Source organism: Aggregatibacter sp. oral taxon 458 str. W10330 (genome assembly GCF_000466335.1).
In the GTDB taxonomy this organism is placed as follows: domain Bacteria; phylum Pseudomonadota; class Gammaproteobacteria; order Enterobacterales; family Pasteurellaceae; genus Aggregatibacter.
Genome location: NZ_KE952604.1, coordinates 125713 through 183383, shown reverse-complemented (window position 1 = coordinate 183383; position 57671 = coordinate 125713). Strand labels below are relative to the sequence as shown.

Annotated in this window: 53 protein-coding genes and 1 tRNA gene (1 of these 54 running past the window's edge); 22 read left to right on the top strand and 32 right to left on the bottom strand. The window is 43.4% G+C overall.

The genetic code is table 11. The annotated features are described in order from the left end of the window. The 4 genes in view from ispG to HMPREF9065_RS05295 are tightly spaced (at most 50 nt apart) and all read left to right on the top strand, a layout consistent with a single transcriptional unit that may run on beyond the window. Positions 1-1000: the 3' portion of a flavodoxin-dependent (E)-4-hydroxy-3-methylbut-2-enyl-diphosphate synthase gene (gene ispG, locus HMPREF9065_RS05280; protein ID WP_021615982.1), read on the top strand. The gene continues 104 nt to the left of window position 1, outside the view; 1000 of the gene's 1104 nt are visible here — the last part of the coding sequence; its start codon lies beyond the left edge, outside the window; it ends in the stop codon at positions 998-1000. Positions 1001-1025: 25 nt separating this feature from the next. Further along, a complete protein-coding gene (hisS, locus tag HMPREF9065_RS05285; RefSeq protein WP_021615981.1) occupies positions 1026-2303 on the top strand; it encodes a histidine--tRNA ligase in 1278 nt (425 codons plus the stop codon). A 9-nt stretch (positions 2304-2312) separates the two neighbouring features. After that, positions 2313-2927, top strand: coding sequence for a YfgM family protein (locus tag HMPREF9065_RS05290; RefSeq protein ID WP_021615980.1), 615 nt, complete (start codon positions 2313-2315; stop codon positions 2925-2927). 50 nt (positions 2928-2977) lie between these two features. Beyond that, positions 2978-3430, top strand: a complete 453-nt coding sequence (locus HMPREF9065_RS05295) for a methyltransferase family protein (RefSeq protein ID WP_033002500.1) — start codon at positions 2978-2980, stop codon at positions 3428-3430. A 9-nt stretch (positions 3431-3439) separates the two neighbouring features. Here HMPREF9065_RS05295 and hda read toward each other — a convergent pair whose 3' ends face one another. The 4 genes from hda to ppiD all read right to left on the bottom strand — a co-directional run bounded on the left by hda (position 3440) and on the right by ppiD (position 8225). Then, positions 3440-4144: a DnaA inactivator Hda gene (hda, locus tag HMPREF9065_RS05300; RefSeq protein ID WP_021615978.1), complete on the bottom strand. Its 705-nt coding sequence runs from the start codon at positions 4142-4144 to the stop codon at positions 3440-3442. A gap of 114 nt (positions 4145-4258) precedes the next feature. Further along, positions 4259-5503, bottom strand: a complete 1245-nt coding sequence (locus tag HMPREF9065_RS05305) for a nucleobase:cation symporter-2 family protein (RefSeq protein WP_021615977.1) — start codon at positions 5501-5503, stop codon at positions 4259-4261. 131 nt (positions 5504-5634) lie between these two features. After that, a complete protein-coding gene (gene upp / locus HMPREF9065_RS05310) occupies positions 5635-6261 on the bottom strand; it encodes a uracil phosphoribosyltransferase (protein WP_006719274.1) in 627 nt (208 codons plus the stop codon). 116 nt (positions 6262-6377) lie between these two features. Next, complete coding sequence (ppiD, locus tag HMPREF9065_RS05315; RefSeq protein ID WP_021615976.1) at positions 6378-8225, bottom strand: peptidylprolyl isomerase; 1848 nt, start codon at positions 8223-8225, stop codon at positions 6378-6380. Positions 8226-8370: 145 nt separating this feature from the next. Between ppiD and HMPREF9065_RS10090 the strand changes: the two genes are divergently transcribed. Beyond that, a tRNA-Sec gene (locus HMPREF9065_RS10090) sits at positions 8371-8465 on the top strand. A gap of 45 nt (positions 8466-8510) precedes the next feature. Here the strand turns inward: HMPREF9065_RS10090 and HMPREF9065_RS05320 are convergent. The 7 genes from HMPREF9065_RS05320 to HMPREF9065_RS05350 all read right to left on the bottom strand — a co-directional run bounded on the left by HMPREF9065_RS05320 (position 8511) and on the right by HMPREF9065_RS05350 (position 15492). Next, the gene (locus HMPREF9065_RS05320; RefSeq protein WP_021615975.1) at positions 8511-9266 is read right to left on the bottom strand and encodes a Nif3-like dinuclear metal center hexameric protein; all 756 of its coding nucleotides are present in this window, start codon (positions 9264-9266) and stop codon (positions 8511-8513) included. Positions 9267-9470: 204 nt separating this feature from the next. After that, positions 9471-11444 carry a 2',3'-cyclic-nucleotide 2'-phosphodiesterase gene (gene cpdB, locus HMPREF9065_RS05325; protein WP_021615973.1) on the bottom strand — a complete coding sequence of 658 codons (1974 nt, stop codon included), beginning with the start codon at positions 11442-11444 and terminating at the stop codon, positions 9471-9473. Between the two features lie 366 nt (positions 11445-11810). After that, positions 11811-12665: a cysteine ABC transporter substrate-binding protein gene (locus tag HMPREF9065_RS05330; RefSeq protein ID WP_021615971.1), complete on the bottom strand. Its 855-nt coding sequence runs from the start codon at positions 12663-12665 to the stop codon at positions 11811-11813. Beyond that, complete coding sequence (locus HMPREF9065_RS05335) at positions 12649-13413, bottom strand: amino acid ABC transporter ATP-binding protein (RefSeq protein ID WP_021615970.1); 765 nt, start codon at positions 13411-13413, stop codon at positions 12649-12651. Before HMPREF9065_RS05335 ends, HMPREF9065_RS05330 begins: the two co-directional genes overlap by 17 nt. 9 nt (positions 13414-13422) lie before the next feature. Continuing rightward, complete coding sequence (locus tag HMPREF9065_RS05340; RefSeq protein ID WP_021615969.1) at positions 13423-14091, bottom strand: amino acid ABC transporter permease; 669 nt, start codon at positions 14089-14091, stop codon at positions 13423-13425. After that, positions 14081-14740 carry an amino acid ABC transporter permease gene (locus tag HMPREF9065_RS05345; protein WP_021615968.1) on the bottom strand — a complete coding sequence of 220 codons (660 nt, stop codon included), beginning with the start codon at positions 14738-14740 and terminating at the stop codon, positions 14081-14083. The genes HMPREF9065_RS05340 and HMPREF9065_RS05345 overlap by 11 nt, the downstream gene beginning before the upstream one ends. A gap of 170 nt (positions 14741-14910) precedes the next feature. Then, positions 14911-15492 carry a TetR/AcrR family transcriptional regulator gene (locus HMPREF9065_RS05350; RefSeq protein WP_033002499.1) on the bottom strand — a complete coding sequence of 194 codons (582 nt, stop codon included), beginning with the start codon at positions 15490-15492 and terminating at the stop codon, positions 14911-14913. Between the two features lie 170 nt (positions 15493-15662). Between HMPREF9065_RS05350 and HMPREF9065_RS05355 the strand changes: the two genes are divergently transcribed. Genes HMPREF9065_RS05355 through HMPREF9065_RS05370 form a run of 4 tightly spaced genes read left to right on the top strand, consistent with a single transcriptional unit; the run spans position 15663 to position 22424 of the window. Next, positions 15663-17726 (top strand): TonB-dependent receptor, encoded by a 2064-nt coding sequence (locus HMPREF9065_RS05355; protein ID WP_033002498.1) that lies wholly within the window; start codon positions 15663-15665, stop codon positions 17724-17726. Between the two features lie 3 nt (positions 17727-17729). After that, entirely contained in the window at positions 17730-19454 is a 1725-nt protein-coding gene (locus HMPREF9065_RS05360) for an ABC transporter ATP-binding protein (protein WP_021615965.1), read from the top strand. Continuing rightward, positions 19439-21235, top strand: coding sequence for an ABC transporter ATP-binding protein (locus HMPREF9065_RS05365; RefSeq protein WP_232209096.1), 1797 nt, complete (start codon positions 19439-19441; stop codon positions 21233-21235). Before HMPREF9065_RS05360 ends, HMPREF9065_RS05365 begins: the two co-directional genes overlap by 16 nt. Continuing rightward, the gene (locus HMPREF9065_RS05370) at positions 21192-22424 is read left to right on the top strand and encodes an MFS transporter (protein ID WP_021615963.1); all 1233 of its coding nucleotides are present in this window, start codon (positions 21192-21194) and stop codon (positions 22422-22424) included. Before HMPREF9065_RS05365 ends, HMPREF9065_RS05370 begins: the two co-directional genes overlap by 44 nt. A 132-nt stretch (positions 22425-22556) precedes the next feature. Here the strand turns inward: HMPREF9065_RS05370 and gnd are convergent, their stop codons facing one another. The 13 genes from gnd to HMPREF9065_RS05435 all read right to left on the bottom strand — a co-directional run bounded on the left by gnd (position 22557) and on the right by HMPREF9065_RS05435 (position 34265). Continuing rightward, entirely contained in the window at positions 22557-24011 is a 1455-nt protein-coding gene (gene gnd, locus HMPREF9065_RS05375) for a decarboxylating NADP(+)-dependent phosphogluconate dehydrogenase (protein ID WP_021615962.1), read from the bottom strand. A gap of 93 nt (positions 24012-24104) precedes the next feature. Further along, positions 24105-24572 (bottom strand): GIY-YIG nuclease family protein, encoded by a 468-nt coding sequence (locus tag HMPREF9065_RS05380; protein WP_021615961.1) that lies wholly within the window; start codon positions 24570-24572, stop codon positions 24105-24107. A 142-nt stretch (positions 24573-24714) separates the two neighbouring features. Beyond that, positions 24715-25503, bottom strand: a complete 789-nt coding sequence (locus HMPREF9065_RS05385) for a hypothetical protein (RefSeq protein ID WP_033002497.1) — start codon at positions 25501-25503, stop codon at positions 24715-24717. A 99-nt stretch (positions 25504-25602) separates the two neighbouring features. Continuing rightward, positions 25603-26022, bottom strand: coding sequence for a hypothetical protein (locus HMPREF9065_RS05390; protein WP_021615959.1), 420 nt, complete (start codon positions 26020-26022; stop codon positions 25603-25605). Positions 26023-26158: 136 nt separating this feature from the next. Beyond that, entirely contained in the window at positions 26159-26860 is a 702-nt protein-coding gene (locus HMPREF9065_RS05395; protein ID WP_021615958.1) for an aspartate/glutamate racemase family protein, read from the bottom strand. 468 nt (positions 26861-27328) lie between these two features. Beyond that, positions 27329-27661: a hypothetical protein gene (locus HMPREF9065_RS05400; protein WP_005695120.1), complete on the bottom strand. Its 333-nt coding sequence runs from the start codon at positions 27659-27661 to the stop codon at positions 27329-27331. A 32-nt stretch (positions 27662-27693) separates the two neighbouring features. Beyond that, positions 27694-28110, bottom strand: coding sequence for a hypothetical protein (locus tag HMPREF9065_RS05405; protein WP_033002496.1), 417 nt, complete (start codon positions 28108-28110; stop codon positions 27694-27696). Between the two features lie 26 nt (positions 28111-28136). After that, entirely contained in the window at positions 28137-28529 is a 393-nt protein-coding gene (locus tag HMPREF9065_RS05410; protein ID WP_021615955.1) for a GNAT family N-acetyltransferase, read from the bottom strand. 34 nt (positions 28530-28563) lie between these two features. Further along, positions 28564-29262, bottom strand: a complete 699-nt coding sequence (gene pgl, locus HMPREF9065_RS05415) for a 6-phosphogluconolactonase (protein ID WP_021615954.1) — start codon at positions 29260-29262, stop codon at positions 28564-28566. 94 nt (positions 29263-29356) lie between these two features. Continuing rightward, positions 29357-30841, bottom strand: coding sequence for a glucose-6-phosphate dehydrogenase (zwf, locus tag HMPREF9065_RS05420; protein WP_021615953.1), 1485 nt, complete (start codon positions 30839-30841; stop codon positions 29357-29359). Between the two features lie 70 nt (positions 30842-30911). Further along, positions 30912-31730 carry a 3'(2'),5'-bisphosphate nucleotidase CysQ gene (gene cysQ, locus HMPREF9065_RS05425; protein WP_021615952.1) on the bottom strand — a complete coding sequence of 273 codons (819 nt, stop codon included), beginning with the start codon at positions 31728-31730 and terminating at the stop codon, positions 30912-30914. A gap of 36 nt (positions 31731-31766) precedes the next feature. Further along, the gene (locus HMPREF9065_RS05430; RefSeq protein WP_021615951.1) at positions 31767-32195 is read right to left on the bottom strand and encodes a hypothetical protein; all 429 of its coding nucleotides are present in this window, start codon (positions 32193-32195) and stop codon (positions 31767-31769) included. Between the two features lie 63 nt (positions 32196-32258). Then, a complete protein-coding gene (locus tag HMPREF9065_RS05435; RefSeq protein ID WP_033002514.1) occupies positions 32259-34265 on the bottom strand; it encodes an OPT family oligopeptide transporter in 2007 nt (668 codons plus the stop codon). Between the two features lie 347 nt (positions 34266-34612). Here HMPREF9065_RS05435 and HMPREF9065_RS05440 point away from each other — a divergent pair, with 347 nt between their 5' ends. Continuing rightward, positions 34613-35239, top strand: coding sequence for a YkgB family protein (locus tag HMPREF9065_RS05440; RefSeq protein ID WP_005715604.1), 627 nt, complete (start codon positions 34613-34615; stop codon positions 35237-35239). 72 nt (positions 35240-35311) lie between these two features. Beyond that, positions 35312-36187, top strand: coding sequence for a cupin domain-containing protein (locus tag HMPREF9065_RS05445; protein ID WP_021615949.1), 876 nt, complete (start codon positions 35312-35314; stop codon positions 36185-36187). An 8-nt stretch (positions 36188-36195) separates the two neighbouring features. Here HMPREF9065_RS05445 and nudE read toward each other — a convergent pair whose 3' ends face one another. Then, positions 36196-36801: an ADP compounds hydrolase NudE gene (gene nudE, locus HMPREF9065_RS05450; protein ID WP_021615948.1), complete on the bottom strand. Its 606-nt coding sequence runs from the start codon at positions 36799-36801 to the stop codon at positions 36196-36198. A 39-nt stretch (positions 36802-36840) separates the two neighbouring features. Here nudE and yrfG point away from each other — a divergent pair, with 39 nt between their 5' ends. The 3 genes from yrfG to hslO all read left to right on the top strand — a co-directional run bounded on the left by yrfG (position 36841) and on the right by hslO (position 38868). Continuing rightward, positions 36841-37500 (top strand): GMP/IMP nucleotidase, encoded by a 660-nt coding sequence (gene yrfG / locus HMPREF9065_RS05455; RefSeq protein WP_021615947.1) that lies wholly within the window; start codon positions 36841-36843, stop codon positions 37498-37500. Between the two features lie 12 nt (positions 37501-37512). Beyond that, entirely contained in the window at positions 37513-37929 is a 417-nt protein-coding gene (gene hslR / locus HMPREF9065_RS05460) for a ribosome-associated heat shock protein Hsp15 (RefSeq protein ID WP_021615946.1), read from the top strand. Between the two features lie 66 nt (positions 37930-37995). Beyond that, positions 37996-38868, top strand: a complete 873-nt coding sequence (gene hslO / locus HMPREF9065_RS05465) for an Hsp33 family molecular chaperone HslO (RefSeq protein WP_021615945.1) — start codon at positions 37996-37998, stop codon at positions 38866-38868. A 51-nt stretch (positions 38869-38919) separates the two neighbouring features. On the opposite strand, the gene lysA is transcribed toward hslO, so the two are convergent. Continuing rightward, a complete protein-coding gene (lysA, locus tag HMPREF9065_RS05470) occupies positions 38920-40170 on the bottom strand; it encodes a diaminopimelate decarboxylase (protein WP_021615944.1) in 1251 nt (416 codons plus the stop codon). A gap of 18 nt (positions 40171-40188) precedes the next feature. Next, on the bottom strand, positions 40189-40308 hold the full coding sequence (locus tag HMPREF9065_RS10345) for an LPS translocon maturation chaperone LptM (protein WP_021615943.1): 120 nt from the start codon (positions 40306-40308) through the stop codon (positions 40189-40191). Positions 40309-40429: 121 nt separating this feature from the next. Here HMPREF9065_RS10345 and cyaY point away from each other — a divergent pair, with 121 nt between their 5' ends. The 3 genes from cyaY to gyrB all read left to right on the top strand — a co-directional run bounded on the left by cyaY (position 40430) and on the right by gyrB (position 45174). Then, positions 40430-40738, top strand: a complete 309-nt coding sequence (gene cyaY / locus HMPREF9065_RS05475; RefSeq protein WP_021615942.1) for an iron donor protein CyaY — start codon at positions 40430-40432, stop codon at positions 40736-40738. Continuing rightward, a complete protein-coding gene (gene recQ / locus HMPREF9065_RS05480) occupies positions 40738-42630 on the top strand; it encodes a DNA helicase RecQ (RefSeq protein WP_021615941.1) in 1893 nt (630 codons plus the stop codon). The genes cyaY and recQ overlap by 1 nt, the downstream gene beginning before the upstream one ends. Positions 42631-42753: 123 nt before the next feature. After that, on the top strand, positions 42754-45174 hold the full coding sequence (gene gyrB, locus HMPREF9065_RS05485) for a DNA topoisomerase (ATP-hydrolyzing) subunit B (RefSeq protein ID WP_021615940.1): 2421 nt from the start codon (positions 42754-42756) through the stop codon (positions 45172-45174). An 82-nt stretch (positions 45175-45256) separates the two neighbouring features. Here gyrB and ilvC read toward each other — a convergent pair whose 3' ends face one another. After that, positions 45257-46735: a ketol-acid reductoisomerase gene (gene ilvC, locus HMPREF9065_RS05490; RefSeq protein ID WP_033002494.1), complete on the bottom strand. Its 1479-nt coding sequence runs from the start codon at positions 46733-46735 to the stop codon at positions 45257-45259. A 676-nt stretch (positions 46736-47411) separates the two neighbouring features. Here ilvC and ilvY point away from each other — a divergent pair. After that, positions 47412-48290, top strand: a complete 879-nt coding sequence (gene ilvY, locus HMPREF9065_RS05495; RefSeq protein ID WP_021615937.1) for an HTH-type transcriptional activator IlvY — start codon at positions 47412-47414, stop codon at positions 48288-48290. 27 nt (positions 48291-48317) lie between these two features. Then, a complete protein-coding gene (rarD, locus tag HMPREF9065_RS05500; protein WP_021615936.1) occupies positions 48318-49190 on the top strand; it encodes an EamA family transporter RarD in 873 nt (290 codons plus the stop codon). Between the two features lie 2 nt (positions 49191-49192). On the opposite strand, the gene aroE is transcribed toward rarD, so the two are convergent. The 3 genes from aroE to HMPREF9065_RS05515 are packed head-to-tail and all read right to left on the bottom strand — an operon-like array spanning position 49193 to position 51101. Then, on the bottom strand, positions 49193-49993 hold the full coding sequence (aroE, locus tag HMPREF9065_RS05505) for a shikimate dehydrogenase (RefSeq protein ID WP_021615935.1): 801 nt from the start codon (positions 49991-49993) through the stop codon (positions 49193-49195). 3 nt (positions 49994-49996) lie between these two features. After that, a complete protein-coding gene (locus HMPREF9065_RS05510) occupies positions 49997-50548 on the bottom strand; it encodes a Sua5/YciO/YrdC/YwlC family protein (protein ID WP_021615934.1) in 552 nt (183 codons plus the stop codon). A 4-nt stretch (positions 50549-50552) separates the two neighbouring features. Next, complete coding sequence (locus tag HMPREF9065_RS05515; protein ID WP_021615933.1) at positions 50553-51101, bottom strand: DNA topoisomerase family protein; 549 nt, start codon at positions 51099-51101, stop codon at positions 50553-50555. A gap of 165 nt (positions 51102-51266) precedes the next feature. Here HMPREF9065_RS05515 and rmuC point away from each other — a divergent pair, with 165 nt between their 5' ends. Next, on the top strand, positions 51267-52907 hold the full coding sequence (rmuC, locus tag HMPREF9065_RS05520; RefSeq protein WP_021615932.1) for a DNA recombination protein RmuC: 1641 nt from the start codon (positions 51267-51269) through the stop codon (positions 52905-52907). 631 nt (positions 52908-53538) lie between these two features. Here rmuC and lon read toward each other — a convergent pair. After that, entirely contained in the window at positions 53539-55953 is a 2415-nt protein-coding gene (gene lon / locus HMPREF9065_RS05525; protein WP_021615931.1) for an endopeptidase La, read from the bottom strand. A 237-nt stretch (positions 55954-56190) separates the two neighbouring features. On the opposite strand from lon, the gene HMPREF9065_RS05530 reads away from it, so the two are divergent. Together HMPREF9065_RS05530 and HMPREF9065_RS05535 are read left to right on the top strand one after the other, a co-directional pair. Next, entirely contained in the window at positions 56191-56763 is a 573-nt protein-coding gene (locus HMPREF9065_RS05530; RefSeq protein ID WP_021615930.1) for an opacity family porin, read from the top strand. Positions 56764-56902: 139 nt separating this feature from the next. Continuing rightward, on the top strand, positions 56903-57671 hold a 769-nt coding region (locus HMPREF9065_RS05535), incomplete at its 3' end, for an enoyl-ACP reductase FabI (RefSeq protein WP_033002493.1).

Here is a 57671-nt window from a genome sequence, read left to right as displayed (position 1 = left end):
CACAAGAACGACCGATGTTGAAGCCACGGTCGCGCAAATCAAATCGTTAGAGCGCGTGGGTGCCGATATTGTGCGTGTGTCTGTGCCGACCATGGAAGCGGCGGAAGCTTTTAAATTAATTAAACAGCAAGTGAGCGTGCCATTAGTCGCCGATATTCATTTCGATTATCGCATTGCGTTGAAAGTTGCCGAATATGGTGTGGACTGCTTGCGTATCAATCCGGGCAATATCGGACGTGAAGATCGTATTCGCGCCGTAGTAGATTGCGCGAAAGATAAAAATATCCCCATTCGTATTGGGGTGAATGCCGGCTCACTGGAAAAAGATATTCAGGAAAAATACGGTGAACCGACGCCACAAGCATTGTTGGAATCAGCATTGCGCCATGTTGAAATTTTAGATCGTTTGAACTTCGATCAATTTAAAGTGAGCGTTAAAGCCTCCGATGTGTATTTGGCGGTGGAATCCTATCGTTTACTGGCGAAAGCCATTAAACAGCCCTTGCATTTAGGCATTACTGAAGCCGGTGGTGCGCGTGCCGGTGCAGTGAAATCTGCCATCGGATTAGGGATGTTGTTGGCTGAAGGGATCGGTGACACGCTACGAGTGTCTTTAGCTGCCGATCCGGTAGAAGAAATCAAAGTGGGCTTTGATATTTTAAAATCACTGCGTATTCGTTCTCGTGGCATTAACTTTATTGCTTGCCCAACCTGTTCCCGTCAAGAATTTGATGTAATTGGCACAGTGAATGCACTCGAACAACGTTTAGAAGATATTATTACGCCAATGGATGTGTCAATTATCGGCTGTGTTGTCAACGGCCCGGGAGAAGCGTTGGTGTCTGATTTAGGTGTCACCGGCGGTAATAAGAAAAGCGGCTATTATCTTGACGGTGAGCGTCAGAAAGAACGTTTTGATAACGACGATTTAATTAATCAATTAGAAGCGAAGATCCGTGCCCGTGTTGCGCAGCAAGATCCTAAAAATCGTATTCTTTAATTTTTAATAAACACAGGAAGTTATTGTGGCAAAAACTATTCAGGCAATTCGTGGAATGAACGATTGCTTACCAACAGAAACCCCGCTATGGCAATGGGTTGAGAATAAAGTGCGGTCGGTTTTAAGTGCGTATGGTTACGCGGAAATCCGTATGCCAATTGTGGAAAGCACACCGTTATTCGCTCGCGCTATTGGTGAAGTTACCGATGTGGTGGAAAAAGAAATGTTTACGTTTGATGACCGTGATGAAGAAAGTTTGACTTTGCGTCCGGAAGGCACGGCAGGTTGTGTTCGCGCCGGTATTGAACATGGTTTGTTGTACAACCAAGAACAACGCTTATGGTATATGGGGCCGATGTTCCGTTATGAGCGTCCGCAAAAAGGCCGTTACCGTCAGTTCCATCAGGTCGGCGTGGAGATTTTTGGTATTCCTAATCCGGAAATTGATGCGGAACTTATCGCCTTAACCGCCCGTTTATGGAAGGATTTAGGCATTTTTGACCATGTCACGCTTCAACTAAACTCCATTGGTTCATTAGAGGCGCGCAAAAATTATCGTCAAGCCTTGGTCGATTTTTTACAAAATCACATCGATATTTTAGATGAAGACAGCAAGCGTCGTTTAACCACCAATCCGTTACGCATTTTGGACAGTAAAGATCAACGTGTTCAAGAAGTGCTAAATGATGCACCGAAATTACACGATTATCTTGATGACGATTCCCGCGAACATTTTGCGCAATTATGCGCCTTGCTTGATAATTTAGGCATTCAGTACGAAATCAATCAAAAATTGGTGCGCGGCTTAGATTATTACAACAAAACCGTATTTGAATGGGTGACTTCTGCTTTAGGCGCACAAGGTACCGTCTGTGGTGGCGGTCGTTACGATGGGTTGGTTGAACAGCTAGGCGGTCATGCCACAAGTGGTGTTGGCTTTGCTATGGGCTTGGAGCGTTTGGTCCTGTTGGTACAGGAAGTGAATACACAGATTACCTTGCCAAGTGCGGTGGATATTTACATCGTTTATCAAGGTGAAGGCACTACCGTAGCAGCCTTTAATTTGGCGGAAAAACTTCGTTCAGAATTACCGTACTTACGTACGCTTTTACACTGCAGTGGCGGGAATTTCAAAAAACAATTTAAACGAGCCGATAAAAGTGGAGCGAAGTTAGCCTTGGTCATCGGCGAGGATGAAGTGAAAAATCAACAAGTGGTGGTAAAAGACTTGTTGCAACATAGCGAACAAGTGGTTGTGGCATTAAGCGACATCATCAATCACATTCAAAACACATTCAAATAAGGAAAAAACATGGCATATACCATTGAAGAAGAACAAGAACTCAGTGCGATTAAGGCGTGGTGGCAAGAAAACTATAAGTTTATTATTGCTTGTTTTGTGATTGCCTGTGTTGGCGTATTCGGCTGGAACTATTGGCAATCTTATCAGCTACAAAAAATCCACAATGTTTCTGCCGAGTATGAGCAGGTGTTGTTTAACTATAAAAAAGATCCACAAGCACAAGAAGCGCAATTTGCTCAATTCATTAAAAATAATGAGAAAACTGCCTACGCGGTGTTAGCCTTGTTAGATAAAGCAAAAATTGCTGTTGAAAAACAAGATTTTACGCAAGCTGAAGAAGCGTTAAAACAAGCGGTGGCACAATCAACAGATGACATTTTATCTTCTGTAACGGCGTTGCGTTTGGCGGCGGTACAATTCCAGCTTGGACAATTTGATCCGGCGTTAGACAGTTTGAAATTAGTGAAAGATGAGGCTTGGAATGGGGCTAAAAATATCTTAGTTGGCGATATTCAGTTGGCGAAAGGAGATAAGGAGGCTGCGAAAAGCGCTTATCAACAAGCCCAGCAAAATGCCACTCCGTTAGAGCAACAACTCATTCAAGTGCGGTTAAATAATTTATAGTTTTTAAGGCTTGGGAAAACCAAGCCTTTCTTTTAACAATGAGGAATATCATGGCGAATAATCAACGCAAAATCCCTATTCCACCCCCATTAATTTTTGTCTTCTGTGCTTTGCTAATGAAAATGCTCCCACCTGTTTGGCAATTTCCATCTCCATTGTGGTTGGTGATTGTACTTGGCGGAATAGGTTGCGTGATCGGCATGGCGAGCGTCTTACAATTTTTATTCGCTAAAACCACGATTGATCCACTAAAAATCGAAAAAGCCTCACAATTAGTGACGAATGGAATTTATCAATATAGCCGTAATCCAATGTATTTAGGCTTAGCCTTTGTTTTATTGGCGTGGAATGCTTACCTTGGCTCGTTGTCAGCCATATTAGGTGTGATGCTATTTGTGTGGTATATCACCGAATTTCAAATTAAGCGGGAAGAGGAAAATTTACGAAATATTTTTGGTGATGCATTTACGGCGTACTGCCAACGCACCCGCAGATGGTTGTAACATTCGCTACTATAACGCCAAAATTTCTTTAACGAAGGGAATCGTTAGTTTACGTTGCGCCTGCAATGAAGCTTGATCGAGTTTTTCTAACGCATTAAACAAGGTTTTCATATCCCGTTCTAAGCGTTTGAAAAGAAAATTAGCCGTTTCGTCAGGCAATTCAATGCCGCGTTGGTGTGCCGCCAGTTGTAAGACTGTAATTTTTTGTTGATCATTTAACGGCATTAATTGATAGACCTCGCCCCATGTTAGACGAGACGCCAAATCCGGTAAATGGGCCGATAAATTGGTCGGAGATTGATCTGCGCTGATCACTAAAAGCGTTTTTCCGGTTTCTCGGATTCGATTGATTAAATCAAAAATAGCCACTTCCCAATCCGGATTTCCTATCACTTCTTGTAAATCATCCAAACACACTAATTCTTGTTGCTCTAAATTTTCCAGTACTGCTGGAGAGAAATATTGTGCTTTATTCAAAGGCACGTATAAGGCAGGGCGCTGATGCGTTAAGTAATGATGACAAATGGCTTTTAATAGATGGCTTTTCCCGCAACCACGCTGCCCCCAAAGATAGAAAAAAGGTTGGCTAAGATGAGAAAAGTTTTTTTGTAGCGAGCTGAGCAGAAGCTGATTGTTTTCCGCGTAGAAATTTTCCAGCGTGTCATTATCAAATTGATGAATGGGGAGAGGAAGTTGGAAATATGGCTCGCTCAAATCAAATACCGAAAATGCTGAAATAAAGTGCGGTAAGAATAAACGAAATTTTTAAAATTAGAAAGTCATTAGCGGATATTTTTCCTTCCCGCTAATGACTGTTACATATGCATTTTATGCGGCTTCGTTTTTCGCTTTAGGTAATACCAAGTTCAAAATGATGGCAACTACCGCGCAAAGGCTGATTCCTTTTAAAGACACGCCGCCGACATCAACAAACATATTACCGATACCAAATGTCATGACCACAGCAATGATGCAAAGGTTACGTGCCTCGGTGACATCGACTTTGGCGCGAATCAAGGTGCTCATGCCGACAACGGCAATGGAACCGAATACCAACATCATGATACCGCCCATTACGATAGTTGGGATGGTAGATAAAAAGGCACCGACTTTTCCACAGAAGGAAATCGCAATTGCCCAGACGGCCGCCCAAGTCATGATATTGGGATTGAAATTACGGGTGAGCATGACTGCACCGGTCACTTCTGCATAGGTTGTATTTGGCGGACCACCTAATAAGGAAGCGGCACTGGTTGCAATACCATCACCTAACAAAGTGCGGTGTAACCCCGGTTTTTTGATGAAGTCTTTGCCGGTCACGGAACTAATCGCCATAATGCCACCAACATGCTCCACAGCGGGCGCAATGGCAATTGGCAGTAAATATAAAATGGCTTCTAATTTAAATTCCGGTGTGGTGATGTTTGGCAAACTAAACCAAGGCGCATCTAAAACCGGTTGAAAATTAATGAGTCCCATGAAAAGACATAGGATATAGCCCACCGCAATACCGAACATAATCGGGATAAGTTTCATTAACCCTTTGGAAAAAACAGCCACACACAAGGTAGTGATGAGGGTTACCATAGAGACTAAAACAGCATCATTGTATTGGTAAGCGCTATTTTTACCGAGTGCCATATCGACGGCGACCGGCGCTAAGCCCATACCGATAATAATAATCACGGGACCGACGACCACCGGAGGAAAAATGCGTTCCAATGCCGCGGCACCACGTAATTTAACTAAAGCGCTCAGTGCCAAATAAACCAAGCCGGCACAGGCTAAGCCGCCCATGGTGATAGGAATCCCCCAAGTGGCGACGCCGTATTGGATCGGCGCAATAAAGGCAAAAGAAGATGCCAAGAAAATCGGCACTTGTTTGCCGGTGCAAAGTTGGAATAATAAAGTACCGATACCAGCGGTAAGCAAGGCAGTATTGGCATCTAATCCGGTAATTAACGGCACTAAAACCAATGCACCAAAGGCGACGAATAGCATTTGTAAACCCACAAATGCTTGTTTAACGGAACTCTGTTGCTCCGTGATGGGAGCTTGTGTTGTATTTGTCATATAAGTTTCAACTCGCTGTCTGAATTAACTTAAAAAGTTCGGTCATTTTTCGAAATGTTTTTGTTTCTTTTTGCCGCAAAAAGACGGATAAAAATCCGCCTAACGTGTTAATAAAATTTCCGGTTTCAGGATTATTTCGTACCGAAAATTTTATCTCCTGCATCACCTAAACCCGGAATGATATAACCGTTTTCGTTTAAGTGATCATCAATTGCCGCGGTGTATAATTCAATGTCCGGATGCGCTTTTTCTAATGCAGCAAGACCTTCCGGTGCGGCAACTAATACTAAGACTTTAATGTGTTTACACCCTTTTTGTTTGAGCAAATCGATGGTTGCAATCATAGAACCACCGGTTGCTAGCATCGGGTCAACGACGATAGCTAAACGTTCATCTAAATCGCTGGCTAATTTTTGGAAATAAGGTACCGGCTCAAGGGTTTCTTCATTACGGTACATTCCGACAACGCTGATACGCGCACTTGGAACATGCTCTAACACACCGTCCATCATGCCAAGGCCTGCACGCAAAATCGGTACGACAGTGACTTTTTTACCTTTGATTTGGTCAATCTCAACCGGACCGCACCAACCGTCAATAATCACTTTTTCTGTTTCTAAATCGGATGTGGCTTCATAAGTTAATAGGCTTCCGACTTCGGTGGCTAATTCACGGAATTTTTTCGTGTTAATTTCTGCAGCACGCATTAAACCCAATTTGTGTTTCACCAATGGATGTTTGACTTCGACTAATTTCATTTTTTATCTCCTTCATGTTAAACGGCTCACCGCGAAAAGAATCGAGATGAATACATTAAAGCATACGAAATTTAGCTCAAAAATAATGCCTATGACATCATAGGCATTACGCTTGATTATTGCTCTTGGTTAATAAATGTGTCGTTTATCTCAATTTTCGCTTTGGCACGTAGTGCATTTAATAAGCTATTTTGCAAACTGATGCGGTCGGTTTGTTCTATTTGTGCTGCAAATTGTTTTTTCTCTGAGGCAGTTAACTTACCGTCCTCGACACTATCCAACGCCACAATCACTACGCCACCTTCTGCGTTTTTAGCGGCATTATAAGTCACGCTGCCATCAGCCGGTTTTTTCATTGAGAAAATAACGTCTCCAAGGACAGGATCTTTCGTTTCGGCAAAAACCCATGTTTGTGCTTCACCAAAATTTAATCCATCTACGATTTTCCCAGCCGTCAAATCTTGTACAAACTTATCCGCCTGTGCTAACACAATGGCTTCAGCTTTTTGGTGTTTTAATGTTGCTGCGATTTCGCCCTTCATATCCTCGAAGGATCGGGTGGACTGAGGTTTATGATCAAGCACACGTACCACTAAAGAATGTTGCTCGCCTACACTCATCGGCTCAGAATTGCTACCGCCTTGAGAAAGATCAGAATCAAAAATTGCCGACGTGACATTCGGATAATTTAATTCTGACGGCACATCCTTACGAGAGAAATAGCCGGTTTCCTGAACTTTTACGCCAGCCTCATCTGCTGCAGCTTTTAATGAAGACGCGTCTTCAAAAGCTTTATCTGCTACGCGTTTTTCAATAGAAAAGAATTGGTTACCCATTAAATTTTGACGAATTTGTGCCGCGATTTCGGCTTTCACCTCGTCTAAAGGTAACACTTTCGCAGGTTTGCGTTCTTTCACTAAAATAATATGGTAATTGCCATCCACTTTTATCGGTTGGCTATATTTTCCAACCTCTAACGCATTTGCCGCCTCTTCAAAAACGGCTGGAAATTCACCCGCACTTACCCAACTTAAATCACCGCCCTTTTCTGAACTGGTTGGATCGATAGAGTGATTTTTCGCTAACGCCTCAAAGACAGCCCCTTGTTGTAATTGATGATATAAATCCTGCGCTTGTTGCTCAGTTTTTACTTGAATATGGGCTAAATGTTGCTGACCTTGTGTCGTAAATTGCGCTTTATTATCTTGATAATACTGCGCAATTTCTACATCAGTCACATTCATATTTTTTTCCATGTTCGCACCGGATAAGTCAAGATATTGCACTTTAACCTGTTCCGGAAAGGTAAATTCCGCTTTATGTGCCTCATAGTAAGCTTGAATTTCCTCATCGGTTACGCTTTGTTTCTCAATTTCATCCAAAAGCGATAACTTCGCAAAACGCACTTGACGACGTTGGAAAAATAATTTTTCCAATGCTTCCTGTTGCACTGGAACGCTAAACATTGTGGCTGCCAACGCATTTTGAAGCTGTTCTAAACGCAATGCTTCTCGTACATAGCCGGCATAGGTTTCAGCGGAAATGCCATTACTTTGTAGCATTTGCTGGTAAAGGGTATTGTCAAATTTTCCGTTATTTTGGAAAGACGGTGTCGTCACGATCTCTTGTTTAACACGGTCGTCACTGACACCTAGTTTAAGATCATTCGCATATTGGCGTAATAATTCTTGGTTAATTAAAGACGCTAAAATTTGTGTTTTGAGCTGAGTGATTTGCGCCGGCGAATCGGCATCTTGCGGGCTTAAATTACGGGAGGCAGCATTATATTGATTTTGAAACGTGTGCTGTGAAATCTCTTCTCCATTGACTTTTGCCGCAGAATTATCAACGCGGGTATAAAGATAGCCTGCCATCGAACTGATAACAAATGTGACAGTAATAAAACCAAAAAGAAACTTAGAAGCCCAGCTGGTTGAAGCTCCGTGTAGTTTTTCCATTACCATGAAATGTATCCTATAAAAATAAAGCAAAAAATCCTTGCGATTATAATCTAAAGCACTATTTCCCGCACTAACAAAAGTAAATTTTTTACCATTTCTCTTGAAACACCTCGGCTTTTACGCTAAAGTTCGCACGATTTTTTTAAAGGGAAGATCGTCGTTTCCGGTGAAGCGGCAGGACTTCAAATCCTGTTGAGGCTGCCAGCAGTCTCGGGTAGGTTCAACTCCTACGATCTTCCGCCAATGCCTCTTACCTTTATCCTGCCTTCTTATTAAAAGCGCCGCATTTTACGCTGGATTATCTATATCCTTAAATTCAACATCCAATCCGTATTCTTTCGCTAACCATTCTCCCAAGGCTTTGACCCCATACCTCTCGGTCGCATGATGACCAGCCGCAAAAAAATGGATGCCCTGTTCTCTTGCACTATGGATGGTTTGTTCAGACACTTCACCGGCAATAAAAGCATCACAGCCTTGTTGTGCGGCAAGATCGATATAACCTTGTCCGCCACCGGTACAAAGCCCAATTTTATGAATAAAGTGCGGTCCGTTTTCGATACAAATTAACGGCTGACGATGTAATACTTGTGCAATCCGCTCAGCAAATTGTTCGCCTGTTAAAGGATGTTTTAAATTTCCCCATATAGGAATACTGGTTGCCCCTTGTTCTAACGGTTGCAAATTTTCAATGCCTAATAATGCCGCAAGTTGTGCGTTGTTACCTAATTCAGGATGAACATCCAAAGGCAAGTGGTATGCATATAAATTGATTCCATGGGTTAACAGCTTACGAATCCGATTGCCTTTCATACCCCGAATACAAGGATCTTCGTTTTTCCAAAAATAGCCGTGATGCACCAGCAAGGCATCGGCGTTTTGTGCTACCGCATAGTCAATCAGCGCTTGGCTGGCGGTTACTCCTGTGATGATTTTCCGGATTTCCGATTTGCCTTCAACTTGAAGTCCATTGGGGCAATAGTCGGCAATCAATCGGCTATTTAATTTTTGATTCAGTTGTTTTTCGAGCGCAAGGTTATGCATACATGTATCTCTAAAAGAAAGAAAGCCTTAATAGTAAAGCTTTTGAGGGGGAATAAGAAGAAAAAAATGGCTAGTACAAATATCTTTCAAAAGACGTGGGGGAGTTTTTGTACTAGCCCTGTGTTTAAGTATGACGACAATCTTAACATTAAACAAACGAGCTCATTATATATTTAAATATATAATGATCAAGTTTAATTTCGCTTATTTCGTCAAATCAATTTGATATACCGCAAATCCCACTTCATCAGTACCCATCTGTTTCATTGGGTATTGAGCATTTTCTTTAATAAATTGTGCCGCCTGTTCACTTGGTGACGTTTCAAAGCGCACATCTAATTTATCATTGCCTTTAATCGGCATGAAGCGCCAGTTTTTATCAGCGCTTGGGTTCACTGCGCCGTCTTTTTCACTGGTGGCTTTGATGTAATCCGCCAACACTTGACGGTTTTCATCCGGTGACGCGTAAACAATGTGCTTGTCGCCTGTGCCCGGGAATTTATTACCGTAAGCACGGTAGTTATTGGTCGCGATTAAGAATTCCGCTTTCGGATCCACCGGTTTGCCTTGGTAAGTCAGATTCACTACACGGTGTGCATCCGGATTGATTAACTTGCACTCGCCGTCATAACGTGGCGGTTGGGTTAAATCGTATTCATAATTGACACCGTCGATCACATCGAAGTTATAGGTGCGGAAGCCATCCCAATCCAATAAAGATTGTGGTTTATCACTCGCCGGATCGATTTGCTTAAACATCCCCGCGCTGCATTCCAACCATTCTTTCAATTGCTCGCCACTGACTTTCACAACCACCAAGGTATTTGGATACAAATACAAATCTGCCGCATTGCGGAACGTTAACTCGCCTTTGTTCACTTCGGTGTAGCCTGTTGGATCGTTTTTACGACCGCCCGCTTTAAACGGTGCGCCTGCACTTAAAATCGGCAAGCCCGCCATCGCCGGTACGCTTGGGGCAACGTTTTCCACATAGGCTTTTTGCGCTTGGTTAACAATTTGAATGGTTGGGTCATCTTGCACCAGTGCCAAATAGCTATACATATTGTCGGTGGCTTTACCAATCGGCTGTGATACGAATTTGCGGGTTGCTTCATGAGTTTCTTTTAAAAGTGCGGTCATTTCCGGGTCATTTTCTGCCAACGCCTTTTTGTTTTCCGCATCATAAATCGGACGCAATACCGCTTTGCCGTCAGTGACAATCCATTTGCCGTTATGCTCGCTCAACACTAAATCTACGACACTGATATTGTTCGCCCAATAGCCCGCCATACTTTCCGGCACGCCTTTTACGGTACCTTTGGCAATATCTGCGTTCGGTGATTTGGCAAATTCTTTATTCGGGAACAAGCGGTGGGAGTGACCGAAAATCACCGCGTCAATATGCGGCACATCGGCAAGATAGAACGCTGAGTTTTCTGCACCTTCATGATACGGCTCGTCGGATGGGCCAGTATGTGCCAACGCCACGATAATATCCGCGCCTTTTTTCTTCATTTCCGGCACATATTTTTGCGCACTTTTTACGATGTCGCGGGTTTCCACTTTGCCCGTTAAATTGGCTTTATCCCACACCATAATTTGCGGCGGCACAAAACCGATATAACCGATTTTTAGCTTATGTGACTTGCCTTTATTGTCCTCCACCGTTTTTTCCTGAATCACGTAAGGTGTGTAATACGGCTCCTCAGTTCCCACTTTCACCACGTTAGCGTTCACAATCGGGAAATTTGCCTGTTTGATGGCATCAGCCAAATAATCCAAACCGTAGTTAAACTCGTGGTTACCCAATGTTCCCACTTCATAATGCATCGCATTTAAGCAATCCACCGCCGGATTTGGTTTGCCTTCTTTATAGCCCACTGCCGCTTGATAGTCGGCAATCGGGTTACCTTGAATCAAATCACCGTTATCCACCAACACACTGTTTTTCACTTCCGCACGAGCTTGGCGAATCAAACTTGCCGCACGGGTAAACCCGAATTTCTCTGTCGGTGCGTCTTTGTAATAGTCAAAATCCGTCAAAAAACTATGAATATCGGTAGTACCGATAATGCGTAAATCGACTTGATTATCGCTTTTCGCGAACGCCATGCGATTACAACTGAGCGCCAGCACACTGCTCGCGCCGATTTGAATAAAACGTCTTCTGTTCATCATAATAAATGCCTTCTGTTAGGTAATTAGCGGGGTTATTGTAAAAGAAATTAAGCGCGGGGTAAAAGGCAAGCGATATATCAATCTCACTCACCTGGTTGTGGTATGAAGATCACCGCTCACCAAGTACAACCGCAAAAAACACCTAACACCGTAAATACTGTTGTAGCTGCGCGACTGAAGTGCGGTCAGTGTTGGATGAATTTTGGGATGAATTGGCAGAAGGAAAAATAAACGTAAAAGGGCATTCAGAATAAAAAACGACCGTAATTAAATCGCCAAAATTTGGATACCCAAAAGGTTGTTACACTTAAACAAACAACAACGCCCTGTTTTCACATAACAGGGCGTTTTCATGAAGGCGTTTAGTTATTTATACTCCACCACGACATCTGCTTCCGTAATGGCATCGCCATAAATAGGCTTTAAAGTTTTTTCGTAGGCTTGTTTTAACACGCCTTGTTTACCTAGTTTTTCAATTTCAGCATTTAACCAGTTCAACAATTCGGTATCCCCTTTTCTCACTGCTGGCGCAATGAAATCTTGATCACCTAAGTTTTTCACGCCCACTGTAAAGCCCGGATTTTCTTTCGCCCACGCGAACAATAATGTGTTGTCATGGGCAAGCGCATCGCCACGACCGTCACGTAAAGCTTCGAAGGTTTCGGTATTTTGCTCAAATTTCAACAGTTTGATGTCAGGATAATTTTTAGTGAAATAAGCGTCTGCCGTAGTGCCTTTATTGATTAATAAGGTTTTACCTTTTAATTGATTTACATCGGTAATCACTGCGCCATCTTTCGACACAACACCCAATGCCACTTTCATGTAAGGTTTAGCAAAATCAACTACTTCTGCACGCGCTGGGGTGACCGTGAAATTAGCAAGAATAATATCCACTTTATTGGAAGTAAGATATTCCACGCGGTTGGCCGCTTCAACTAACACATATTCCGCTTTATTTTCATCGCCCAATAAATCTTTGGTGATGGCTTTGGCGATTTCCACGTCAAATCCTTGGCTTTTGCCTTGACTGTCCACATAGCCGAATGGCGGTTTGTCGCTAAAGACACCGATACGCACTTTGCCGGCTTGTTTGAGTTGCTCAATCGTTGATGAAGCCGCCGATTCCGTTTTGCCCTCTTTATCGTTGCAAGCGGTTAGGCCCATTGCCAATAATGCGGTGGCGAAAAGTGCGGTCACTTTTTTAAATGTTTTGTTCATAGTTAACTCCTCTTGGTTCGTAATTTAAAATGTTAAGAAAGGTTTTCGCACGGTCGGTTTGCGGATTAGTGAAGAAATCCGATGGCGAAGCCTGTTCAACGATTTGTCCTTTATCCATAAACACAATGCGATTCGCCACTTGGCGGGCAAAAGACATTTCATGGGTCACGATAAGCATCGTCATGCCGTCTTTCGCTAAGCCTAAAATCACATCCAACACTTCACGCACCATTTCCGGGTCAAGTGCGGCAGTGACTTCGTCAAACAGCATAATGTCAGGATTCATACACAAAGAACGCACAATGGCTATGCGTTGTTTCTGTCCACCCGATAACTCGCGCGGATAGGCATTTTTGCGATCAAACAGCCCGACCCGTTTCAACAACATATCGGCTTGAGCTTCCACCTCGGCACGCTGGCGTTTCTGCACTTTAAGCGGGCCGAGCAAAATATTGTCGATGACCGACATATGCGGAAATAATTCATAGCTCTGGAACACCATGCCGATATGTTGACGGGCCTTCACCCAAGGCAAGTCTTTCCCCAACTCACCTTCATTTTGCAAAATTAATTGACCGCTCTTTATCTCCTCTAAGCCGTTAATACAACGTAAGAGCGTACTTTTACCGCAGCCGGATGGGCCTAAAATTACCACCACCTCGCCTTTTTCAACGGATAAATTAATTCCATTTAAGGCAAGGGTTTCGCCGTAATATTTCACTAAGTTTTTAATTTCTAATAAGGGCATACACACCTTCTATTTTTCCCAATAGGTTTCTAAATAACGTGAAAATAAAGATAACGGATAGCAAATCACAAAATATAACAAGAAAATCACACCATAAATCCACAAGGCAGCGGAGGGTTCCGTAAACAGGGAGGTTTCAATAATCTGTTGCCCGACTTTAATCACTTCCAATACACCGATTAACATAGCAAGCGAGCTGGTTTTCACCATGCGTGTAAACAAGTTAATGGCGCTTGGCGTAACGCGTTTCAAACTTTGTGGCAATAAAATATAACGAAACGTTTGTAATGGCGTTAAACCCAAGGCATAAGCAGATTCTGTCTGATGTTTTTCAATAGACGTCAAGGCACCACGCACTAAATCGCCCATTTCCGCAGTTCCCCAAAAAATGAAGACCCAAATACAAACAGTCACGCCATCAATATGCGTATTGAACCATTTTGCCACGCCAAAATAGGTAATAAATAACAATACCAATAACGGAATAATGCGGACAAATTCCAAATAAAAACGGCAAACAACACGAATCAGGCGATTTTTGCTTGTCATCAACAAGCCGAGAAGAATACCGAGAATGCAGGCAAAGAAGACAGAAACAAAGGCAATTTGTGCCGTTACCCAGAGTCCTCCTAATAACCGTTCAAAATTACTCCCTTCAAATAACACATTAAGCCCCATATTTTGCTCTCCGTGTACGACGTTCCAAGTAAGTGATAAACAATGACACCGGCAATAAAATCAACAAATAAAACACCACTAATAAAAAGAGCGCTTCATTCGTTTTGTAATCCATGCCGATAATCTCTTTTGCCATAAACATTAACTCCGCAATGGCAATCGCACTCACCACGGAAGTTTCTTTCATTAAAAATAAACTGTTGGCGCCGATCGCCGGTGCAGCAACCGCAAAGGCTTGGGGGAATAAGACATAACGAAAGGCTTGTGCCGGCGTCAACCCTAAACTTAACGCCGATTCCAACTGAGCACGGGGAATCGCTTCCAAACCACCCCGAATGGCCTCTGACATATAACTTCCCCCTAAAAACGCAAGGCCAATCACCGCACAAGTAAAGCCGTCTAATTTGATACCGACCTTAGATAAGCCGAAATACAGGAAAAAAACCTGAATCAACAAAGGTGTGTTGCGGGAAAGTTCAATATAAAATTTCACAATGGGATTGAGCATACGCACCTTATATGTCGTCACAATGGCGCAGAAAAAACCGATGAACAACGAAAGGACAATCGCCCAAAAAGAAAGCTGCAACGTTATCCAAGTCGCATCAATAAAACGTGGTAATGTGTTCCAGATATATTGCCAATTCATATGTAATTCAAAACGAAACAAGATTTTCGTGCATTATAAAAAGAAGACAATTTTTTAAGGAAAGAACGGTTTTTTATATGTTATAACCAGAAATCATGGCGAACGATGCCTGATGCCGTCATCTTCCATGCTAAGTGCGGTCTGTTTTTGAAATGTTTTTACTCAAAGAATCAGGTGGCATTTTTCTGATAGGCAATGCCATGCATAAAAAGCTGTAACACATCTTTAAAGAGCTGCTGTTCTTTGCCGGCATAATGTTGTTGTAAGACGGAAGAGTGAATCATTTCATCCATTTTTTGGATCAACACATCAATTAAAATCACAGGAAAATCATCACGTACGCTTTTGCGTTGTTGTAACGTGCTGAAAAAATAGTGCATATAGTGATATTTTTCCTGTGCCATTTGCCGAAAAAAAGTCTGTAAGGTTTCATCTTGATCATGATTTAAATCATGTAATACGGCGGTGGAATACAACGTTGCCATGGATTCTTGCTGCATTATCAAAATCTGCTGGATCACCGTGGCTAAATCTGCTTCTGTGGCTAACAGTCTGTCAAATTCCCGACGCATATTATTTTTTTGTTCTTCAAAAATACATTTCACTAAATCTTGCTTGGTAGGGAAATATTTATAAAACGTCACTCGACTTACCCCTGCCGCCCGACAAATTTCTGCGACAGAGGTTAATCTCCAGCCTTGTTGATAAAACAGTTCAGTGGCAACCTGTTTCAAAAAAATATCTTTTTTCATGGTTCGCTCCTTAAGGGGCAATAACATAGCCGAAAGCCTTTAATTGTCAAATGTCAAATTTGAGAAAAATTCTTATTTACTTTCCTGTTGTGATTATGTTAGGTTTACATTATTAATCAGTTAATGCAAAAAGTGTAAACTTTAAATCAAAATAAAGCCTAGGAGAACCCATGAACAAGTTATCCCCACGACTCAGCCTCATTAGCCTTTGCCTGATGAGTGCCTATTCTTTTTCTAGCCATGCCGAAGAAAGTCATCAGACCACAGTACTAGACGAAATCACTGTGACCGGTGAAAAATTTGAGCGTAGTCAATCCTCTACCGGTTCAAGCACCTCCGTGGTAACCGCCGAACAACTCAAACGAGAAGCCAATTTACTGTCTGCAACCCAATTATTAAAACGCGATGTGAATATTTTAGACACCGGCTTGGGCAATGACTTACCCACTGTGCGTGGCGTTGACGGGTCCGGCCCGGCGGTAGGTGCGGTGGCATTTTTTGCCGGTTCACGCCCAAGACTAAATATGCAAATTGACGGCAGAACTTCCAGCTATAACGAACTGGCGTTCGGTACAAAATCCCTCTGGGATATGAAACAGGTAGAAATCTATCGTGGGGCGCAAAGCTATGCCCAAGGGCGTAACGCCATTGCTGGTGCGGTGGTCATGACCAGCAATGACCCAACGCAAGAATGGGAAGGTGCAGCGAAATTAAATATGGGGAATCATCGATTGGCACAAACGGCTGCCCTGATTTCAGGCCCGGTGGTGAAAGACGAATTGGCGTTTCGTTTAAGCGTAGATCATCAACAACGCGAAACTGCTGTAGATTTACCACATTACGATCCCGTCGGCAACCCGCGTTGGTTTAAAGCCACCAATACCCGCGCCAAATTACTGTGGACGCCGTCTGCCTTGCCGGATCTCTATAGCCGTTTAACGTTCAATCATTTAAACGCAAGAGCGCCACAAAGCGAAACAGAGTTACAACCTAATTCACCACGTTACACGCCGGAACGCCCGGTATTCCAAACACGCTCTGCCAGCACCATTTGGGACATTGGCTATCAACTCTCAGAGCATTGGAAATGGGAAAATAAATTGGTTTATACCCACTTTATTCACGATAGAAAAACGACCTCGCCATTTAACACCGCATTGCCGCCAAATCGTCGAGGTGTTCCGGCTCGTGTTGATGGCAATGAATTCCAAATTGAACCCATTGTAAAATACGAAAACGAAAAATACCGTGGTTTATTCGGTTTGTTCTATTTCAATGCGAAACAAGATGAAAGTGTTACGATGCTCAACGGGCGCATTGCTCGCACGCCGATTACGACAAATTTTAATGATAAAACGAAAACCAAGGCGGCCTTTGGTGAAATTACCTTTACGCCGGATATTCCGTTTGAATTGACGCTTTCTGCTCGCTATGAACAGGAACATCATCAGCGTAAAGGCAAAAGTGCGATGTTTTCCATCAACCGGGATAAGAAATACAATGTCTTCCTGCCAAAAGCAGACATTGCATGGAAAATTAACGATGATCAACGCTTAGGCTTTAAAGTAGGCAAAGGTTACAACCCGGGCGGTGCCGGTGTGACCTTCGGTATCCCATACACCAGCTATGAATATGACGCAGAATATGTCTGGAACTACGAACTTTATCATCGTTGGACATCCGCAGATAAACGCCTACGAATTAACAGCAACCTATTCTATAACGACTACAAAGACATGCAGTTACCGTTTACCCTTGGTCCAAATTCTATCGTGATCCGCAATGCCGATAAAGTCGTCACCTATGGTGCGGAAATCAATACCGAATGGCAGGCTACGGAGAAACTGGCACTTAATGCGGGCATCGGGATGTTAAAAACCGATATCAAACGTTATCCAAACAGCGGCATTGAAGGGAATAAACTCGCTCGCGCACCAAGTTTCAGCGGAAAAGTGGGGATCAATTATCGTCTTCTTGACCACCTAGAAATTGGCACCAATTACAGCTACAACAGCAGTTATTATTCCACTGCCGACAACTTAGCCAATGGTAAAGTAGGGCATTATGACCAACTTGATGTTTATTTAGCGTACGACTTTAAGCATGCCAGAATCACGCTTTATGCCGACAACGTGCTTAACTCACGCAAAGATATCTTACTCGTACCGCGCTCTGGCGACATTACCCGTCAGCCGGAACGCCAAATTGGGCTTTCTACCGAGTTAAGATTTTAAGCAATGAGTCAGCAACACCAACAAATTTGCCAACCTGTTGCCGCGCAATTACGTGCCTCAATGTGGTTGGCAACCTTCGCACAAGGCTTAAAAATCGGGATTTGGCTTTTGATGATCCACATTGTGTTCACCGTCAGCCAATCTCTTACGTTTCCTTATTGGCAGATTTTTGCGCTGCTTGCCATTTCCATTTTGTATTACACCTGCAAAATTAAAGCGCACGACAAATCTCATTATGCGGCCTTTGAATTGGAAAAAATGCTACGCCAACAGCTTGCGAAAAAAATCAGCCAATTATCGTTAGGCAAAGTCAATGAAATCGGTTCAGGCGGTTTAACCAAAGTGCTGTGCGATGACGTAAACGAATTGCACACCTTTGTTGCCGATGCGCCCCCTCTTAAAGCGGAGGCTTATTCCACACCGATTTTCGTGTTGGCGGCATTGTTTTGGTTAAATTGGCAAATGGCATTGGCTGTGGTGATTTTCCTTGTCGTGTTGTTTATGATTCTGCAACGTTTAATGCAAAAAAGTCGGTTGAATTATCGTGATTACGGTGCTGCTGTGAGCCGAATCAATAGCGCGATTATTGAATATATTCAAGGCATGAGCACGATTCGTACCTTTGATGCGGGACAAAGTTCGTACAGCCGTTTTAGCACCGCATTGGAAAATTTTAATCAGGTCATCTTCGCTTTTTTAGCCAAAGTGGGCGCCCCAACACGTCTTGCCCGTTCGCTCTTTACGCCAATGCCGATCATGTTGTTTTTGATCGTGTTGGGCGTGTATTTACACTCGCTTGCGCTGCTTTCCACCTTTGGCTTTTTTGCTTTTTTAGTGTTAGCCGCCGGGTTAATTGAAACCATACATCCTTACATGGGGCTGTTTCATTTGTTGGAACGCTCCCGTGCTGCCATTGAACGCATTAACGAAATAAAAATGTTGGAAAATGCCACCGCACTTTTGCCGTTACAAACGCCGAAGGGGTATGCGGTTCAATTTGAACAGGTCAAATTCAGCTATGATGCCGATAAAGCAACACTGAAAAATATCGACTTCAGCGTACCGCAAAATAGTTTTACCGCCATTATTGGCACTTCAGGCTCCGGCAAAACCACCTTACTCAATTTGCTGTTGCGCTTTTGGGATGTCGATAGCGGAAAAATCACCTTAGGTGGTGCAGATATTCGTCATATGGAACAGGATCAACTGATGAAGTATTGCTCGGTCGTGTTTCAGGATAATTTCTTATTTTCTTGCTCTATTGCCGAAAACATCGCTTACGGCATAGAAAATGTGACGGAAGAAGCCATTATCAATGCCGCCAAACAAGCCCGTATTCACGACTTTATTATGACCTTGCCGGAGCAATATCAAACAAAAGTGGGGGAACGCGGACAATTATTGTCAGGCGGACAAAAACAACGTATCAGTATAGCCCGCGCCTTTTTACAAAATCGCCCGATTTTATTGCTAGACGAACCTACGGCTTTTTCCGATGCAAAAAACGAGGCAGATTTAATGCAGGCATTTCATGCGCTGATGCAAAATAAAACAGTGATCATGGTGGCGCATCGCCTGTCTAGCATTACCCAAGCCGATCAAATTATTTATTTAGAGAACGGCAAAATCATTGCTCAAGGCAATCACCAAGTCTTGTTGCAAACCAATGTCGCCTATCAAACCCTTTGGGCGGAATATCAACAGGCAAAATCTTGGACGATACATTAGAGAATGTTATGCAATCTTACTTTAATCCCGAAACTCAACGCGTAAAAAGCCTGTGGCAAACTTATCACGCCTTATTTGCCGCCGCCCAACAGCAACAAAGCGCATTCTTACGCTGTCTCGCTTTTGCAGCACTGTCTGCAACCTTATTCGGCGTGGCTATCGGCTTGCTGTATCCGCTGCTTTTGGCATTAGAACAAACCGAGGCAGGGCAAAGTGCGGTCATTTTTTGGAGTGTTTTATGTGGCGTGCTTTTAATCGTCAGCCTCCTTTTCCGCATTTGGGCGGAATATTATGACACCAAAGGCGATTCATTTTTGGCGACATATCAATTAAGACGTCAACTGGGCGAAAAACTTCGCCGAGTATCTCTTGCTGTCCTCAGTGGATTTCGTGCAGGCGAACTCAGTGCCGTTGCCATCCAGAGTATTAATGAAGCGACGAATTACGCTTTCAGTTTAATCAGTATTCTAATTTACGGCATCGTAACACCAGTGTCTGCCGCCCTTTGTCTTTGTTTCTTTGATTACCGCTTTGGGCTGCTGATCTTCATTATTTTTCCGCTTATCGTGCCACTGTATTTATGGCGAAGAAAAGCTTTCCGTCGTGGATTTAGTATTTTGGCAGAAGCTAATCAGCGACTTAAAGGCGAAACTATTGAGTTTGTGCAAGGCTTGGAAATTCTGAAATCAACAGGGCAGACAGAAAACAAACAACATATTTTCAACCGTGTGATTGAAGATGTGGCAAACATTCAACGCATCGGCACAAAAAAAGGCGAACGTCCGAATTTGATTATTACCTCAAGCATTCAATTCAGCCTGATTGCGGTATTAATTGTTGGCACATTTTGGGTGATTTCCGGTAGCGCTCATTGGGTATTGTTAGCCACAGTGCTGATTTTAATTGCGCGAATTTCAGATGTATTGAACTTCTTTGTGCAAATGTCTTCACTCTTAGAAATTTTTGTGATTAGCTGTGAAAAATTTGAAAAACTGATGGCATTGCCTGAATTGGCGGAAAATCATGGCAGCAGATTACCCACAGATTATCGTATTCGCTATGAGCATGTCCGCTTTGGTTATAATGCTGAAAAAACCATCCTAAACGACATTAATCTGGACATAAAACCTAACAGCCTCAATGCTTTTGTGGGCACCAGCGGTTGTGGTAAAACAACATTACTTCGCTTGTTGTTGCGTTATGCTGATCCGCAATCAGGGAGAATTACGATCGGCGGTATTGATATTCGGGATGTTAGCCAAGAACAGCTCATGCGCTTAATTTCTGTGGTGTTTCAAGACGTGTATTTATTCCAAGACAGTGTATTAAATAACATCCGAATGGCAAAACCCAATGCCACCGATGAAGAGGTGATTCACGCCTGTAAACTTGCCCAATGCCACGATTTTATTCAGGTATTACCACAAGGGTATCAAACGCAAGTTAATGAAATTGGGAGTAATTTTTCTGGTGGTGAAAAGCAACGACTTGCGATTGCCCGAGCGATTTTAAAAGATGCGCCGATTCTCATTTTAGATGAACCGACAGCATCGCTGGATACCCGCAATGAGCTGGCAGTACAAAAAGCGTTGGATCAGCTGGTTAAAGACAAAACCGTGTTGATTATCGCTCACCGACTTTCCACCATTGTGGGCGCTCATTGCATTTATGTGTTGGAAAACGGCAGCATTGCCGAACAAGGCACACATCAAACACTCTTAGAACAAAAAGGACGTTATGCAGCGTTTTGGCAATGCCAACAAGGCAACATCACTCACTAAACAGAATTGGGCAATCCTTGCCACGACCGCCGGCTTTAAATTCTGCGTAGTGGCGTTTTATATGATTGGCCTCATCACCATGTTAAAAGAGATGGGGTTCGATCTTAAACAGCTTAGTTGGTTCTATTTGCTCGGTGGGATGGAAATGGCGAAATTCATCGTTTCGCCGTTAATTGAACGCTATCGTCTTAAGCGTATCGGGCAATTTCGCGGCTGGCTATGCCTTTCCTCGATAATCATTTTTATTGCCTTATTCATGTTGCATTTTATCCAACCGCAACGGGATTTTACACTGCTTATGGTGGCGTGTGTGCTATTGAACCTAAGCAGTCTATTTTTCGGTTGCGCAACGCTAGGATTAACCTGTGCCATCCTGCCTTTTGAGCAACGTGGCTTTGGCGGTGTCATTCAGGTGATCGCAGGACGCGTGGGTAAAATGCTTGGTGGCGGTTTGGTGTTACTGATTTATCATCATTACGGCTGGCAAAGTGCGGTGGATTTAATCAGTGTTTTTGCACTACTATTGATTCTGCAAATCAGCCTATATTCCGAACCGACAGTTGCTGCTGAACCGCAAAATCCGCCATTGCGTTTTTTATTCACACGCTTTTTCTACTTTTGGCAACAACCGCACATTTCATTTCGGTGGTTGATTTTATTGTTATTTGTGTTTATTCCCAGCGGCATGGTGGTCAGCAGTTTTATTCCGCGTCTAAATGCCTTGGGCTGGAGCAGCCAACACATTGGGCTATTACTTTCCGTATTCGAACCCCTTTGTGCTATCGCCTTTGCGCCGCTAAGTGGTCTATTACTCAAAAAATATTCTCGGGTTTCTGTCACCCAATGGGTATTATTTAGCCAAATTTTTGCCTTCTGCTTATTTATTTTATTTGAATATGTCGGCACGGATTTTCCTTATCTTATCGCCGTACCAATCTTATTATTAAGTATGACTTACGCATTGCTTGTGCCATGTTTGCTCGCCATGATTATGGACAAATCCACTCAAACTTACGCTACGCTCGACAGCGCATTGCAATTCTCCGTTGCCCTCTTCGGTGCCTACCTAGCAGGCTTTGTCTCCCTCCGCCTCGCGCATGCCTTTGGCTATCTCACAGTTTACCTCGTCGCCACCGTTATTGCTGTTGGAATATGGCGATTTTTTGGATGCCGAAAAGAAGCATTCTGAACTTCAGAATAGATTCCACGCCCTACGGCAGACAAAATACGCATAAAAAAATCTGCACCTTACACAGCTTGACTCAGCGTCAATGTGTAAGGTGCAGATCAAAGTGCGGTCGGTTTATCGCACGTTTTTTACTTAGACATCATACGTGGTGGATGCGGTGTTGCCGCCGCGACCTGTCCAGTTGGTGTGGAAGAATTCGCCACGTGGTTTGTCGGTGCGTTCGTAAGTGTGCGCGCCGAAGTAGTCACGCTGCGCTTGCAACAGATTTGCCGGCAAGCGAGCGGAAGTGTAACCGTCTAAGAAGGTAATCGCAGACGCCATACATGGCATTGGAATACCCACTTGAATGGATCTTGCCACCACTTTGCGCCATTCGCCCATGGCGTCTTCTAAAATGCCTTTGAAGTAGCTGTCGGAACCTAAGAAGATTAAATCCTGGTTCGCTTCGTACGCATCGCGGATGTTGCCTAAGAAACGGCTGCGAATAATACAGCCTTCGCGCCATAATAAGGCGGTGTTGCCGTAGTTGATGTTCCAGTTGAAGTTTTCAGACGCTTCACGAATCAACATAAAGCCTTGTGCGTAAGAAATGATTTTTGACGCCAACAGAGCTTTGCGCACCGCTTCAATCCATTCTTTTTTATCGCCTTCCACTTTGCCTACAGTTTTACCGAATAATTGGCTTGCGGCAACGCGTTGATCTTTAAAAGCAGATACGCAACGTGCGAATACGGACTCAGTGATTAAGGTTAACGGAATACCAAAATCAAGAGCATTGATCCCCGTCCATTTGCCGGTGCCTTTTTGTCCTGCGGTGTCTAAAATTTTATCCACTAAGCGGTTGCCATCTTCATCTTTATAGCCAAGAATATCGGCAGTGATGTCGATCAAGTAGCTGTCTAATTCGGTGTTACGCCATGCTTTGAAGGTGGCTTCCAACTCATCATCAGACAAGCCCACGCCCTCTTTTAAGAATTGGTAGGCTTCGCAAATTAATTGCATATCTCCATATTCAATGCCGTTATGCACCATTTTCACGAAATGGCCTGCGCCATCTTTGCCCACCCAATCACAGCACGCTTCGCCTTTGTCGGTTTTGGCGGAAATCGCTTGTAATACCGGTTTTACGAATGGCCATGCTTCTTCGTTACCGCCTGGCATGATGGATGGCCCGTGGCGTGCGCCCTCTTCACCACCGGAAACGCCGGTGCCGATAAAGCGAATGCCTTTTTCACGCAACGCCGCCACACGACGGTTAGTGTCCGGATAGTTTGAGTTACCGCCATCAATAATGATGTCGCCTTCTTCTAAGTGCGGTAGTAATGCATCAATGAATTGATCCACCACCTCACCCGCGCGCACCATTAACATCACTTTGCGTGGTTTTTCTAATTTAGAAGCTAAATCTTCTAAAGAGTATGCACCGATAATATTGGTGCCTTTTGCCGCCCCTTGTAAAAATTCATCCACTTTGGATGTGGTACGGTTATACGCCACCACTTTAAACCCGTGGTCGTTCATATTTAAAATGAGGTTTTGCCCCATCACGGCTAAGCCGATAACACCGATGTCGCCTTTTACTGACATTGTTTTCTCCTGTTCTTAATTAGTTATGCTGATTGCATTGTTTAAATTTTTAGTAGATAGGGCTCAAATCCTAACTGCCACTCTGCTATTTAATTAATATTTAGAAAATACATCTATATCATCGGAAACCAAACCAATGAGATTATCTCCCTCAGAAACAACCGTATCAAATTTATCTAAATATAATTTTTTATTTAATAACGGATGATCTTCATCTAATAGGTATTGTATATATCCTCTTTCAGCCTGATCCAAAGCATACTCTAAACAATCTTTTCTTACTTTAATTTCAGCGAACACGAACATTTTCTTACCTTGTGGAGTATCCTCCAATCCTTCTACCAATTTCAATGAGTTACTATGTTGTTTAAAACGCTCACGGATATTTTGAGATTGTCCTACGTAAAGAGCCTCCTCCTCCCCCGATTTAGTTTGGCGATAAAAAATATAAATACCCGCTACGTTAGGAATGGTTTTAAAATCAAAATTTTTAAAAGTTTGACGAAGAGTTCCAGAGGAACCAAGTTCAATAGGTTCATGCCAATGTAATTTAATTTGCATTTCTTATCCTTAAAATTAATTATATTTATTCTGTAATGGCACACGCTATGAAGCGTGCGCTATCAGTGGTTTTGCCTCATCATGGCTAAGCCGATAACACCAATCTCACCTTTTACTGACATAGTTTTCTCCTGTATTTATATTAATTTATTGTCTTTGACTTTAAGATTTTTCTAAGTTCTTTTAAGGCAATCACTGAATACTCTGTTCTGCTAGATGGATGAACAGTTCTATAACATAAAATATCCTCATCGTAATTACCTGAAAAATAAAACTGTTCTAAATATTTTTTATCTAAGCCAGACACCGCACTTTTACCCGATGGCTTTAAACCATCTTTAAAATAATCCCTTCTAGCAATGATTGCTTGGTTATCAAGTCCAGATGCAAATATGATGATATTAGGTTGTAAAATTTCAATTTGGGCTTTTAATAAAGATTCTGATATTTTCTTTATATTGGCAAATACTGATTTAGTATCTATTTTACTAGGGTTCGATTTTTTATAAGACACACAGAATATATTCGCCCATAAAATACTTGCATTAGGGTTTTCTTGAGATACTTTTCTAAAGAAATTAAAGAAACATTTTCCTTTTTTATTTACTGAGTCAGACCTTTCTAAATTGCGAATAACCCAAGATTTACTCAAACTCATTAATTGATAAACTGAGCTCTGATCATATTTTTCTAGATCCTTTCGCTTCTCTCCCCAACCTCTAGTTTCTCTCCCTACAATTAAAATTCGATGTTTTTTCTGTTTAAAGCCATCAGGCACAAATCCTAAATGAATTTTTGATAAATTAGAGTTACTTAATAAAGCATCAATTATTTCTTGATTTTCTTTAAAAATATCTTGGTATCTTTTCACCAATAGCATCTCAATATCAAGATTTTTTGCCGATGCTTTATCCAAATACCATTCCGTCACGCCTTTTCCCCCACGATGGCGCACGTTTCCCAACGTGTGCCTTGATCTACAAACACACGCTATGAAGCGTGCGCTATCAGTGAGTTGCTATCAAACCGATTACTTTTTGTTAATGAAATAATGTAATTTAATATTTTTTCTGCTTGCAGCTTTTTCTAGATCCGCTTTATCGCTTTCACTGTCGCCCATCATATAGACAACGACATTTTTACCGACTTGCGTTACATGTTCGAATGCATAAAGTGCAGTGGCTTTATTAATCATTTGACTATTCCCTGCCACACCAATATTGGCATTATCAATAGATAAAGCCTGCATCATGCTTGACGTTGATGGAGAACCTGATGTTTTAATCATTCCTACCACCATCGAATCCGAAAGTGGATTACTGGATGCAGGAATTTGCAACACAAAAGTGCGGTCATTTTTCGGCATTTTCATCATAAGCTCATCAACATTGATCCCTGAAGAACAAGCAATGAGCATGGCTGCTAAAGCAATCATTAAAAGTTTTTTCATCTTTTATCTCCATTAAAGAGGTATTTGTAAAATTATTGCCCCCAATGATGGCGCGCGTCTCCCGACGCGTGCCTTACAAATTTAATAAGTTATCAGCACGCGTCAGGAGACGCGCGCTATCAAAGCGATCATTTTTCTAAGTGTTTTTTACACCTAAAACAAAATCAGCAGCCATTTGAGAATGCAATTTAGCCGTGTCGAAAAACGGCAATGGCGAGTCGCTTTGATTAATCAACAATCCGATTTCCGTACACCCTAAAATTACTCCTTCTGCCCCCTGATTTTTCAATTCATCAATGATTTTTAAATAAAATGCTTTTGATGTTGGTAAAAATTTACCCACACAAAGCTCATCAAAAATAATTCGATGGATTTCGTTTTGAGTTTCATCACTTGGCACAATCGGCATAATGCCTCTCTGCTGTAAACCGTCGCGATAAAAATTATCGCTCATAGTAAATTTTGTACCGAGCAAAGCCACTTTATTTAATCCTCGCGATTTAATAGCATCTGCTGTAGCATCTAAAATATGCAAAAACGGAATTGAGATAGCTTGTTCAATTTGTGGTGCAACTTTATGCATAGTATTGGTGGCAAGCACAATACCTTCTGCACCTATCATCTCTAATTTTTTTCCTGCTTCAGCGAGAATCTCTCCTGCTCGTTGCCATTCACTTTGTTTCTGGCATTGCACAATTTCTTCAAATTCCACACTCACCATGACAATAGGCGCAGAAATATTCCCACCTTTTTTCTGATTCACTAAACGATTGATCTCAGTGTAATAAGTTGCCGTACTTTCCGGGCTCATTCCACCGATAATACCTAATATTTTCATATTGCCCCCTCACGATAGAGTACGTTTCCCAACGTATGCCTTTATCTACAAGCACAGGCTATGAAGCGTGCGCTATCAGTAATCCATCTTCTTGCTACGCAAAAGTGCGGTCGAAATATGCGTTAAATTTTATCCTATTTCTCATGCTTATCTTGTGACACACTGTTTTCTTGTATTTGTTGCAATGAAAATTGGCGTTTTCCCACAATCTCTTCCACCCTATGATAGCGCACGTTTCCCAACGTGTGCCTTTATCTATAAGCACAGGCTATGAAGCGCACACTATCAGAAATCTATCTTCTTGCTACGCAAAAGTGCGGTCATTTTTCAATTATTTTTTATTTACGCTGGCGCGCGTCTCCCGACGCGTGCCTTACAAATTTAATAAGTTATCAGCACGCGTCAGGAGACGCGCGCTATCTAAGGGTATAAGAAGCTTGTTTCAGATATCCTATAGCAAAACTTCTTTTAAATTTCTCTAATTAAAGAGCTACCTTGCTCTAACGTATCTAGCCACTGCCATTTTTCATGACCGATGAGTTTACTTTCTTCTAAAGAAAATGTTGTATAGCAACGCCCCAAACGATTTTCTAGAGATTGATTTAAATGTTGATACGTAAATTCAATTTGAGTATCGTCAACCCATTTCCCAATTAAAAAGCCTTTTAAAATTTCACCGCCACCATATTCGGCCCAAATCATTTTACCTTGTTGATGGTAATGAAATTCTGTTTGGCTACTCACCTCACCATTTACGGTGTTTTCAACAGCAACAAATTTTTTATTATCTAAATTCAACATTAAAGTCACTCTGCATCTAATTCATCTGTATCTTATTTTTGCATAATGTAATGCATTTCTACATTTTTCGCTTTTGCGGCTTTTTCTAGATCTGCTTTATCACTTTGACTATCTCCAACAAGGTATAAAGATACATCTTTGCCGACCTTTTCTGCATTATTTAGTCCATACATAGCAACTGCTTTATTCACAGATTGACTGTTCCCTGCAATTCCGATGTGTAAATTATCTGTAGCTAAAAGAGATACGAGTCGTTTTCCTGAAGTACCACCTGCGGTTCTAATCGTTGCTACAAGCATTCCATTTGAAACTGGGTTTCCTGCTTCTGGAACTTGAAGCATTACTGAGCGATTATCTTTTGGCATTTGTGCCGCTAACTGATCTAAAGATGAACCAGATGAACAAGCAAATAACAAAGTTGAAGTAAGTAGCACAAACAATTTTTTCATTTTTGTCTCCATACCATTCTAATAAATTAACTCTTCGTCCATGCACTCATGTGCTGCGTAAACCCAATATGCGGATAGTAATCCACCGCTTGCGGAGCAGATAAAAGTACAATTTTGGCTTGTGGATGTAACGCCTGTTTGGTGTGTTCGATTAACTGCACGCCGATACCTTGTTTTTGATATTGTTCGTCAACCGCCAAATCAGACAAATAACAGCAATAGGCAAAATCCGTCACCGAACGGGCGACACCCACCAATCGCTCACCATCCCAAGCTGTCACTAACAAATCGGCATGATGTAACATCGCCGCCACACGTTTTTTATCTTCTAATGGACGACGGGCGCCTAACGAGGTTTTATTAAGCAGTTCAGTAAATTGTTCTACTGAAATGGGAGAGTTGGTTTTGTATTCGATCATATTGTGAAACCCGCTATGTTTGATATGCCATCCGTTATAGCAATTTTGCCGCCGCTTTATCCAAATACCATTCCGTCACACCATTTTTCGCCTGAATTTTAGCTGCCGGATAAGGCAAGTTTTCCGCCGGTGTGATTTGAATTTCTTTGAGGATTTCCGCTTTACCTTCGCCTGTTACCAAATAGGTAATACGTTTGGCTTGTTCAATTAATTTGGCGGTTTTTGAAATGCGGATCTGTCCGCTTTCAGGATGTTTGGCGATCACCGCAAGGTTTTCATCCGCAAAATCAGTTTGATGCGGGAACAAGGAAGCGGTATGCCCATCTGTGCCCATGCCGAGGATAATCCAATCAAAAACGCCGTTAGGAATGACCGTACTTAATTCTTCTTCAAAGCGTTTAAGCTCTAAGTGCGGTTCATTTTCGCCACGAATTCGGTGAATATTCTCAACAGGGATTTGAATGTGATCGAATAAGAGTTTTTGCACTTCACCATAGTTGCTTTCAGGATCGGATGGACTCACCATGCGATCATCGCCCCACCAGAAATGGAGATTCTTCCAGTTAATGGCATCTGCATAAGGCGCTTGTGCCAAGGTTTTAAACAATAATTTCGGTGTAGAACCACCGGACAAGGAAATGTGTACAGGGTGATTTGCTTGACTATAAATCACAAATTCTTGGGCGATTTTTTCCACCGCGTGTTGAGCAGTAGGGAAAGTAATATAGTTCATTATTTTTCCGTAGGGTGGGCTTTAGCCCACCATTTTATTATGTTAGAGATTAGGAACGGTGGGCTGAAGCCCACCCTACATGAGATTGACTAAATTAAACTTTTTTCTTCATCAAACCACTCGGTTTGCGCCACACTTTGCCTTCTTTGGCAATTAGTTTATCTGCGGCTATCGGGCCCCAACTGCCGGCTTCGTAGTCATACACGCGACCGCCTTGAGCTTTGTAATCCAAAATCGGTTGAACGAATTTCCAAGCAGCGTGTACGGCATCGGTACGGGCAAATAAGGTCGCATCGCCTTTCATGGCATCAAGCAATAAACGCTCGTATGCGGTCATCACAGTCGCGCCCTCTAAATCTGCATAGCGGAAATCCATGGACACTTCTTTTGCCTCAAAACCGGCGCCCGGTTTTTTCAAGCCGAAACGCATGGAAATGGCTTCATCCGGCTGAATACGGATAATCAATTTATTTTCCGGTGCATTTTGGCTGAACACCGGGTGCGGTGTGGTTTTGAAGTGAATCACGATTTCGGTGACACGCGCCGGTAAACGCTTGCCGGTACGCACATAAAACGGCACGCCTGCCCAACGCCAGTTTTCAATTTCACAACGCAATGCCATGTAGGTTTCTGTGCGGGAATCTGCCGGCACGCCTTTTTCTTCCAAATAGCTTTTCACCATTTTGCCGTTAATTTCCGCGGCAGTGTATTGACCAAGCACCAAATGATGCTCCATGTCTTCATGAGTTAAAGGACGTAAGCAGTGCAACACTTTCGCCACTTCATCACGCATAGAATCCGCATTGATAATCGCCGGTGGCTCCATTGCCACCATCGCCAATACTTGCAGTAAATGGTTTTGGAACATATCACGCATTGCACCGGAACCGTCGTAATAACCACCGCGGTCTTCTACGCCAATGGATTCGGCACCGGTGATTTCCACGTATTCAATAAAGTTACGGTTCCAAAGCGGCTCAAACCAACCATTAGAAAAACGCAACACAAGCAGGTTTTGTACGGTTTCTTTCCCAAGATAATGGTCGATACGATAGATTTGGTGTTCCTCAAAGAAGCGATGAATTTGAACGTCCAAGGCTTCGGCGGTTTTACGGTCATAACCGAATGGTTTTTCCACAATGAGACGTTTCCAACCTTGTGTTTCTTTGTTTAATCCATGCTCGGCCAAACATTCAGGAATCACGCCGTATAAGCTTGGCGGTGTGGATAAATAATATAAGGTGTTGCCGTTAGTTTTATAGTTTTCATGCAAGGCATCAAGGCGTGGAATCAGTTTGGCATAATCCGCTTTGTCTGCTGTGTTGACGGCTTGGTAATACAAATGACCACAAAATTTGGCTAAACACTCACTTTCCCCGCCTTCGTGTTCGATCAGCGTTTGATACATTTTTTGGCGGAAAGATTCATCGTTTAATTCGGTGCGCGCCACACCCAACACGGAGAAATTATCGCCAAGTCGATCAATTTTATAGAGGTCATACAACGCCGGAATCAGTTTACGATAAGTTAAATCTCCGGATGCACCGAAGATAACGATACAACAATTTTCTGCTTTCATTTAGTTACCACATTAATGTTACGATTTAATAAATGCCCGTATAATAAGGAAAATCATCGGATATTTCTAATCACTCTGATAAATCGGAGTGAAAGATATTACCCCATGAAAAATTTCGCGTTACGCCCATGAAAAAGTCCGGATTGACGAAAGATTCCCGTTGATTGTAAGTCAGCGGTTGATAATTTAAGTCAAAAACCACTCCGCCCATTTCTGCCAGCAAAATTTCTGCGGCAGCGGTATCCCATTCGCCGGTGCGCCCTAAGCGAATATAGCAATCACAGATCCCCTCGGCGACCAAGGTGCTTTTTAAGCCGCTGGAACCGTAAATATGGAATGCATAGTCAAAATTCGCACTTAAAATCGACCGCACTTTTTCCGCTGCAGTCGCAGAACCAACGGCAATGCGCAAAGGTCGGTCTGAAGCAATATGACGAAACGCCAATTTACAGGGTTTTCCCTCTTGCAGCTTATAGGCGCCAAATCCTTTCATGGCGTAATAGGTGTAGCCCAATATCGGTGCATGAATCACGCCCAACACCGGTTGATGATTTTTCACTAAGCTAATGAGCACGGAAAATTGATCGGTGCGATTAATAAATTGTTGCGTGCCATCAAGAGGGTCAATTAACCAATAGGACGCCCACGCCTGCCGCTCCGCAAGGGGAATATTGCAATTCTCTTCTGACAAAATGGGAATGTGGGGTGTAAGTGCGGTCAGTTTTCCTGTTAAAAATTGGCTGGCAAACAAATCCGCTTCCGTCACCGGTGTGTTGTCCGCTTTGATTTGAACAGACACCGAATGTTGATAAAAACGACGTAAATGCTCGCCCGCCTGCTGGGCGATATGAATCACATCCTGTAATAAATGCGTTGTGAGAATTGGCATAGTCTTCCCTCCTATGTTCTCAATCCAAGTCGCAATTTATCTCGTTTTCGGTAACAACAAAGGCAACACGAGAACCGAATACAGTGCCATACCAAAGCTGAGCAAAAATGCCATATCAATGCCACCGCCATGCAACCACACACCAAAGGTCATAGCAGGTTGAGTTAGCGTCATATAAATAAAACTCGCAATGTTTCCATAACAAAAGGCAATAGTCAGAGAAATTAACACGATCGCCACCACGTTATAACGCGTGTAACGATAAATCTTTGCCCATAATGCAATCAACAGCGCCGGCACGGTTGCCACGATAAATGTGGCTAAGAAACTAAATAGCACGACATCCGCTGTGGTGAATAATTCATCAGTGTTGTCATCAACGTAAATGCTCACGAGCGTGCCAATAATTTGAGCAAGTAAAGGAAATAAAACGAGTGGTTTTAGGTATGGAAATTTAGACGGCATAAGAATTCCTAAGTAAAAAAATAGGCTATCAAAAGACAGCCTATTGTAGAGTAATTTTAGCGATTACGCAGATTTTTTTGCACGTAATACACGCAAGGTGAAAATGGTCACACCGGCGATAAATACGACTAAACCAAGCACTTCACCAATCGTACCCCAGTTTTCCAAATTCAAGGCCAATGGTGCTTCAGATCCACCTGAGGTAACGGAGGCGGCAATAATAAAGGCTAACACAACGCCCATTAAGCTTTCGCCCACAATCAAGCCCGCAGCGAACAAGGTACCGAAACGCTCTGCTCGTTTATTCACATCTTTATCACCACTACGCGCTGCATATTTGGTGATGTGGCGATTAATTAACCACGCCAAGAATGCCCCAATTACAACCGGCATATTGATAGAAGGTGGTAAGTAGATACCAATCCCCACCGCCAATACCGGTAACGCAAAGGCTTTGTTACTCACTTTTTTCAAGAAGCTGTCAATAATAATCAACACTGCACCAAGACCCACACCGGTTAAGATGTAAGTCCACTCTAATTTATTAGAGAAAATCCCTTGTGAAATGGTGGTCATTATCGTTGCTTGCGGTGCAGATAACGCTTGCGATGGATCCATATCTGGACGCGGTAATGCGCCGGTGAAGCCGTAAGCGTGATAAAGGATTTCCAATACCGGAGCAATCACTAATGCACCCACGAAACAACCGATAATTAACGCCACCTGTTGACGCCAAGGCGTCGCTTCGACCAATAAACCGGTTTTTAAATCTTGCAGGTTATCGTTAGAAATGGTCGCCGTGGTTAACACAATAGACGCAGTAAACAAGGTAAGTGCGGTCAAGAATTTCTGTCCATCGACGGTTTCAAATAAACCGGAAGCATTACCGATAGAAACCAATACCAAAGAAATCACGATCACGGAGATAATCCCGATACCGGAAATCGGACTGGAGGAAGAACCCACAAGCCCCGCCATGTAACCGGAGGCTGCCGCCACGAAGAAACCGATAAACACCGCTAAGAAGGTACAAACCACCACTAATAATAAGGCTAATTCCGGGGAAATCGGCGCGGTCGCGATAAAGTGATGTAATGAGATCACAATTAATGCCACAGTCGCAATAAGAATATAAATCATGGTTTTTGGTGAAAGGTCGATATCAATACGGTGATCCGACGCTTCTTGCGCGCCTTTCAACATACGGAAAGAATGTACCATACCTTGCACCATTGGTTTCATCAGAATCAATAACGTCCAAATCGCCGCAATCCCGATTGTTCCCACACCGATAAAACGTACTTTGGTTTTCCACATGCTCATGGCATAACCTACGATAGTAGCATCAGTTGGCATATCACCGGACATGGTAAAGAACGGTACCGCTAAGCCCCAAGCAAAGAAGGTACCCAACAATATCGCAATACCGCCCACGATACCGATTAAGTAACCGGCACCTAATAAGGCTAAAGAAAAGCCCATCGGAATTTGGAAAATCGCTTTGCCGCCTGGGCCGGTAAACCACGCGCTGGCACCATCTGCCATCAAACGCAAACCGTTGGTTAAGAAAGCCACGACGCTGGCAAAAATACCGCCATAAGCAATATCTTTCACACCACTGTCTGCATCAGAATTGTTACCAGCTTTTAAAATTTCTGCTGCTGCAACGCCTTCCGGATAAGGTAAATCGCTGTTTACCACCATCGCGCGACGTAATGGAATCGTGAACAACACGCCCAATGTACCACCCGCAGCACAAATCAACATGGTTTGCCAGAACGGGAAGTCTTGCCAGTAGCCCATCATCAACAAGCCTGGCAACACGAAAATTACAGAAGAAAGCGTACCCGCAGAAGACGCTTGGGTTTGCACCATGTTGTTTTCCAAGATACTGGAATCCTTAAAGAATTTCAGTACCGCCATGGAAATAACTGCCGCCGGAATCGACGACGCAAACGTCATCCCCACTTTCAGACCCAAATAAACGTTAGATGCGGTAAACAACACCGTAATCAACGCCCCAAGGAACATGCCTCGGAAGGTCAACTCTTTTAAGTTTGTAGATTGCATATCATTACCTATTTTTTTAATAAAAACATTGACACCTTGACAAAAAAGCGGCGAACAATCAAGTTTCATTCAATTTATTTTGCTTAAATTGAATTTTATTTAAATATCAGCCATATTTTTAAACTATTTATAATCCCATAACCTATTCAATAGTAAAACTGTCCTCTACCCAACATCGCTATAATCTTAAATCCATCTGATTTAGTCTCAATTATAAAAAATAGCGAGTCTCATCAAGTTATTTATTCTTTATATCCTATATAGTTCGCCGAACCTATTCCATTTAGGTAAATAACCACTACATTTTGTATCATCCACTGAATGATGAAGTTCTATGAGGCTAAAAAATGAATGCATTAATTGAATTACTCGCGAAAATTGTTGCCCCGATGCAACGCCAATTTATTAACTTTATACGGATCGCCATTTGTATCGTTATGGTATGGATTGGTGGGTTAAAAGTATGTCAATATGAAGCAGATGGTATTGCCCATTTTGTCTCAAACAGTCCATTTTTAAGTTTCCTCTATAAAAACGGACCGAATTTAGTGCAAAACGATAAAGGCGAATTAGTAAAAGAATACACCCTTTATAAAAATCCCGAAGGCAAAATGGTGGCGAAAAATATTGAATGGCACAAAGCTAACGGGACTTACACCGCATCTTATATTATCGGTGCAATCATTGTGACCATCGGCTTATTAACGTTAGCCGGAATCTGGTCTCCGACTTTCGGGCTACTCGGCGGTTTGCTGACGTTCGGTATGTCCATTGTCACTCTGTCGTTCCTCATCTTCACGCCGGAAACGTGGGTGCCTAATTTAGGGGGCGATTTGCCTACACCAAATTACGGCTTTCCATATTTATCCGGTGCGGGACGTTTGGTTATTAAAGATATTATTATGATGGCTGGGGGATTAGTTGCCGCTGCCGAATGTGCGAATCGCTACTTAAAATATAAAGCATCCGTCTAATTGAAACACCGATACGAAGCTTATCACTCTGTGATAGGCTTCTTTATTTGTTAATCAGGAGAAAAGTAGAACATGGACTATTTAGATCAGCTTGTCCGACAGTCAGGCATTGAGGGAGAAATCAATATACTCTGTCGCTTTCAAGGTGACTGGCTAATCCATCATAAACAGGAACCGAATTTAATCGGCAGATTTCATATTGTGTCACGAGGGGAATGCCAAATTCGGCTGAAAGACCAAACCTGCAGGCTCAAACCGGGCGATGTCATTTTTCTGCCCTACGGAGAAGAGCACGTTATTTATCAGGGCACCGACACAGAAACACAAATTACTAAAACTACACAAGGTATTTTTACATTACATCGCAATAGCTCAAGCGAATCTGCTGATTTTGAAATGTTTTGCGGTTATTTCCGTTATTTAAACGTTGCGCAAAGTTTACTGTTTAATCTGCCGCAGTGGCACCTTGCCGGAAATAACGATTCCATCATGGCCTTACTGAAATTGCTACGCAAAGAAACAGAGGATAACCTCGGCAATGAAGTTGTCGTCAATGCGTTATGCAACATTCTTTTCACTTATTTAATCAGAGATTACCTTCAACACCATCAGGTCAATCAAGGCATCTTCGGCGCATTACAGGACAAGCGTTTAAGAAATGCCGTGAATGCCATCATAGCCAATCCGAAAGAAAGCTGGAGCATGGAGAGCTTAGCAGAAAGTTGCGCCATGTCGCGCGCCAATTTTATTCGTGCATTTAAACAAAAAACGGGCATTTTACCCGGTAAATTTCTCACTATAATGCGAATGAATATGGCAGGAATGTTACTAAAAAACACACAAAAACCGATTAACGTAATTGCATCGGAAGTGGGCTACCAATCAGACACCCACTTTACCAAAGTGTTTAAATCTTATTACGGCATTTCTCCGGGGAAATACCGATAAATACCAATTTATGGATTAACACAGGCTTTCCGTTGTAAATAATCCCGAAGCAAATAAAGTGCGGTCAGATTTTTCGCTTCATTGAACTCAGGGTCATACAACAATTCATTAATGTTTGCCAACGGCACGCGTACCACTTGCAACGGTTCCGGCTCGTCGCCTTCCAGTTTGCTCGGATAAAAATTCTGTGCCAATAAAATGTGCATAGGATTATTCATGAAGCCAACGGATGAATTAATCGTGCGCAAATGCACCCAAGATGTTGCGCCTAAACCAATTTCTTCTTGCAACTCCCGATTGGCGCTCTGTTCCGGCGTTTCGCCCGCATCCATTCTGCCTTTCACAAACCCCAATTCATAGCGCTCTGTTCCCATGGCATATTCACGCACTAACAACATCTCCTCGCCATCGATCGCCACCACCATCACCGAGGCATATTTGCCGGGGCGAAAACGTTCATAAGTGCGGTGCGTTCCGTTGGCGAATTTCAAATCCACCGATTGAATTTCAAATATCGTTGATTTTGCTACAGTTTTTATATTGAGAATAGTCGGTTTTTGTAACATTGTTCTCTTCTTCCCTTGTTTTACAAACCACTGAAATAGCGATACCATACCCCACTATTTTTACAAAGAAAAGGGACCACAACAGGGATGGTACAACAAAAATTTGACTGGCAAGCAATCGACACCGTGATTCTGGATTTAGACGGCACGCTAATCGATCTGTATTTCGATCATCGTTTCTGGAAAAAGGTGGTGCCGCAGGCGTATGCCAACAAATTCAAGCTTTCTGTGGAACAAAGTCGCGAACTGATCCATCGCCGTTATCAGCAGGTGGAATTCAGTATGCAATGGTATTGCATTGATTTTTGGGCGAAAAATTTAGATTTACCGTTGCGCGAATTGTTACAACAACAGCGCGATTACATCAAAGTGCGGTCGGATGTTTATCCGTTTTTACAAGCCGCCCGTGAACGCCGCAAGAAATTAATTTTGCTCACCGACAGCCATCCGTTCAGTTTGGCAGAAAAATTAAAACACTGCGATTTAGCACCGCACTTTGATTTGTTGCTTTCCAGCCATCAGTTTAATGCGCCAAAAGTGGAACAGTCTTTGTGGCAACGTTTGCAACAATTCACGCCATTCGATCCGAGCCGAACCCTTTTTATCGACGACACAGAACCGGTGTTAGATAGCGCTAAAAAATTTGGCATCGCCTACACCATCGGCGTGGAAAATCCGGACAGTACATTGGCGGACAAATCCTTCGAGCGTCATTTCTCCATCAAAAACTACCGCACTTTACTGTAAGGAAGCGGCAACATGGCAAAACATTCTCAACTAGAAGAAGAAAAAGAAGCAGTACGTTTGGACAAATGGCTGTGGGCAGCGCGTTTTTACAAAACTCGCACACTCGCCAAAGAGATGATTGACGGAGGCAAAGTCCATTACAACGGGCAACGCAGCAAACCGAATAAAATCGTAGAAGTGGGCGCCACCTTAAAATTACGCCAAGGCAGTGACGAAAAGGAAATCGTTGTGTTGGCACTTTCCACCCAACGACGAGGCGCGCCGGAAGCGCAACTGCTTTACCGCGAAACGGAACAAAGCCTTGCCAATCGAGAAAAACTTGTCATGGCGCGCAAAATGAATGCGTTGTCCATGCCGCACCCTGATCGCCGCCCGGACAAAAAAGAACGTCGCGATTTACTTAAATTCAAGCATCAAAACCAAGCATAAGCGCCACCTTGTAATCGAGGGAAACGCCCTTATATTTGGCGAACAACATTCAATTAGGAATAAAAGATGACCACTTATACTCAAGACAACGACCAACTTTATCGTTACTTGTTCAAAGACCGCGCAGTACGTGGCGAATGGGTACGCTTAAATCAAACGTTCAACGACACCTTAAACACCCACCATTACCCGCAAGCCGTGCGCAATTTATTAGGCGAAATGATGGTTGCCACCAGTTTGCTGACCGCCACCTTAAAATTTAACGGCGATATCACCGTGCAAATTCAAGGCGATGGCCCGTTAAAACTGGCGTTAGTCAACGGCAACGATCAGCAACAAATCCGTGCCCTTGCCCGTTTGCAAGGTGAGATTGATAACAACATGAGCCTGCACCAAATGATCGGTAAAGGCGTGTTAGTAATCACCATTGCGCCAAAAGAAGGCGAACGTTATCAAGGTATCGTACCACTGGACAAACCCACCATCAGCGAATGTTTGGAAGACTATTTCGTCCGTTCCGAACAACTTCAAACACAACTGATTATCCGCAGTGGTGAATATGACGGCAAACCGGTCACCGCCGGCGTGTTATTGCAAATCGTCCCGGATGGTTCAGGTTCACCGGACGATTTCGAGCATTTAGCCACCTTAACCGCCACCATTAAAGACGAAGAGATTTTTGGTTTAAGCGCAGAAGAATTGTTGTACCGGTTATACCACGAAGAAACCGTTGAACTCTTCGCACCGCAATCGGTGACCTTCCACTGTGGCTGTTCGCAAGAACGTTCAGGCGCGGCCTTGTTGTTAATTTCGGAAGAGGAAATCGACCATATCCTCGCTGAACACCAAGGCACCATCGATATGCAATGCGAATGCTGTGGCACGCATTATTTCTTCAATAAAGAAACGATTGAGAAATTAAAAGCATCAAGCCACTAACAAAAAAATCCCGCAAATCAGTTTGCGGGATTTTTTATGTTTCACCTTATGTTACGGCAATAAGCTTTCTAATTGCCACAATTCGTTTAACGCCTCGCGGCGACGGATGAGATATGCTTTATCGCTATCCACCATGACTTCCGCCGTTCTTGGGCGAGAGTTATAGTTGGAAGACATACTTGCGCCGTAGGCACCGGCAGATCGTTGGGCTAAATAATCCCCTTCCGCAATGGCAAGTTTGCGTTGTTTGCCGAGGAAATCGGAGGTTTCGCAAATCGGGCCGACCACATCATAGATTTTTTCTTCACGCGCTAAAGTGCGGTCGATTTCTAGAATGTTCATGTAAGCTTGATACAACGCCGGGCGAATCATGTCGTTCATGCCGGCATCCACAATGGCAAAATTACGGCTTTCGTTGGATTTTAAATACTCTACTTTGGTTACCAAAATCCCAGCGTTTGCAGTAATGGCGCGTCCGGGTTCGACGATGATTTCCAGTTCACTAAAGGCACTCAATTTTTCCCACAACGCTTTGGCATATTCTGTCGGATGTGGCGGCGTTTCGTCCGTATAAGTCACACCCAAGCCGCCGCCTAAGTCTAAGTGTTTTAAATGAATGCCATCTTGTTTTAATTGTTCCATGAGTACAATTAAGCGATCTACCGCATCTAAAAACGGTTGTAATTCCGTGAGTTGTGAGCCGATGTGACAATCCATGCCGACGATTTTAATATTTGATAAAGTGGCTGCTAATTTATAGACTTCTCGAGCCTGTTCTACACTCACGCCGAATTTATTTTCTTTCAAACCTGTGGAGATATAAGGGTGGGTATGAGCATCCACATCCGGATTTACGCGCAATGAAATTGGGGCAATTTTGCCCATTTTGCCGGCGACCTGATTAATGCGCAATAATTCTGCTTCCGACTCCACGTTGAAACAACGAATATTGACTTCTAAGGCACGGGCGATTTCTTGGTGAGATTTTGCTACGCCGGAAAAGACCACTTTGGCCGCGTCACCGCCGGCGGCAAGGACGCGTTCCAATTCCCCTTGGGATACAATGTCAAAGCCTGATCCTAATTTTGCCATTACGTTTAAAATCGCAATGTTCGGGTTGGATTTCACCGCAAAACACACTAAGTGCGGATGCTCGCCGAAAGCGTTATTAAATGCGCGCCAATGGCGTTCAAGGGTGGCTTTAGAGTAAACATACAACGGCGTACCAAATTGTTCGGCCAATTGTTTGACCGGCAGATTTTCCGCCATGAGTTTATTGTTTTTATATTGGAAAAAGTCCATAAGATCGCCTATAAAAAGTTATTTCGTTGTTTGCTGAGTGCTATCTTGTTCCGGAAAATATAATGGGCCTTTAACACCGCAACTGCTACTTAGCGCACATAATGTTAAGATTAAAAATACGGAAATCAGTTTTTTCATTGGTTGTTCCTTGTGCTCAAATTAGACTGTTCTTTTTACCACTAAATCCAGCTTTGTGCTATCACAACGCACAGAAAATCTTTATAATTTCCGCCCTACTTTCATTTATTGGAGTGATTTTATGAATATCGTTGAGTTTCATCAGAAAATTGAGCAAATTTGGGATGAAATTGAAGAGCAACTGGAAGCGCAAGATTGTGATGCCGATTGTGAACGCCAAGGCTCCGTGTTCACGATTACGCTTGGTGATCGCAGCCAAATTGTGATCAACAAACAAGAACCATTGTTGGAATTATGGTTGGCGAGCCATAATGGCGGTTTTCATTTTGCCTATAAAAATGAACGTTGGGTCAGCAACGACGGCTTGGATTTTTGGCAAGCCCTAACCGAAGCGCTTGCTAAACATGGTGAGCAGGTGCAGCTCGGTTAATGAATAGCCTTACCCCATCCGAATCTACGAAAAGTGCGGTGGATTTTCTCGATAAATCGTCGGCAAAATCCACCGCACTTTATGCGACGGCAAAGAATGTGTTGCATTCGGTGTTCGGCTATCAATCTTTCCGCAAAGGGCAAGAGGAAATTATCCAGGCGGCGCTGAATGGTCAAGACTGCTTGATCATTATGGCGACAGGCACGGGAAAATCGTTGTGCTACCAAATTCCAGCATTGTGTTTTGATGGGATGACCCTGGTGGTGTCGCCGTTGATTTCTTTGATGAAAGACCAAGTGGATCAACTGCGCGCCAGCGGCGTAGAAGCGGATTATTTAAATTCTTCACAAACCTTTGAAGAGCAACAACAGGTGCAAAATAGGGCGATTTCCGGGCAGTTAAAATTGTTGTATTTGTCCCCGGAAAAAGTCATGACCAACAGCTTTTTCCAATTTATTTCTTTATGTCAGGTGAGCTTTATCGCCATTGATGAGGCGCACTGCATTTCCCAATGGGGGCACGATTTTCGCCCTGAATATACCCAACTTGGTGGCTTAAAAGGCAGTTTCCCGAACGTGCCGATTATGGCGCTGACAGCCACGGCAGACCCCACAACGCAACAAGATATTCTGCAAAATCTCCGGCTAAATCGACCGCACTTTCATGTGGGCAGTTTCGATCGTCCGAATATTCGTTACACCTTGGTGGAAAAATTTAAGCCGATGGAACAGCTTTGCCGCTTCGTGGTGGCACAAAAAGGCAAAAGTGGCATTGTTTATTGCAACAGCCGCAACAAAGTGGAGCGCATTGCGGAGACCTTGTGTAATAAAGGTGTGCGGGCCGCGGGGTATCATGCGGGCATGGAAAATAGCTTACGGAAAAAGGTACAACGGGATTTTCAGCGGGATAACATTCAAGTGGTGGTGGCGACGATCGCCTTCGGCATGGGGATCAATAAATCCAACGTGCGCTTTGTGGCGCATTTCGATTTACCGCGTAGCATTGAATCCTACTATCAAGAAACCGGCCGTGCAGGGCGTGACGATTTGCCGGCTGAGGCGGTGTTGTTTTACGATCCGGCAGATTATGTGTGGTTGAACAAAATGCTCATGGAAAAGCCGGAAACGCCACAACGCCAAATTGAACAGCATAAATTGCAAGCCATCGGCGAATTTGCCGAAAGCCAAACCTGCCGCCGTTTGGTCTTATTGAATTATTTCGGCGAGTATCGCCAAACAGCCTGTCAAAATTGCGATATTTGTCTCGATCCCCCGAAAAAATACGATGGGTTGTTGGACGCACAAAAAATCATGTCGACAATTTATCGTACCGGTCAATGTTATGGTGCGCATTATGTCATTGCCGTCTTGCGTGGCATGAATAATCAGAAAATTCGCGATCAGCAACACGACCAACTTAGTGTGTACGGCATCGGCAAAGAACACAGCACGGAATACTGGCAGTCCGTGTTGCGTCAGCTCATTCATTTGGGCTTGGTGCGTCAAATGATCAGCGAATATGGCAACAGGTTACAGCTCACGGAAAACGCCAAGCCGATTTTGCGGGGGGAACAGCCGTTGGAACTGGCAACACCACGCTTGTCTTCCATTGTGACTACTGCGATGACACAAAAAAGTGCGGTCATTTCTTACGACAAAGATTTATTTGCACGCTTGCGCTTCTTGCGTAAGCAAATTGCCGATAAGGAAAACATTCCCCCGTATATCGTGTTTAACGATGCGACTTTGCAAGAAATGGCGCAGTACCAACCGGTTAGCAATATTGAGATGTTGCAAATTAATGGCGTGGGGAGCATTAAACTGGAACGTTTTGGGCAGCCGTTTATGGCGTTAATTCGTGAACATAAAAATGCCCGAAAAACCGAAGGATAAAACACGTTGTTGTGATGAATTTTGCGCCTTTTTATGTGCGTTATCTCACTTATTTTTAGCTAATGACGCAAAATTTTGCTATAATTCCGCCCAATTTTTTACGAATAAAAATAGAGAAAGATTATGTCAACAAATACCCCTGAAAATTATGGTGCAAACAGTATTAAAGTACTCAAAGGCCTTGATGCAGTGCGTAAACGTCCCGGTATGTACATTGGGGATACAGACGATGGAACAGGTTTACACCATATGGTTTTCGAGGTCGTGGATAACGCTATTGACGAAGCCTTAGCCGGGTATTGTGATGATATTATCGTGACCATTCATTCCGATAATTCCGTTTCCGTGCAAGATGATGGGCGCGGTATTCCGGTGGATATTCACCCGGAAGAAGGCGTTTCCGCCGCCGAAGTGATCATGACCGTCTTGCACGCCGGCGGGAAATTTGACGATAACTCCTATAAAGTCTCCGGCGGTTTACACGGTGTAGGCGTTTCTGTGGTTAATGCGTTGTCTGATAAATTACAACTGACTATTCGCCGTCAAGGCAAAGTGCATGAACAATTTTATCGCCTTGGCGATCCCGTTGCTCCGTTAGCAGTTATTGGTGAAACCGACCAAACCGGCACAACCGTACGCTTTTGGCCAAGCCCAACGATTTTTACGAACATTGAATTTGAATACGATATTTTAGCCAAACGCTTAAGAGAGTTATCTTTCTTAAACTCCGGTGTTTCTATTCGTTTAATTGACGAACGCACCGATAAACAAGACCATTTCCATTACGAAGGTGGTATTCAAGCGTTTGTGGAATATATCAATCGAGGTAAAACGCCAATTCATCCAAAACCATTCTATTTCTCTGCGGAAAAAGACGGTATTGGCGTGGAAATTGCGTTGCAATGGAACGACGGTTATGCCGAAAATATTTATTGCTTTACCAACAACATTCCACAACGCGATGGCGGTACGCACTTGGCGGGGTTCCGTGGGGCGATGACCCGTACGCTGAATAACTACATGGAAAATGAAGGTTATACCAAAAAATCTAAAGTAGCGACTTCCGGTGACGATGCTCGTGAAGGCTTGGTGGCCGTGATTTCCGTGAAAGTACCGGATCCAAAATTCTCTTCTCAAACAAAAGACAAATTGGTTTCCTCCGAAGTGAAAAGTGCGGTGGAATCTTTAATGAATGAGTATTTGCAAACCTATTTGTTGGAAAATCCAAACGATGTCAAAATCATCGTGAGCAAAATTATTGATGCGGCGCGTGCGCGTGAAGCCGCACGTAAAGCCCGTGAAATGACCCGTCGTAAAGGCGCATTAGATTTGGGCGGCTTGCCGGGTAAATTGGCGGATTGTCAGGAGCGTGATCCGGCGTTATCCGAACTTTATATCGTGGAGGGTGACTCTGCGGGCGGTTCGGCAAAACAAGGGCGTAATCGTAAAAACCAAGCGATTCTGCCGTTAAAAGGGAAAATTCTGAACGTGGAAAAAGCCCGCTTTGACAAAATGTTATCTTCCGCAGAAGTGGGTACATTGATTACGGCGTTAGGTTGCGGTATCGGTCGTGACGAATATAACCCGGATAAATTGCGTTATCACAGCATTATTATCATGACCGATGCGGATGTGGACGGCTCGCATATTCGTACGTTGTTGTTGACCTTCTTCTATCGTCAAATGCCGGAGCTGATTGAGCGCGGTTATGTCTATATTGCCCAGCCACCGTTGTATAAAGTGAAAAAAGGCAAACAAGAGCAATACATTAAAGACGATGAAGCCATGGCAGAATTTGAATTGGCGATTGCGTTGGAAAATGCGGCGCTTTATGTGAATGACAATGCCCCAGGCATGCAAGGTGTGGCGTTACAAAATCTCGCTTCCGAATATCTTGCAGTACAAAAAATGACGACCCGCTTGAGTCGTTATTATCCGGAAAGCGTTTTGAAAGAATTGATTTATCAACCGGCGTTGACCACCGCGTTAATGCAACAGGAAAGTGCGGTTAATTCTTGGGCTGATTCTTTGGTTATTTCTTTAAATGGAAAAGAAACCGACGGCAGACATTATGGCTATCGTTTGCAATTCAATGCTGAGCGAAACCTACATGAAGTGGTGTTAACAGTGAGAATACACGGGATTGATACGGATTATTTCTTGAACTTCCAGTTTGTAACCGGTAATGAATATGCCCGCTTAATTGCGTTGGGTGAAAAATTGGTCGGTTTATTAGAAGAAAACGCTTATGTGATGCGTGGCGAACGCAAACAAGCGGTGACCTCATTTGAGCAGGCAATTGACTGGTTAATGAAAGAGTCTCGCCGTGGTTTGATGATTCAACGCTATAAAGGGTTAGGTGAAATGAATCCGGAACAGCTTTGGGAAACCACTATGGATCCGAATACTCGCCGTATGTTGAAAGTGTCTATCAAGGATGCGGTGGCGGCAGATCAGTTATTCACCACTCTAATGGGAGATGAGGTAGAGCCTCGCCGTGAGTTCATTGAGAGCAATGCGTTAAGAGCGAATTTGGATATTTAAAACAGCCTATTGCGTTTTATCCTGTTCACACAAGCATAGAAAAGCCGGCAATATCGCCGGCTTTTACATGATGAATTTTCAATTAACCTTGCAATGAAACGCGTTTCATATCTTTCATGTAACCACGCAATTCTTGACCGATTAATTCTACTGGGTGATTGCGGATTTCATCGTTCACATCGCGTAAGGTGATGTTGTCGATTTCCACGGTTGGTGTCGGTTCGCCGATATCGCCTTTGCGTAAAGTCGGCACCAATGCTTTTTGCATAATCGGGCCGGCAACGTTAGCAAATAAGTAGTTACCGTATTCTGCCGTGTCGGAAATCACTACATTCATTTCATATAAACGTTTACGCGCAATCGTGTTGGCGATTAACGGCAATTCGTGTAAGGACTCGTAGTAAGCGGATTCTTCGTAAATGCCGCTGGCTACCATGGTATCGAATGCCAATTCCACACCGGCTTTCACCATCGCAATCATTAACACGCCATGGTCGAAATATTCTTGCTCACTGATTTTGCCCTCATATTTCGGTGCGTTTTCAAAAGCGGTTTTGCCGGTTTCTTCACGCCATTTTAAGAGGTTGGCATCGCCGTTTGCCCAGTCTTCCATCATCACACGGGAGAATTCGCCACTGATGATATCGTCCATGTGTTTGGCAAATAAGAACGCCAATTCTTCTTTGATTTGTTCCGCTAACTCGAACGCACGCAATTTTGCGCTGTTGGACAAGCGATCCATCATCAACGTGATGCCGCCTTGTTTTAAGGCTTCGGTGATGGTTTCCCAACCGTATTGCACTAATTTGCCCGCATAAGCCGGATCTTTGCCGTCAGCCACTAATTTGTCATAGCAAATGAGAGAACCTGCTTGCAACATACCGCAAAGGATGGTTTGTTCGCCCATTAAGTCGGATTTGACTTCCGCCACGAAAGAGGATTCCAACACGCCTGCACGATGACCACCGGTTGCCGCCGCCCAAGCTTTGGCAATTTCTAAACCTTCGCCTTGTGGGTCATTTTCAGGGTGCACAGCGATCAACGTCGGCACGCCAAAACCACGTTTGTATTCTTCACGTACTTCTGTACCCGGGCATTTTGGTGCCACCATCACGACGGTGATGTCAGGACGGATTTGCTCGCCCACTTCAACAATGTTTAAACCATGGGAATAGCCCAATGCAGCGCCTTTTTTCATTAACGGCATGACATCCGCAACCACTTTGGAGTGTTGTTTGTCCGGGGTGAGGTTAATGACTAAGTCGGCGGTTGGAATAAGTTCTTCATAAGTGCCCACTTTAAAGCCATTTTCACTGGCACGTTGGAATGACGCACGTTTTTCTGCGATAGCTTCGGGACGTAATGCGTAGCTGATGTCTAGACCTGAATCACGCATATTTAACCCTTGGTTTAACCCTTGTGCACCGCAACCTACGATCACGATTTTTTTGCCTTTCAAGAAATCCGCTTCCGTTGCAAACTCACTGCGATCCATAAAACGGCAACGACCTAATTGATCTAATTGTTGGCGTAAGTTTAAGGTATTGAAATAATTAGCCATGATATTTTCCTTTTGTGTGGGAGTGTTTGTTTAGGTTTAGGTGATTATAGGGTGTTTTGGTGTTGCGTAAAGTGATATTATTGGGATTGTGTGTTGCGGTTTTTGCAATTACCCATATTTAGAAGAATCGGTTTCGCCGATGGCGACCTACTTTTTCTTTGCTTATGCAAAGTAAAAGTAGGCAAAAAGAAAGCACACCCCAGCTTCACCGCTGCTCTTCGCTTGATTGTAATTTTTTTAACGGAAATTTTCGAACTCGCCGCAAGCGGCTCAAACAGGCGAAAATTTCCTAAAAATTACAAGTCGCTCAGGCGGTTCAGATGGGGGCCTCAATTTGTCCGAGCATTATTAACGTTAAAGTGCGGTTAATTTTTTAAGTGTTTTTATTTGAAATAACGATTTTAAAATCGATCGTATTTTTAGAATAATGTTCTGAAAAATGGGGCCCCGTGTAAGACGCCATTATGGAAATGCAATTTTTAGCTAAATTTCGCTTTGTTTGAGCGAAGCGAGTTCGAAATTTTGCGTTAAGAAAATTGCATTGAAATAAGGTCAAGCGGCTTATCCGGGGTGCCTTTTCTTTTGGTTCGTTTTCTTTGGGCAAGCAAAGAAAATGAACTCGTACTCAACGACGTTGAGTACGAAACCCAAATCAAACTTAAGCAAAACAAATATTATGAACTTTAACGATCTCAAAATCTTCATCACCCTCACTCAAACTCAAAACTTCGCCAAAACGGCGGCGTTGCACCATATGTCGCCGTCAACCTTGTCCCGTCAAATTCAAAAAATCGAAGAGGAACTGGGGCAGCAGCTTTTGTGGCGGGATAATCGTCAGGTGTTGTTAACGCCGAATGGTGAGGTGTTTTTGGCATTTGCACAGCAACAGTGGCAGAATTGGATGCTGTTTCAACAGCAGTTGCATACCCAAGAGGAAGAGCTTAGCGGGGAGCTCAAACTGTATTGCTCGGTGACGGCGGCGTATAGCCATTTGCCGGGGATTTTGGAGAAATTCCGTGCGCATTATCCAAAAGTGGAAATTCAACTGACCACAGGCGATCCGGCGCAGGCGGTACATTTGGTACAGGCGCAGCAGGTGGATTTGGCGTTAGCGGGGAAACCGCCGGTATTGCCAAGTGCGGTGACATTTCATTATATCGATGATATTGCGTTGTCGATGATTGCGCCTCGTGTGGCATGTTCGGCGACACAATTATTGCAGCAAGAACCCATCAATTGGCAGCAGGTTCCCTTCATTTTGCCGTTAGATGGTATGGCGCGGCAGCGGATCGAAGAATGGTTTAAACAAAAAGGCATTAAACACCCGAAAATCTATGGCACTGTGGCAGGGCATGAAGGTATTGTCTCCATGGTGGCACTGGGCTGTGGTTTGGCGTTATTGCCCGATGTGGTGATTAAGAACAGCCCGTTGAATAGCCAAATTTCTACCTTGCAGTTGGATGTGCCGATTGCGCCTTTTGAACTCGGCGTGTGTGCTTTAAAACCTGCCTTGGAACGCCCTTTAGTGCGTGCATTTTGGCAGTTATTAGCGTAAAGTGCGGTCATGATTTAAGGAGTTTTTATGCTAAAAGGCGTTGCGTTTTCTTTATTTGCCTCTTTGTTGTTTGGCTACATGTATTATTTTTCTACGCTGTTGCTGCCTTTGAGCGGAACGGATATTTTCGGCTATCGCATTGTATTTACCCTGCCTTTTGTTGCGGCAGCTGTGTTTTTGTTTAAACAAAAAATGGCGTTGATTGCCCATTTAAAACGCATTCAAAGACAACCGCACTTCGCCTTGGCTTTTCTCTTTACCGGTGCGTTGATGGGCTTTCAAATGTGGCTGTTTTTATGGGCACCTAATAATGGCAGCTCGTTGAGCGTTTCTTTCGGTTATTTATTGCTGCCTTTAGTGATGGTGGCGGCAGCGCGAATTATTTTTAAAGAACGGATTTCACGCATTAAGTTTTTAGCCGTATTGATTGCTGCGGTGGGAGTCATTTCTAACATCGCCTTAAAAGGGGAAATTTCTTGGGAAGCACTAGTGATTTGTGTGGGTTATACCACTTACTTTGTGCTTCGTCGAATGTGGAAAATGACCGATCTTGCGGCGTTCTTCTTAGAAATGTTAACCCTTTTGCCATTTTGTGCGTATTTTGCGTGGCAAGTGGATATTAGCCAAGTACAACAAAGCAATCCGCATATTTTGGTTTTATTGCTACTGCTCGGCTTGATTAGCGGAACGGCGCTCAATTCTTATATTCTTGCCAGTAATCATTTGCCGATGAATCTGTTGGGCTTACTTGGTTATGTAGAACCTTGCCTGATGGTGGGAATTTCCTTATTAATTGGTGAAAAGATTGATGCACAAAGTTATCCGCTGTTTATTTGCTTGATCCTTGCCATGCTTTTGATTATCACGGATGGCATTCTACAAGCGAAAACGCGCCAATAGCCTTATAACTGCTCAAATAACGGCGTAATGTTTGGCATTACGCCCCGCCATAAATAGAAAGCATGTGCCGCCTGTGCTAATAACATCCCAAAACCATCGCTTCGGTTTTGTACGCCTAACGCACGACAGCGTGCTAAAAACGGCGTGTCTTTTTGTCGATCATATTGCATGTCGTAAACCGCTTTTGTTGCACGTAGAATCTCATCATTAATCGCCACTGTGCCGCCGTGTAAACCTGATGAAGTGGCGTTAATAATCACATCAAAGGATTGCGCGGGAAGTTGACCAAGTTCTACGGCACAAATGTTGCCGTAAGGCGAAAATTTCTCAGCCAGCTGTTGCGCTTTGGCTAAAGTGCGGTTGGCAATCACAATGTTTTGCTGTGCCTGTAAAAGCGGTAACAACACGCCTTTTGTGGCACCGCCTGCACCTAAAATGAGTAGGGTTTGATTCGGCTTAAGCCAATTCAATCGCTGCAAATCCGTCACCAATCCTGCGCCGTCAGTATTGTCCGCATACAGAGTACCGTCGTCTAATTTTTTCAACGTATTGCAGGCTTCCGCCATCAGACAACGCTCACTGTGTGCATCTGCCAGCTTGAACGCCCGTTCTTTGAAAGGCGAGGTGATATTACATCCCGCCGCACCCTGCGCAAAAAACACCGATAGTTGTCGTTCAAAATCCTGTTCGTCGCCTAACATGGCATCGTATTGCACGTGTTGTGCGGTTTGTTCGGCAAAAATACGGTGAATTTGCGGCGATTTGCTTTGAGCAATCGGGTTGCCCCAAACGGCATATAACATGATTTATCCTTGACGAAAAACTTGGTTGGTGAAAATGTCGCGAATTTCGGACGGATTCACTGCGCCGCCCACAGGCATATCCAGCACCGGAAAATCTGTGCCGAATTGTTGTTTCACATTTTGTGCCGTGCGGCAAGGCGGTAGTCCGGTTAAGTTGGCGCTGGTGGAGGTGAGAGCAAAGCCCGCCTGTTCGCATAACAGCTTAACGGCAGGGTGTTGGCTGATGCGTACCGCAATACTGTCAAAATCGCCGGTAAGAAATTTGGGTGTCGTTGTTTTTGCCGGCACGACCCATGTCGTTGGCCGATCATATTGCGTGGTTAAGCGTTGCCAATGTTCTTCCATCAAACGGCGTTCATCCATAAAAGGCAACAAAAAATCCAAGCTCGGCGCAATTAAAATTAGCCCTTTTGACATCGGGCGCTGTTTTAAAACAAGTAAATTTTCCACCGCACTTTGGCTGTTTGGATTACAACCTAAGCCAAAAACCGCTTCGGTGGGGTAAGCGACGACTTGCTGATTTTTTAAATGGTTAACAATCTCTTGTAAATTCATGAGGTTACTCGGTCGTAAAAATATGGCGGCAGGTTTTATTCACACATTGCCAAGTGCGTTGTTCGCCCTGTTGTTTTTTTAATAAGGCTAAATTACCGTGGCATTGCGGGCAATCGATTAAATACGGTTTAGTTGGCACGGAAAACTTACAATGCGGAAAACGGTTGCAGGCGTAAAATAGCTTGCCGCCACGTCCACGCCGCGCCACTAACTGCCCTTCTTGACATTCCGGGCAAGGTACGTGTTCTTCCGTTTCCTCTTCTGTTTCCTCATGCACCACAAAATGACAGGCGGGGTAATTACTGCAGCCAATAAACATGCCGAAATGCCCTTGTTTTAACGCCAATAAATGGCCACATTGAGGGCAGTTTTGTTCCAATATTTTAAGGGTTTTTACTTCGTTGGAAGCCTGTAACGGTTTTAAGTAATCACATTGCGGATAGGCAGAACACCCGAGAAACAGCCCTTTTTTGCCTTGTTTTATTTGCAACAACGCACCGCACTGCGGGCAGTGTTCCTCGTGTTTGGTAGGCTGAAATAAAGGTTGGTTCATGGCATGCCCTAAAAGTGCGGTGATTTTTCTAGACAAATATTAAAACGGTTCGTGCGCCATTCTACCGCAAGTTTTGCGCCTTTCGCCACCCACGAAATGAAAAAGCGAAAGGTCGGCAAAGACCAAGGATTTCCTTTATACTAACGCCCAATATCAGGAGGGAACATGTTTGCATTGGATATTGATTTAAATGTGTTATTGGGCGTTTGCGTCGTATTGGGCGTGCTTTGTCTTATTTTGCTTTTTGTCAGCGCGCGCCGGAAACGGGATAGCCTTGAATTACAACAGGATTTAAATAAAAACATTGAGGATTTTAATCGCTTATTAGAAAAATTTGATGCCGTCACCGCCCGTAAAAATCAATTAGAACAAGAGGTGGTGAAAGCGCAAACCACGGCGGATGGGCTACAAATTCGCTTAAACGAACGGGATGAAAAAGTACAGTATTTGCAAACGGAACTGAACGAAGAACAGGCGCGTCATTCCGCCATTGCAGAACAAATGACGACGCTGAAAGAACGTTTTGGTGTGGCATCGGCACAGGCGGACAGCTTGCGCGGACAACTTGCGCAAAGCCAAGCGCAGATTGTCCGCAAAGAAGAATCGCTGACAAATTTAACGGAAAAACACACCGCACTTTCGCAGGAATTGGCGGAACTAAAAACCACGTTAACGGAAAAAGAAAAGCATTTTGTTGAGCAGCAACAACATTTTGAACAAACCAAACAGCAACTCAATACGGAATTTCAAAACCTCGCCAATCGTATTTTAGAAGAGAAAAGCCAGCGTTTTCAGCAAACGAACCAAGCGTCGATGGATAGCTTGTTAAAGCCTTTCCGTGAGCAAATTGAGAGTTTCCAAAAACGGGTGAATGAAATTCATTCGGAATCCCTCAAAGGCAATGCGGGCTTGGAAGCGGAAATTAAGAAAGTGTTAGAAATCGGTTTGAGTATGTCGCAGCAGGCGAACAACCTCACTTCCGCTCTGAAAGGGGAAAAGAAAACCCTTGGTAACTGGGGGGAAATGCAGTTGGAGCGGGCGTTGCAATCTGCCGGCTTGGTGGAAAATGAACATTACACGGCACAGGCGCATTTCAAAAACGAAGAGGGCAAACGCAATTATCCCGACTTTATTCTTAACCTACCGGATGAGAAACATTTGATTATCGACAGCAAAATGTCGCTTAACGCCTATGAAAGTGCGGTCAATGCTGAAGATGAAATAGAACGTCAGGCGTTTCTGCGCGAGCATATTAAGGCATTGCGTAATCACATCGATGACTTATCCCGTAAAGATTACAGCAACCTTATCGGGATACGTAGCCCGAATTTCGTGTTGATGTTTATTGCCGTGGAACCGGCTTACATTGAGGCCTTAAAAATGGATCCGAGTTTGTTCGGTTATGGTTATGACAAAAACGTCATTATGGTGTCACATACCACGCTGATGCCGATTTTACGCACGGTAGCGAACCTGTGGCGGGTGGAACGCGGTAATGCGGAAGCGCGTGAAATCAGCGAAAAAGCCGGCGACATTTACAACCAAATCTGCTTACTCGCGGAGCGTTTGGCGAAAGTGGGAAACAGCCTTTCCACCGTCAGTTCGCACTACAACAGTGCTGTCACGGCACTCGTGGGGCAACAGGGCTTGATGGGCAAAGTGGAACGCTTTAAGGCACTCTCTGCCAAAGCCAACAAAACGATGCCCGATATTGAACCGCTGCATCATGATTTTGAAACGGAACGGTTGTTGCTGAATAAAGAAAAAACAGAGAACGAACCTAAAGAAAGCCTAGAAAGTACATAGAAAAATGTGCAAAAAAATACCGCACTTTAATAAATTACATTAAAGTGCGGTTTATTTTAAGACCAAACCACGCACGGAACGTTATTTAACCTTTCGGATGTTCACGATTTTGTGCTACACATGAAACGTCAACCCTTTCAGGCATTCACGATTTCATGCGTAGCGTACATCTTGATGCACGACCAAACCACGCACAGAACGTGATTTAACCCTTTCAGGCATTCACGATTTCATGCGTAGCGTGCATCTTGATGCACGACCAAACCACGCATGGAACGTGATTTCACCCTTTCAGACATTCACGATTTTGTGCTACACATGAAACGTTAACCCTTTCGGATATTCAAAATTTCGTGCAACAAGTTGCACGCTACGATTCTTGCTGCACGAATGATTAACCCTAATGCGCAATTCACAATTTCATGCGTAGCGTGCATCTTGATGCACGACTAAATCACGCACGGAACATTATTTAACCCTTTCGGATATTCACGATTTCATGCGTAGCGTGCATCTTGATGCACGACCAAACCACGCATGGAACGTGATTTCGCCCTTTCGGGTATTCACGATTTCGTGCAAAAAGTTGCACGCTACTCTATAGATCCTTATCGCGTTGAAAAACGTTTCATTAATTGACCGCACTTGGTGCAATGCCTTTCTTCCGGCGGCTATTTTTCACCGTAGAAATTGGCTCAAGTTTGACAAACTCAACACCGCTTGGTGGATTTTCCAATGCAATGGTTAGCACTTCATCGATGGTTTCTACAGCGTGAATGTTCAAATCACGTTTGGCGTTTTCCGGAATCTCTTCCAAATCTTTCACATTATCTTTTGGAATAATGACAGTTTTAATACCACCACGGTGAGCTGCCAGCAATTTTTCTTTTAAACCGCCAATCGGTAATACTTTGCCACGTAGGCTGATTTCACCGGTCATCGCCACTTCCGATTTCACCGGATTACCGGTTAAACAAGACACTAAGGCGGTACACATAGCAATCCCAGCACTCGGGCCGTCTTTTGGTGTCGCTCCATCCGGAACGTGAATATGAATATCTCGTTTTTCGTGGAATTCCGGATTAATGCCTAATTTCTCTGCACGGGCGCGTACCACAGTCATTGCCGCTTGAATGGATTCTTTCATCACATCACCTAAGGAGCCTGTGTAACTGAGTTTGCCTTTGCCTAGCACTGAGGCGGTTTCAATCGTCAGTAAATCGCCGCCGACTTCCGTCCATGCCAAACCGGTGACTTCGCCAACGCGGTTTTGTGTATCTGCACGACCAAATTCAAAGCGTTTCACGCCAAGGTAATCGTGTAGATTTTTCGCGGTCACTTTAATGGATTTTAATTTCTTATCTAACAGTAAGGTTTTTACGGCTTTCCGGCAGATTTTCGAAATTTCACGTTCTAAATTACGCACACCGGCTTCACGAGTGTAATAGCGGATAATATCCACGATCGCACTGTCATCAATGGTTAATTCACCGGCTTTTAGCCCGTTGCGTTCCATTTGTTTTTTGATCAAATGGCGAGTGGCAATATTCAGTTTTTCATCTTCGGTATAACCGGATAGACGAATCACTTCCATACGATCTAATAATGGTGTTGGAATGTGCATGGAGTTTGAGGTCGCCACAAACATGACATCGGATAAATCGTAGTCCACTTCCAAATAATGATCGTTGAAATGGGCGTTTTGTTCCGGATCTAAGACCTCTAACAAAGCAGAGGCCGGATCACCACGCATATCCGAAGACATTTTGTCGATTTCATCTAACAAAAAGAGCGGGTTTTTTACACCGACTTTTGCCATTTTTTGAATCAATTTGCCCGGCAAGGAACCAATATAGGTTTTCCGGTGACCACGAATTTCTGCTTCATCACGCACGCCGCCTAATGCCATGCGCACATATTTACGCCCTGTTGCATTGGCAATAGATTGTCCTAAAGAGGTTTTACCGACACCAGGAGGGCCTACCAAGCAAAGAATTGGCCCTTTTAATTGATTTAAACGGGTTTGCACGGCAAGGTATTCTAAAATACGCTCTTTCACGCGCTCCAAACCATAGTGATCGGCATCTAAAATTTCTTGTGCTTTGGCGAGATCTTTTTTCACTTTGGTGCGTTTATGCCAAGGCACTTGAATCATCCAGTCAATATAACTGCGCACAACAGTGGCTTCAGCCGACATTGGCGACATCATTTTCAGTTTTTGCAATTCAGCTTCGGCTTTTTCACGCGCTTCCAAAGGCATTCTTGCTTCTTCAATTTTTTGACGAAGCTGTTCAATTTCACTTATCGCATTTTCTTCTTCGCCAAGCTCTTTTTGAATGGCTTTAATTTGTTCGTTTAAGTAATAATCGCGCTGACTTTTCTCCATTTGTTTTTTCACGCGACTACGAATGCGTTTTTCCACCTGTAATAGATCCGCTTCGGACTGCATTAAACCGAGCAAATACTCAAAACGTTCCACGACATTGCTCATTTCTAACACAGTTTGTTTTTGGGCAACGGAAACCGGTAAATGGGAGGCTAAGGTGTCGCTTAATTGTTCCAAATTTTCAATTTGTTGAAGTGCGGAAAGAATATCCGGCTGCACTTTCTTATTTAAATTTATATAATTTTGGAATTCATCTAAGGCGGCTTTGTGAACAACTTGTAATTCTTTTTTATTACCAAGCGTGCTTTCAATCGGCTTAATCTGCGCTTGGAAATGTTCACCGGTATCTTCTAATTGATAAATCTGCGCACGTTGCTGTCCTTCCACTAACACTTTCACCGTGCCGTCCGGCAGTTTGAGCAACTGAATAATATTGGCAATGGTGCCGACATCGTATAAATCATCAATACCGGGTTCTTCCAATTCCGGCTGCTTTTGCGATACCAACAAGAGTTGCTTGCCGTGATTCATTGCTTCATCAAGGCTGTGTATAGATCTTGGTCTCCCCACAAATAACGGCATCACCATATAAGGAAACACAACGACATCGCGCAATGGCAATACCGGTATGGTTTGTAATTCTGATTTTTTTGTTCTCATCGCATACTCTCTTTTCTATTCTGCTAATTTGGCTCTATATGGAGATGATTTCGTTAAATTCAAGATTTAGAAAAAAAATCTACCGCACTTAATTCATGCTTTCACCATATTCTCAATTGCCATGCAACCGTTTAAATGAACGGATTGATTCTAGAGGAAAGCGCAGTATAATTCTATCAATTCATAGCATTTTCTATGCCTTAGCCAATCTTTTCACCTATTCACGGGAGCCAATCTATGAAAAATTTATTCAAAATTTCACTTCTCGCCACAACAGTTGCCTTGTCCGCTCATGCCGGAAATGTTTACGTACAAGGCGATTTGGGATATTCACAATTTACCATTGATGATTTTCCCGGCCATCAAAACACGTTTAATCAACGTATCAGCTTAGGTTACGATTTTGATAATCCATTTCGCCTTGCGGTAGATTACACCCATTTCAGAAAAATCCACAAATCTGCACATGACGAAAATATCAGCTCAGAGAGTTCTGTCAAATTGAGCTCTGTCGGTGTCACCGGACTGTATGATTTCAACATTAACGACATCAATGCAAAGCTCGTTCCTTATATTGGTATTCGTTTATCGCATAACAATATCAACGCCACCGTAAGCCGAACAACTCGTCAAAGCTTCAATTATCTTCAATATCGTGATAATTATGTTGGCTTTGGCGCACTTGGTGGGGCGCAATACAAAATCAATGAACGCATTAGCTTAAATGGAAATATCGAATACAACAGATTTAGCCGCGACTTAGAATTAAATGAAGTCGGCGCCAGACTAGGTGTTCGCGTCAATTTCTAAAAAACAGTCAATAATTCAACCGCACTTATTTAGCACCGAATAAGTGCTTTTTTGTTTTGATAAATTGGTCGGCTTTGTATTCAAAGGCGTTTTCGCTTATACTACGTCACAATTTTTAACGCAAATCACAGGAAATATTATGGGTTTCTTAACAGGTAAACGTATTTTAGTTACAGGTCTCGCCAGCAATCGTTCTATCGCCTACGGCATTGCAAAAGCGATGAAAGAGCAAGGCGCAGAATTAGCTTTCACTTATTTAAATGAAAAATTACAACCGCGTGTTGAAGAATTTGCCAAAGAATTCGGCGCAAAAATCGTGCTTCCGTTAGACGTTGCCACCGATGAAAGCATTCAAAACTGCTTCGCAGAATTAAGCAAACATTGGGATAAATTCGATGGTTTTGTGCACGCCATCGCCTTCGCACCGGGCGATCAATTAGATGGAGACTATGTCAATGCAGCAACCCGTGAAGGTTATCGTATTGCCCACGATATCAGCGCATACAGCTTCGTGGCAATGGCGCAAGCGGCACGTCCGTATTTGAATCCAAATGCGGCATTATTAACGCTGTCCTATTTAGGTGCAGAACGTGCGATTCCAAACTACAACGTGATGTGTTTAGCCAAAGCCTCTCTTGAAGCGGCAACCCGCGTGATGGCAGCTGATTTGGGTAAAGACGGCATTCGCGTAAACGCCATTTCCGCAGGCCCGATTCGTACTTTAGCGGCTTCCGGTATTAAAAACTTCAAGAAAATGTTGGCAACCTTCGAAAAAACCGCTGCATTACGCCGCACCGCGACCATCGAAGATGTGGGCAACTCGGCGGCGTTCTTATGCTCTGATTTAGCCTCCGGGATCACCGGTGAAATCGTTCATGTTGATGCCGGTTTCAGCATCACCGCCATGG

Coding starts and splice junctions, on each gene's coding strand:
- HMPREF9065_RS05290 (WP_021615980.1), top strand. CDS start 2,313: ATGGCATATACCATTGAAGAAGAACAAGAACTCAGTGCGATTAAGGCG.
- HMPREF9065_RS05295 (WP_033002500.1), top strand. CDS start 2,978: ATGGCGAATAATCAACGCAAAATCCCTATTCCACCCCCATTAATTTTT.
- HMPREF9065_RS05305 (WP_021615977.1), bottom strand. CDS start 5,503: ATGACAAATACAACACAAGCTCCCATCACGGAGCAACAGAGTTCCGTT.
- upp (WP_006719274.1), bottom strand. CDS start 6,261: ATGAAATTAGTCGAAGTCAAACATCCATTGGTGAAACACAAATTGGGT.
- ppiD (WP_021615976.1), bottom strand. CDS start 8,225: ATGGTAATGGAAAAACTACACGGAGCTTCAACCAGCTGGGCTTCTAAG.
- HMPREF9065_RS05320 (WP_021615975.1), bottom strand. CDS start 9,266: ATGCATAACCTTGCGCTCGAAAAACAACTGAATCAAAAATTAAATAGC.
- cpdB (WP_021615973.1), bottom strand. CDS start 11,444: ATGATGAACAGAAGACGTTTTATTCAAATCGGCGCGAGCAGTGTGCTG.
- HMPREF9065_RS05330 (WP_021615971.1), bottom strand. CDS start 12,665: ATGAACAAAACATTTAAAAAAGTGACCGCACTTTTCGCCACCGCATTA.
- HMPREF9065_RS05335 (WP_021615970.1), bottom strand. CDS start 13,413: ATGCCCTTATTAGAAATTAAAAACTTAGTGAAATATTACGGCGAAACC.
- HMPREF9065_RS05340 (WP_021615969.1), bottom strand. CDS start 14,091: ATGGGGCTTAATGTGTTATTTGAAGGGAGTAATTTTGAACGGTTATTA.
- HMPREF9065_RS05345 (WP_021615968.1), bottom strand. CDS start 14,740: ATGAATTGGCAATATATCTGGAACACATTACCACGTTTTATTGATGCG.
- HMPREF9065_RS05350 (WP_033002499.1), bottom strand. CDS start 15,492: ATGAAAAAAGATATTTTTTTGAAACAGGTTGCCACTGAACTGTTTTAT.
- HMPREF9065_RS05355 (WP_033002498.1), top strand. CDS start 15,663: ATGAACAAGTTATCCCCACGACTCAGCCTCATTAGCCTTTGCCTGATG.
- HMPREF9065_RS05360 (WP_021615965.1), top strand. CDS start 17,730: ATGAGTCAGCAACACCAACAAATTTGCCAACCTGTTGCCGCGCAATTA.
- HMPREF9065_RS05370 (WP_021615963.1), top strand. CDS start 21,192: ATGCAGCGTTTTGGCAATGCCAACAAGGCAACATCACTCACTAAACAG.
- gnd (WP_021615962.1), bottom strand. CDS start 24,011: ATGTCAGTAAAAGGCGACATCGGTGTTATCGGCTTAGCCGTGATGGGG.
- HMPREF9065_RS05380 (WP_021615961.1), bottom strand. CDS start 24,572: ATGCAAATTAAATTACATTGGCATGAACCTATTGAACTTGGTTCCTCT.
- HMPREF9065_RS05390 (WP_021615959.1), bottom strand. CDS start 26,022: ATGAAAAAACTTTTAATGATTGCTTTAGCAGCCATGCTCATTGCTTGT.
- HMPREF9065_RS05395 (WP_021615958.1), bottom strand. CDS start 26,860: ATGAAAATATTAGGTATTATCGGTGGAATGAGCCCGGAAAGTACGGCA.
- HMPREF9065_RS05400 (WP_005695120.1), bottom strand. CDS start 27,661: ATGTTGAATTTAGATAATAAAAAATTTGTTGCTGTTGAAAACACCGTA.
- HMPREF9065_RS05405 (WP_033002496.1), bottom strand. CDS start 28,110: ATGAAAAAATTGTTTGTGCTACTTACTTCAACTTTGTTATTTGCTTGT.
- HMPREF9065_RS05410 (WP_021615955.1), bottom strand. CDS start 28,529: ATGATCGAATACAAAACCAACTCTCCCATTTCAGTAGAACAATTTACT.
- pgl (WP_021615954.1), bottom strand. CDS start 29,262: ATGAACTATATTACTTTCCCTACTGCTCAACACGCGGTGGAAAAAATC.
- zwf (WP_021615953.1), bottom strand. CDS start 30,841: ATGAAAGCAGAAAATTGTTGTATCGTTATCTTCGGTGCATCCGGAGAT.
- cysQ (WP_021615952.1), bottom strand. CDS start 31,730: ATGCCAATTCTCACAACGCATTTATTACAGGATGTGATTCATATCGCC.
- HMPREF9065_RS05430 (WP_021615951.1), bottom strand. CDS start 32,195: ATGCCGTCTAAATTTCCATACCTAAAACCACTCGTTTTATTTCCTTTA.
- HMPREF9065_RS05435 (WP_033002514.1), bottom strand. CDS start 34,265: ATGCAATCTACAAACTTAAAAGAGTTGACCTTCCGAGGCATGTTCCTT.
- HMPREF9065_RS05440 (WP_005715604.1), top strand. CDS start 34,613: ATGAATGCATTAATTGAATTACTCGCGAAAATTGTTGCCCCGATGCAA.
- HMPREF9065_RS05445 (WP_021615949.1), top strand. CDS start 35,312: ATGGACTATTTAGATCAGCTTGTCCGACAGTCAGGCATTGAGGGAGAA.
- nudE (WP_021615948.1), bottom strand. CDS start 36,801: ATGGTATCGCTATTTCAGTGGTTTGTAAAACAAGGGAAGAAGAGAACA.
- yrfG (WP_021615947.1), top strand. CDS start 36,841: ATGGTACAACAAAAATTTGACTGGCAAGCAATCGACACCGTGATTCTG.
- hslR (WP_021615946.1), top strand. CDS start 37,513: ATGGCAAAACATTCTCAACTAGAAGAAGAAAAAGAAGCAGTACGTTTG.
- hslO (WP_021615945.1), top strand. CDS start 37,996: ATGACCACTTATACTCAAGACAACGACCAACTTTATCGTTACTTGTTC.
- lysA (WP_021615944.1), bottom strand. CDS start 40,170: ATGGACTTTTTCCAATATAAAAACAATAAACTCATGGCGGAAAATCTG.
- HMPREF9065_RS10345 (WP_021615943.1), bottom strand. CDS start 40,308: ATGAAAAAACTGATTTCCGTATTTTTAATCTTAACATTATGTGCGCTA.
- cyaY (WP_021615942.1), top strand. CDS start 40,430: ATGAATATCGTTGAGTTTCATCAGAAAATTGAGCAAATTTGGGATGAA.
- recQ (WP_021615941.1), top strand. CDS start 40,738: ATGAATAGCCTTACCCCATCCGAATCTACGAAAAGTGCGGTGGATTTT.
- gyrB (WP_021615940.1), top strand. CDS start 42,754: ATGTCAACAAATACCCCTGAAAATTATGGTGCAAACAGTATTAAAGTA.
- ilvC (WP_033002494.1), bottom strand. CDS start 46,735: ATGGCTAATTATTTCAATACCTTAAACTTACGCCAACAATTAGATCAA.
- ilvY (WP_021615937.1), top strand. CDS start 47,412: ATGAACTTTAACGATCTCAAAATCTTCATCACCCTCACTCAAACTCAA.
- rarD (WP_021615936.1), top strand. CDS start 48,318: ATGCTAAAAGGCGTTGCGTTTTCTTTATTTGCCTCTTTGTTGTTTGGC.
- aroE (WP_021615935.1), bottom strand. CDS start 49,993: ATGTTATATGCCGTTTGGGGCAACCCGATTGCTCAAAGCAAATCGCCG.
- HMPREF9065_RS05510 (WP_021615934.1), bottom strand. CDS start 50,548: ATGAATTTACAAGAGATTGTTAACCATTTAAAAAATCAGCAAGTCGTC.
- HMPREF9065_RS05515 (WP_021615933.1), bottom strand. CDS start 51,101: ATGAACCAACCTTTATTTCAGCCTACCAAACACGAGGAACACTGCCCG.
- rmuC (WP_021615932.1), top strand. CDS start 51,267: ATGTTTGCATTGGATATTGATTTAAATGTGTTATTGGGCGTTTGCGTC.
- lon (WP_021615931.1), bottom strand. CDS start 55,953: ATGAGAACAAAAAAATCAGAATTACAAACCATACCGGTATTGCCATTG.
- HMPREF9065_RS05530 (WP_021615930.1), top strand. CDS start 56,191: ATGAAAAATTTATTCAAAATTTCACTTCTCGCCACAACAGTTGCCTTG.